This is a genomic window from Streptomyces zinciresistens K42, from assembly GCF_000225525.1.
In the GTDB taxonomy this organism is placed as follows: domain Bacteria; phylum Actinomycetota; class Actinomycetes; order Streptomycetales; family Streptomycetaceae; genus Streptomyces; species Streptomyces zinciresistens.
In genome coordinates this window covers 1-56,041 of the sequence record NZ_AGBF01000012.1, presented here as the reverse complement: position 1 = coordinate 56,041, position 56,041 = coordinate 1, and the positions used below count along the sequence as shown (strand labels likewise).

General features: G+C 69.8%; 59 protein-coding genes (1 of these 59 cut by a window edge). 24 read left to right on the top strand and 35 right to left on the bottom strand.

Annotated features, from left to right (window positions below):
- The 5 genes in view from SZN_RS41275 to SZN_RS06750 are tightly spaced (each overlapping or abutting the next) and all read right to left on the bottom strand, a layout consistent with a single transcriptional unit that may run on beyond the window.
- A protein-coding gene (locus SZN_RS41275; RefSeq protein WP_007492676.1) for an HAD family hydrolase crosses the window boundary here: on the bottom strand, positions 1–97 show its 5' portion. Its footprint begins 692 nt before the window's first position; only the first 97 of its 789 coding nucleotides appear in the window; it begins with the start codon at positions 95–97; its stop codon lies beyond the left edge, outside the window.
- Positions 94–3,069: a methyltransferase domain-containing protein gene (locus SZN_RS40845; protein ID WP_007492675.1), complete on the bottom strand. Its 2,976-nt coding sequence runs from the start codon at positions 3,067–3,069 to the stop codon at positions 94–96. Before SZN_RS40845 ends, SZN_RS41275 begins: the two co-directional genes overlap by 4 nt.
- Entirely contained in the window at positions 2,978–3,706 is a 729-nt protein-coding gene (locus SZN_RS06760) for a phosphoribosyltransferase family protein (protein ID WP_007492674.1), read from the bottom strand. Before SZN_RS06760 ends, SZN_RS40845 begins: the two co-directional genes overlap by 92 nt.
- Entirely contained in the window at positions 3,699–5,147 is a 1,449-nt protein-coding gene (locus SZN_RS06755; protein ID WP_007492672.1) for a hypothetical protein, read from the bottom strand. The genes SZN_RS06760 and SZN_RS06755 overlap by 8 nt, the downstream gene beginning before the upstream one ends.
- Positions 5,144–6,265: a DegT/DnrJ/EryC1/StrS family aminotransferase gene (locus SZN_RS06750; protein WP_167546292.1), complete on the bottom strand. Its 1,122-nt coding sequence runs from the start codon at positions 6,263–6,265 to the stop codon at positions 5,144–5,146. Before SZN_RS06750 ends, SZN_RS06755 begins: the two co-directional genes overlap by 4 nt.
- 338 nt (positions 6,266–6,603) lie before the next feature.
- On the opposite strand from SZN_RS06750, the gene SZN_RS06745 reads away from it, so the two are divergent.
- Complete coding sequence (locus SZN_RS06745; RefSeq protein ID WP_007492670.1) at positions 6,604–8,043, top strand: NsdA family TPR-like regulatory protein; 1,440 nt, start codon at positions 6,604–6,606, stop codon at positions 8,041–8,043.
- Positions 8,040–8,558 (top strand): GNAT family N-acetyltransferase, encoded by a 519-nt coding sequence (locus SZN_RS06740; protein WP_007492669.1) that lies wholly within the window; start codon positions 8,040–8,042, stop codon positions 8,556–8,558. The genes SZN_RS06745 and SZN_RS06740 overlap by 4 nt, the downstream gene beginning before the upstream one ends.
- Here the strand turns inward: SZN_RS06740 and SZN_RS06735 are convergent.
- The 4 genes from SZN_RS06735 to SZN_RS06720 form a co-directional block, all read right to left on the bottom strand.
- Positions 8,550–9,335 carry a PIG-L deacetylase family protein gene (locus SZN_RS06735; RefSeq protein ID WP_007492668.1) on the bottom strand — a complete coding sequence of 262 codons (786 nt, stop codon included), beginning with the start codon at positions 9,333–9,335 and terminating at the stop codon, positions 8,550–8,552. The genes SZN_RS06740 and SZN_RS06735 overlap by 9 nt on opposite strands.
- Positions 9,336–9,385: 50 nt before the next feature.
- Positions 9,386–10,546 carry a bifunctional class I SAM-dependent methyltransferase/NUDIX hydrolase gene (locus tag SZN_RS06730; RefSeq protein WP_007492667.1) on the bottom strand — a complete coding sequence of 387 codons (1,161 nt, stop codon included), beginning with the start codon at positions 10,544–10,546 and terminating at the stop codon, positions 9,386–9,388.
- A 30-nt stretch (positions 10,547–10,576) separates the two neighbouring features.
- Positions 10,577–11,068, bottom strand: a complete 492-nt coding sequence (locus SZN_RS06725; protein WP_106432613.1) for a class I SAM-dependent methyltransferase — start codon at positions 11,066–11,068, stop codon at positions 10,577–10,579.
- 341 nt (positions 11,069–11,409) lie between these two features.
- Positions 11,410–13,299 carry an ATP-binding cassette domain-containing protein gene (locus tag SZN_RS06720; RefSeq protein WP_043728859.1) on the bottom strand — a complete coding sequence of 630 codons (1,890 nt, stop codon included), beginning with the start codon at positions 13,297–13,299 and terminating at the stop codon, positions 11,410–11,412.
- Positions 13,300–13,664: 365 nt separating this feature from the next.
- On the opposite strand from SZN_RS06720, the gene SZN_RS06715 reads away from it, so the two are divergent.
- Positions 13,665–14,225: an NUDIX hydrolase gene (locus SZN_RS06715; RefSeq protein ID WP_007492664.1), complete on the top strand. Its 561-nt coding sequence runs from the start codon at positions 13,665–13,667 to the stop codon at positions 14,223–14,225.
- Positions 14,226–14,317: 92 nt separating this feature from the next.
- On the opposite strand, the gene SZN_RS06710 is transcribed toward SZN_RS06715, so the two are convergent.
- The 13 genes from SZN_RS06710 to SZN_RS06650 all read right to left on the bottom strand — a co-directional run bounded on the left by SZN_RS06710 (position 14,318) and on the right by SZN_RS06650 (position 24,684).
- Positions 14,318–15,151, bottom strand: coding sequence for a class I SAM-dependent methyltransferase (locus SZN_RS06710; RefSeq protein ID WP_007492663.1), 834 nt, complete (start codon positions 15,149–15,151; stop codon positions 14,318–14,320).
- 100 nt (positions 15,152–15,251) lie between these two features.
- Positions 15,252–15,896 carry a mycothiol-dependent nitroreductase Rv2466c family protein gene (locus SZN_RS06705; RefSeq protein ID WP_050815019.1) on the bottom strand — a complete coding sequence of 215 codons (645 nt, stop codon included), beginning with the start codon at positions 15,894–15,896 and terminating at the stop codon, positions 15,252–15,254.
- A gap of 58 nt (positions 15,897–15,954) precedes the next feature.
- Positions 15,955–16,617, bottom strand: coding sequence for a 3'-5' exonuclease (locus tag SZN_RS06700; protein ID WP_007492660.1), 663 nt, complete (start codon positions 16,615–16,617; stop codon positions 15,955–15,957).
- 91 nt (positions 16,618–16,708) lie between these two features.
- A complete protein-coding gene (locus tag SZN_RS06695) occupies positions 16,709–17,674 on the bottom strand; it encodes a phosphoribosylaminoimidazolesuccinocarboxamide synthase (protein WP_007492657.1) in 966 nt (321 codons plus the stop codon).
- Positions 17,675–17,705: 31 nt separating this feature from the next.
- The gene (locus tag SZN_RS06690) at positions 17,706–18,482 is read right to left on the bottom strand and encodes an HAD family hydrolase (protein ID WP_043728894.1); all 777 of its coding nucleotides are present in this window, start codon (positions 18,480–18,482) and stop codon (positions 17,706–17,708) included.
- The gene (locus tag SZN_RS06685) at positions 18,479–19,246 is read right to left on the bottom strand and encodes a dTMP kinase (RefSeq protein WP_007492653.1); all 768 of its coding nucleotides are present in this window, start codon (positions 19,244–19,246) and stop codon (positions 18,479–18,481) included. The genes SZN_RS06690 and SZN_RS06685 overlap by 4 nt, the downstream gene beginning before the upstream one ends.
- Positions 19,247–19,325: 79 nt before the next feature.
- The gene (locus SZN_RS06680) at positions 19,326–20,438 is read right to left on the bottom strand and encodes a DegT/DnrJ/EryC1/StrS family aminotransferase (protein WP_007492651.1); all 1,113 of its coding nucleotides are present in this window, start codon (positions 20,436–20,438) and stop codon (positions 19,326–19,328) included.
- Positions 20,435–21,469 (bottom strand): radical SAM protein, encoded by a 1,035-nt coding sequence (locus SZN_RS06675; RefSeq protein ID WP_007492649.1) that lies wholly within the window; start codon positions 21,467–21,469, stop codon positions 20,435–20,437. Before SZN_RS06675 ends, SZN_RS06680 begins: the two co-directional genes overlap by 4 nt.
- Complete coding sequence (locus tag SZN_RS06670) at positions 21,459–22,181, bottom strand: dTMP kinase (RefSeq protein WP_078508474.1); 723 nt, start codon at positions 22,179–22,181, stop codon at positions 21,459–21,461. The genes SZN_RS06675 and SZN_RS06670 overlap by 11 nt, the downstream gene beginning before the upstream one ends.
- Before the next feature lie 90 nt (positions 22,182–22,271).
- Positions 22,272–22,802, bottom strand: coding sequence for a phosphoribosyltransferase (locus SZN_RS06665; protein ID WP_007492645.1), 531 nt, complete (start codon positions 22,800–22,802; stop codon positions 22,272–22,274).
- Positions 22,803–22,845: 43 nt separating this feature from the next.
- Positions 22,846–23,481 carry a GTP cyclohydrolase I gene (folE, locus tag SZN_RS06660; RefSeq protein WP_007492644.1) on the bottom strand — a complete coding sequence of 212 codons (636 nt, stop codon included), beginning with the start codon at positions 23,479–23,481 and terminating at the stop codon, positions 22,846–22,848.
- A 49-nt stretch (positions 23,482–23,530) separates the two neighbouring features.
- Positions 23,531–24,277 (bottom strand): 7-carboxy-7-deazaguanine synthase QueE, encoded by a 747-nt coding sequence (locus SZN_RS06655; RefSeq protein ID WP_007492643.1) that lies wholly within the window; start codon positions 24,275–24,277, stop codon positions 23,531–23,533.
- On the bottom strand, positions 24,274–24,684 hold the full coding sequence (locus tag SZN_RS06650) for a 6-pyruvoyl trahydropterin synthase family protein (RefSeq protein ID WP_007492641.1): 411 nt from the start codon (positions 24,682–24,684) through the stop codon (positions 24,274–24,276). Before SZN_RS06650 ends, SZN_RS06655 begins: the two co-directional genes overlap by 4 nt.
- Positions 24,685–25,011: 327 nt before the next feature.
- Here SZN_RS06650 and SZN_RS06645 point away from each other — a divergent pair, with 327 nt between their 5' ends.
- Positions 25,012–26,478 carry a peptide deformylase gene (locus tag SZN_RS06645; RefSeq protein WP_007492638.1) on the top strand — a complete coding sequence of 489 codons (1,467 nt, stop codon included), beginning with the start codon at positions 25,012–25,014 and terminating at the stop codon, positions 26,476–26,478.
- Positions 26,479–26,734: 256 nt separating this feature from the next.
- Here the strand turns inward: SZN_RS06645 and SZN_RS06640 are convergent, their stop codons facing one another.
- The 4 genes from SZN_RS06640 to SZN_RS06625 all read right to left on the bottom strand — a co-directional run bounded on the left by SZN_RS06640 (position 26,735) and on the right by SZN_RS06625 (position 29,451).
- On the bottom strand, positions 26,735–27,505 hold the full coding sequence (locus SZN_RS06640; protein WP_007492636.1) for an aldo/keto reductase: 771 nt from the start codon (positions 27,503–27,505) through the stop codon (positions 26,735–26,737).
- Positions 27,502–28,104: an AAA family ATPase gene (locus SZN_RS06635; RefSeq protein WP_244313306.1), complete on the bottom strand. Its 603-nt coding sequence runs from the start codon at positions 28,102–28,104 to the stop codon at positions 27,502–27,504. Before SZN_RS06635 ends, SZN_RS06640 begins: the two co-directional genes overlap by 4 nt.
- Before the next feature lie 157 nt (positions 28,105–28,261).
- A complete protein-coding gene (locus SZN_RS06630; RefSeq protein ID WP_007492632.1) occupies positions 28,262–28,972 on the bottom strand; it encodes a hypothetical protein in 711 nt (236 codons plus the stop codon).
- Entirely contained in the window at positions 28,969–29,451 is a 483-nt protein-coding gene (locus SZN_RS06625) for an ATP-binding protein (RefSeq protein ID WP_007492630.1), read from the bottom strand. Before SZN_RS06625 ends, SZN_RS06630 begins: the two co-directional genes overlap by 4 nt.
- Before the next feature lie 105 nt (positions 29,452–29,556).
- On the opposite strand from SZN_RS06625, the gene SZN_RS06620 reads away from it, so the two are divergent.
- Genes SZN_RS06620 through SZN_RS06610 form a run of 3 tightly spaced genes read left to right on the top strand, consistent with a single transcriptional unit; the run spans position 29,557 to position 32,342 of the window.
- Entirely contained in the window at positions 29,557–31,014 is a 1,458-nt protein-coding gene (locus SZN_RS06620; protein WP_007492628.1) for a helix-turn-helix domain-containing protein, read from the top strand.
- Positions 31,011–31,901 (top strand): aminoglycoside phosphotransferase family protein, encoded by an 891-nt coding sequence (locus SZN_RS06615; protein WP_043728851.1) that lies wholly within the window; start codon positions 31,011–31,013, stop codon positions 31,899–31,901. The genes SZN_RS06620 and SZN_RS06615 overlap by 4 nt, the downstream gene beginning before the upstream one ends.
- Positions 31,902–32,342 carry a gamma-glutamylcyclotransferase family protein gene (locus SZN_RS06610; RefSeq protein ID WP_007492623.1) on the top strand — a complete coding sequence of 147 codons (441 nt, stop codon included), beginning with the start codon at positions 31,902–31,904 and terminating at the stop codon, positions 32,340–32,342.
- 60 nt (positions 32,343–32,402) lie between these two features.
- On the opposite strand, the gene SZN_RS06605 is transcribed toward SZN_RS06610, so the two are convergent.
- Positions 32,403–32,783: a hypothetical protein gene (locus tag SZN_RS06605; RefSeq protein WP_007492621.1), complete on the bottom strand. Its 381-nt coding sequence runs from the start codon at positions 32,781–32,783 to the stop codon at positions 32,403–32,405.
- A 3-nt stretch (positions 32,784–32,786) separates the two neighbouring features.
- Positions 32,787–33,035 carry a hypothetical protein gene (locus SZN_RS06600; protein WP_043728875.1) on the bottom strand — a complete coding sequence of 83 codons (249 nt, stop codon included), beginning with the start codon at positions 33,033–33,035 and terminating at the stop codon, positions 32,787–32,789.
- A gap of 44 nt (positions 33,036–33,079) precedes the next feature.
- Between SZN_RS06600 and SZN_RS41270 the strand changes: the two genes are divergently transcribed.
- Entirely contained in the window at positions 33,080–33,256 is a 177-nt protein-coding gene (locus tag SZN_RS41270; protein WP_007492617.1) for a hypothetical protein, read from the top strand.
- Positions 33,257–33,258: 2 nt separating this feature from the next.
- Here the strand turns inward: SZN_RS41270 and SZN_RS06595 are convergent, their stop codons facing one another.
- From SZN_RS06595 to SZN_RS06585, 3 genes are read right to left on the bottom strand one after another with little or no spacing between them, the layout of a single operon-like run.
- Complete coding sequence (locus SZN_RS06595) at positions 33,259–34,185, bottom strand: FAD-dependent oxidoreductase (RefSeq protein ID WP_007492614.1); 927 nt, start codon at positions 34,183–34,185, stop codon at positions 33,259–33,261.
- Entirely contained in the window at positions 34,182–34,748 is a 567-nt protein-coding gene (locus tag SZN_RS06590) for a cysteine hydrolase family protein (protein WP_050815017.1), read from the bottom strand. Before SZN_RS06590 ends, SZN_RS06595 begins: the two co-directional genes overlap by 4 nt.
- Before the next feature lie 21 nt (positions 34,749–34,769).
- Entirely contained in the window at positions 34,770–35,921 is a 1,152-nt protein-coding gene (locus tag SZN_RS06585; protein ID WP_007492610.1) for a hypothetical protein, read from the bottom strand.
- A gap of 215 nt (positions 35,922–36,136) precedes the next feature.
- Between SZN_RS06585 and SZN_RS06580 the strand changes: the two genes are divergently transcribed.
- Positions 36,137–37,495 (top strand): IS4 family transposase, encoded by a 1,359-nt coding sequence (locus tag SZN_RS06580; RefSeq protein ID WP_244313305.1) that lies wholly within the window; start codon positions 36,137–36,139, stop codon positions 37,493–37,495.
- Positions 37,496–37,741: 246 nt separating this feature from the next.
- Here the strand turns inward: SZN_RS06580 and SZN_RS06575 are convergent, their stop codons facing one another.
- Positions 37,742–38,497 carry a GntR family transcriptional regulator gene (locus SZN_RS06575; protein WP_007492606.1) on the bottom strand — a complete coding sequence of 252 codons (756 nt, stop codon included), beginning with the start codon at positions 38,495–38,497 and terminating at the stop codon, positions 37,742–37,744.
- Between the two features lie 767 nt (positions 38,498–39,264).
- Between SZN_RS06575 and SZN_RS43130 the strand changes: the two genes are divergently transcribed.
- From SZN_RS43130 to SZN_RS06520, 12 genes are all read left to right on the top strand, one after another.
- Positions 39,265–39,387: a hypothetical protein gene (locus SZN_RS43130; RefSeq protein WP_007492604.1), complete on the top strand. Its 123-nt coding sequence runs from the start codon at positions 39,265–39,267 to the stop codon at positions 39,385–39,387.
- 29 nt (positions 39,388–39,416) lie between these two features.
- The gene (locus tag SZN_RS06570) at positions 39,417–39,869 is read left to right on the top strand and encodes an ATP-binding protein (RefSeq protein WP_007492602.1); all 453 of its coding nucleotides are present in this window, start codon (positions 39,417–39,419) and stop codon (positions 39,867–39,869) included.
- Positions 39,870–40,015: 146 nt separating this feature from the next.
- Positions 40,016–40,279 (top strand): WhiB family transcriptional regulator, encoded by a 264-nt coding sequence (locus SZN_RS06565; protein ID WP_007492601.1) that lies wholly within the window; start codon positions 40,016–40,018, stop codon positions 40,277–40,279.
- 49 nt (positions 40,280–40,328) lie between these two features.
- Positions 40,329–40,538, top strand: coding sequence for an SH3 domain-containing protein (locus SZN_RS06560; protein ID WP_007492599.1), 210 nt, complete (start codon positions 40,329–40,331; stop codon positions 40,536–40,538).
- Positions 40,539–40,714: 176 nt separating this feature from the next.
- A complete protein-coding gene (locus SZN_RS06555) occupies positions 40,715–40,960 on the top strand; it encodes a hypothetical protein (protein WP_007492596.1) in 246 nt (81 codons plus the stop codon).
- On the top strand, positions 40,957–42,687 hold the full coding sequence (locus SZN_RS06550) for a DUF2637 domain-containing protein (RefSeq protein ID WP_007492594.1): 1,731 nt from the start codon (positions 40,957–40,959) through the stop codon (positions 42,685–42,687). The genes SZN_RS06555 and SZN_RS06550 overlap by 4 nt, the downstream gene beginning before the upstream one ends.
- Before the next feature lie 1,179 nt (positions 42,688–43,866).
- Positions 43,867–45,021: a hypothetical protein gene (locus SZN_RS06545; protein ID WP_007492592.1), complete on the top strand. Its 1,155-nt coding sequence runs from the start codon at positions 43,867–43,869 to the stop codon at positions 45,019–45,021.
- Positions 45,022–45,144: 123 nt separating this feature from the next.
- Positions 45,145–47,448, top strand: a complete 2,304-nt coding sequence (locus SZN_RS37595; RefSeq protein WP_139063531.1) for a DNA translocase FtsK — start codon at positions 45,145–45,147, stop codon at positions 47,446–47,448.
- A gap of 234 nt (positions 47,449–47,682) precedes the next feature.
- The gene (locus SZN_RS06535) at positions 47,683–48,114 is read left to right on the top strand and encodes an HAD family hydrolase (RefSeq protein ID WP_007492588.1); all 432 of its coding nucleotides are present in this window, start codon (positions 47,683–47,685) and stop codon (positions 48,112–48,114) included.
- 75 nt (positions 48,115–48,189) lie between these two features.
- Complete coding sequence (locus tag SZN_RS06530; protein WP_007492586.1) at positions 48,190–48,843, top strand: hypothetical protein; 654 nt, start codon at positions 48,190–48,192, stop codon at positions 48,841–48,843.
- 47 nt (positions 48,844–48,890) lie between these two features.
- Positions 48,891–49,256 carry a hypothetical protein gene (locus tag SZN_RS06525; protein ID WP_139063530.1) on the top strand — a complete coding sequence of 122 codons (366 nt, stop codon included), beginning with the start codon at positions 48,891–48,893 and terminating at the stop codon, positions 49,254–49,256.
- A complete protein-coding gene (locus tag SZN_RS06520) occupies positions 49,253–50,272 on the top strand; it encodes a hypothetical protein (RefSeq protein ID WP_007492581.1) in 1,020 nt (339 codons plus the stop codon). Before SZN_RS06525 ends, SZN_RS06520 begins: the two co-directional genes overlap by 4 nt.
- Before the next feature lie 90 nt (positions 50,273–50,362).
- On the opposite strand, the gene SZN_RS06515 is transcribed toward SZN_RS06520, so the two are convergent.
- Positions 50,363–51,121, bottom strand: coding sequence for an IclR family transcriptional regulator (locus SZN_RS06515; protein WP_244313310.1), 759 nt, complete (start codon positions 51,119–51,121; stop codon positions 50,363–50,365).
- A 134-nt stretch (positions 51,122–51,255) separates the two neighbouring features.
- Positions 51,256–52,050 (bottom strand): quinone oxidoreductase family protein, encoded by a 795-nt coding sequence (locus tag SZN_RS06510; protein WP_244313304.1) that lies wholly within the window; start codon positions 52,048–52,050, stop codon positions 51,256–51,258.
- 634 nt (positions 52,051–52,684) lie between these two features.
- Here SZN_RS06510 and SZN_RS06505 point away from each other — a divergent pair.
- The 3 genes from SZN_RS06505 to SZN_RS06495 are packed head-to-tail and all read left to right on the top strand — an operon-like array spanning position 52,685 to position 54,991.
- Positions 52,685–53,179, top strand: a complete 495-nt coding sequence (locus tag SZN_RS06505; protein WP_007492575.1) for a hypothetical protein — start codon at positions 52,685–52,687, stop codon at positions 53,177–53,179.
- Between the two features lie 9 nt (positions 53,180–53,188).
- Positions 53,189–54,508: a DUF6545 domain-containing protein gene (locus SZN_RS06500; RefSeq protein WP_007492573.1), complete on the top strand. Its 1,320-nt coding sequence runs from the start codon at positions 53,189–53,191 to the stop codon at positions 54,506–54,508.
- A gap of 33 nt (positions 54,509–54,541) precedes the next feature.
- Entirely contained in the window at positions 54,542–54,991 is a 450-nt protein-coding gene (locus tag SZN_RS06495) for an NUDIX domain-containing protein (RefSeq protein ID WP_007492571.1), read from the top strand.
- Positions 54,992–55,021: 30 nt separating this feature from the next.
- On the opposite strand, the gene SZN_RS06490 is transcribed toward SZN_RS06495, so the two are convergent.
- The gene (locus SZN_RS06490) at positions 55,022–55,906 is read right to left on the bottom strand and encodes a helix-turn-helix transcriptional regulator (RefSeq protein WP_007492569.1); all 885 of its coding nucleotides are present in this window, start codon (positions 55,904–55,906) and stop codon (positions 55,022–55,024) included.
- Positions 55,907–56,041: the final 135 nt, after the last annotated feature.

Below are 56,041 nucleotides of genomic sequence, written 5' to 3'. Positions count from 1 at the left end.
TCGCGCGGGTGGGGATCAGCGTGTTGTCGATGTCGAACAGGACGGTGGTGACCGCGGGCAGTGGCGGCGCGAGCGGCTGGTGGGGGTCGGGGTTCACTGGGCTGCTCCGTGTCCGGTCATCCGCGCAGCCAGAGCGAGGGCGGCCAGGCCCTCGGCGGCGGCGGGGGCGTTCTCGTCGCGGGTGAGGCGGAAGAACAAGTCCGGCATGAGCAGGCCGAGGATCCGGGCCCGGTCCAGGGGCAGGCCGTCGAACCGGTCCAGCAGCCAGGTCGTGCCGAGGAGTTGTCCGCCCAACGGCTCGGCCAGCGGGCAGGTGATTTCCAGGACACCGTGGTGCTCGCGGACCGCGGCGTCGGCGAGCAGGCCGGTGTGCTTCAGGCAGGAACCGGCCAGCTTGGCCAGCGTCTGGTCGAGGTCGTGCAGGCCGGCGAATTCGGCGTCGATCACCCACCAGCGCGGCTCGGTCGGGTGGACGAGGATGTTGCACAGGTGGAGGTCGCCGGTGGCGTGGATCAGCCAACCGCCGGGGGCGGCCGGGGTGAGGGAGCGGCGCGCGAGGTGGATGAGCGAGCGGCAACTGAGCTGTGTCGGTGTCCCGTTGAGGTGCAGGGTGTGGTCGGCCCAGGGCTGCAGCCGGCGAGCGAGGTCCTCGACCCAGCCGGACAGCACCGCGGGCGTCTGGAGCGAGTGGTCTACGTCGTCCTCCCGGCGGGGGGTCAGCGTCGCGGTGGCGCCGTGGACCAGCCGGGCGGCCACCTCGCCCAGGACCGATAGGAACCGCTCCGGGTCGGTGGCGGCCAGGTCGCGTAGGGGGATGCCGTCCAGAGCCTGGGAGACCAGCGTCGCGTCCTCGCCTCGGTAGTGCAGCGCGGTGGCGGGCACGGGCAGATGCCGGGCGAGGGCCTGCAGACCGGTGTGCTCCCGTTCGGCGAACGCCCGGCCGCGGCCGGGCTTGATGATGACCGCTCCCGCGGCGGTGCGGGCGCCGAAGACCGGCGTGCTGCTCGGCCGCAGCTGGGTGAGCGTCCCGTCGGGGGAAGCGTAGGCGGGAGCGGGGGCGTGGCAGTCGTCCGGGCTGTCCCAGTACGGGGCGGGTACCTCGTCGCGGACGCGGTCGACGGCCGCGGCGATCTCGTCGGTCAGCGGCAGCGGAGTGGGACGCTCGGCCAGCAGCTTGGCGTCCAGCAGGCCGGCGTCCAGTACCGTCCAGCGAGCCTGGTCGTCCTCGCCCGCGTACAGCAGCCGGATCCGTCCGCCGCCCTCGGGCAGCAGCGCGGGGTAGAAGGCGTAGCGGGAGTCCGGGCTGCCGGGGCCGCCGCGGTGCAGGACGGTGCCCAGCGGTCGCCAGGTTAGGCCGTCGCGGGAGTGCGCGGCGGCCAGGGAGCGGGAGGTGCCGGCGCCGTAGACCATCAGCAAGCCGCCGTCGGACGTCGCGGCGACGGCGGGGCAGTCGGCGGCGTACGCGTCCGGGGCTCCGGCCGGGCCGGTGGGGACGACGACGCCGTGGCGCTGCCAGGTGCGGCCGTCGTTGGAGGTGGCCAGGTGGATGCGCCGGTGATGGTCGTCGCGTCCGGCGTACCACATCCACCAGGCGCCGCCGCGGTGCAGCACGGCCGGCAGCAGCACGTGCTCGCCGTCGGTCGCCCCCTCCTCGGTGCCCGGGGTGAGGACGAGTCGGGGGGCGGCCCAGGTGGTTCCGCCGTCGCGGCTGATGGTGTGGTAGATCGACCAGGCCCCGCCGTCGGGCCGCGCGCTGAAGTAGGCGTGCAGCGCGTCCTGGTGGACCGCCAGGCTCGCGCCGGTGACGTCGTCGCAGCCGTCCGGGACCGGCAGCGGCCGGGCACCGTCCAGGGGCACCGGCCCGCCCCCGGGCTCGGGCGCAGCCGTAAGGACGATGCGGTTGCGGCCGCCGGTGTACCAGGGCTCGGGGGCGCGGCCGGGCAGCTGCCGGGGGATGTAGGTCCGGGCGTCGGCCGGCCCGGTGGTCACGGCCAGCAGGCGGCGGCCGCGGTGGCGGATGAGGGCCGGGGCGAAGGTGATGCGGCCGTCGGCGCCGGCCAGCACGCCGCGGTGGCGCCCGACGAGGTCCGCCCGCCCCTCCACCCGGTGCGGTCGTCGGCGTGGGCGCGGCAGTCCGGCCGGTGCGGCGGACAGCAGGAAGTGATCGCCCGCTTCGAGGAGTTCGCTCACCTGGGTGGTCTCGCGCACTGCGCGGCTCAGCGCGGTGAACGCCGCCTGGTCGGTGGCCGTCTGGTCGACGTACGGGCGCATCCACGCTGCGACGCCCTCCAGCGAGTACCGGTCGGTGACCTCCAGGCCGGCCGCATGCAGCAGGTCTTCAGCCTCGGTGAGGCGGTGGGTGCGGGTGGGCGGCATGTAGTCGTCGGCCGACACCGTCGACAGCGGTTGGTAGCGGCCGTGGTCGAGGTATCCGCCGCCGGTCAGGGCGGTCATTTCCGCGAACCGGCCGCGCTTGAGCAGGTCCCGCAGCACCGAGGTGCGGGTCAGGAAGATCGCGTGGAGGCGGCCGCCCGGTGCCAGCACGGTCGCGGCCCGGCGCACCGCCTCGAGGGCGTCCGCGTCATCGAGCAGGTGGTACAGGGGGCCGAACATCAGCACCGCGTCGAACTGGCCCGGGGGCGGAGCGAGGTGCTGCGCCGGGCCGTGCTGCGTGCCCAGCAGGTGCCCTTCCAGACCGGCCTCGCGGAAGCGGGCGCGGGCGCTGTCCAGGCTTTTCACGGACAGGTCGGACAGGGCGACCAGGTGTCCGCGGCGGGCCAGTTCCAGGGCGTGGACGCCGGGGCCCGAGCCGATGTCGAGAATGCGGCTTCCCGGGCGCAGCCCGGCCAGGACCTGCTGGTGGAGGACCTCCGTCTCCAACCGGTGGTAGGGGCCGGAACGGGTGCGCCGCCACTCCCGCTCGGGGTCCGCGTCGTAGAACGCGGCCACCCGCTCGATGCCGCCGACGATCGTGGGGTCAGCGGGCGTCCGGCCCGCCGGGAAGGCGCCAGAGGTCCCCGTCGCGGTGAAGCCGGTCGCGGGCGGCGAGATGGTCGAGGCGACGCTCAAGGAGGTCGAGGTCGATGTCATGGCCGAGGTCACGCAGCCTCTCGTCGAGTTGGGTGGTGGTCAGGGGGCCGGCGGCCAGCAGGCACGCGGCCATCTGGTCGGCGTCGCGCAGGACCCGCCAGGGCAGGACCAGCGCGGGCAGGTCGGACATGGACCAGGCAGTGAAGTGCGGCGACGGGTCCGCGGTGTCCGAGGCCGCCAAGCACGCCAACTGCGGTTCGTACGGGGCGAGGTGGTCAAGGAAGAAGCGGGCGGTGCGGCCGGAGTCGACGACCTCGTCCACCACGATCAGCGGCTGGTCCTGCGGCGGCGTGCCGGGGGCAAGGAGCCCGTCGGCCGCGGCGAGAAGCTCCAGGCCGTCGGTACGCTCGCCGCGGCGGCGAGCGGCGGCGGCCAGCACCGTCGCGGCGGGCAGGAGATCGGCCAGGGACTGGGCGGTGATCCACCCGCCCTGCAAGATCCCCACCAGCGTCACCGCACCGGGGTGGGCGCGGCGGATCTGCCCGGCCACGTCGGCGGCCATCTGCTGGTACGCGAGCCAGGACACCATGCGGGCCCGGCGGCCGACCGCCGCGGTGAACACCAGGTCGGACGCCGGCACCTCGGTCGGCGTTCGCGGGCTCAGGCGGTCAGGCATCGCGGACTTCCGGGGCGTAGCGGTCCCACAGCAGCGCCATCAGCCGGTCCGAGCCGCCCGCCACCCGCGCGAACGCCTCCTTTCGCGGTTGGTCCGCCGGACCGCCGCCGGCGCCGTGGGCCGGGGCGGGAGTCTTGCGGCGCGCCCACAGGCTCGGTGCGGGCGGCAGCGCCCCGCCCGCAGCGCGCACGGCGGATTCCAGGCCGGCCAGGTGCTCGCCGATGCTGCGGCCGAGCGCGGTGATCTCTTCCGGGTGGTTGAAGGGCGTGCCCACGTCCAGGGTCAGCGGCACCAGGTACACCGCAGCTGGGACGCCGGTCAGGGCCCGGCGCAGTCCGGCGTGGGTGAGACCGGTGAACACGCTGTCGTCCAGGTGCACCACCACCTGCCCGTCCGCCTCCAGGCGCCCGGTGCGCCATGCGGTACCGGAGACCCGGGCCATCTCCTCCTCGTGGACCGAGCCGCGGGCGAGCGCGAGGCGGACCCGGCCTCGCTGACCGGCCGGCAGCATCCCGGCGAACACCGGGCCCGCGGCCATCGCGCCGAACGCCTCGCTGACAAGCAGCACCGGCGCGCCCGGATGCGCTGCGGCCAGCGCTGGCCAGCGGGTCTGTGCGACAGCGGCGATCTGCCACAGCACGTCGCCCTCGCGCACGGCGCGCACCGCGTCCGCCGCGACCTCGGGCCCCTGCAGCGCCCGCGCCAGCTCGCACAGGACCTCCGGGATCCGGGCATCGGCGGTCAACGCGGCGGCCCGCTCCGCCCAGGTGGCCGGATCGCACGGCCCGGCCGAGCAACTGTCCGGCTGCCACCGGTTCCAGGCCGCCTCGGCCAGCAGCGAGCCGAGCCCCTCCAGGACCTCGTCCAGCACCCCGGCCGCCCCGCCGTGGCCGAGGACTGCGGCGCTCCACCGCGCGCTGCACACGTCCTGCACCGCCGATTCAAGGAACGCCAACCACGCCAGCCACGCGTACCACCCGGCCGGTTCCCGCGCCGCGGGCTCCGCCAGCGGGCGGGCGAACGCCGCGTACCGGGGCCACCGTTGCTGGACGGCGGCGAACCGCCGGCCGGGCGCAGGAGCGCGGCCGGGCAGGTACATCTGCGCGTCGGCCGCGTAGTAGCCGAATCCGCGCAGGTACACCCAACCCTCGCGCACCACCCGGTCGTCGAAGAACGCCCGCGCCGCCGCCGAAAGTTGATCCTCCAGCGCGGCCGGAACACGGAAGCCGCCGCCGTCCGCCAGATACTGCGCCGGCGCAGCACTCGGTGGCGGGCTGATCGCGCCGCCGGCCTGGAGCGCCGCCGTCCAGCCGCGCTCCAGTTCCCGGCGCTGCGCGGCCATCTCCTGCGACCAGCCGAACAGCCGGCGCCGCGCCGGCAGCTCGAGGCCCGCCCGGCCGGGCTCGGCGGGCGCGGTGGGGACGGCTGCCCCGGCAGTCATGCCGCCACCGGCCGGGCCAGGGCCTGGGACGCCTCGGCGAAGACGGCGGCGTAGGCGTCGATCGTCTCCTCGGTGTCCTCGCCGGTGACGCTCACGCTGATCCGGCCCGCGTTGTAAGCGCTCTCGCCGTGGAAGGGACCGCACCGCCGCGGCCGCCAGGTGCCGGCCGCGGCGTGCAGCGGGACCGGACACGTGAACAGTGGCATGCCGGACAGCGAGCCGACCGACGGGTAGTGTGCCGGAACCCCAGCGTCCCGCAGCCGCCGCAGGTAGGTGTCGACGGCCACCCCCTGCTTCAGTTCGCCGGGCTGGATCTGCGGCCGGTAGGAGAACCAGCCGCCCATGCCGGCGCCGGGCCGTACCACCGGCGGCCGTACCCCCGCCAGGCCCTGAAGGCCCCGGCTCAGCCGCTCCAGCAGCGCGCGGCGGGCCGCCAGGCGTTCCACCAGGTCCTCGGCGTTGGCCAGGCCCACCACCGCGGCCAGCGGGTGCATCCGCATCTTCAGCCCCAGCCCGGTCTCCCCGAACGCCGCCAGCTCCGGGTCCTCCAGCAGCAGAGCGCGGCCGCGGTAGTGGCCGGCCAGCAGCGCCCGCTCGCGCCACTGCGGGCGCGAGGCGCTGAACAGGCCACCCTCACCGGCGGGCCAGGACTTCCTGTCCTGCATGCTGCCGACGCAGATGTCGCCGAACGTCCCGACCCGCTGCCCGTTCAGCGTCGACAGGTAGGCGTGGCTGATGTCCTCGATCAGGTGCAGACCCCGTTCGCGGCAGATTCGGGTGATCTCCTCCATCGCGGCGGGATGCCCCAGGTAGTGCGTCACCGTCACGCAACGGGTCAGCGGGGTAATCGCCGCCTCCAGCGCCGCCGGGCACAGGTTCCCGGTGTCCGGCTCGACGTCGACCAGCACCGCGTTGAGCCCGGCGTGCAGCGCCGGTGTCAGCGAGGCGTGGAACGTGGTGACCGGCCCGATCACCTCCGAGCCGGGCGGCATGTCCAGCGCGAGGTAGGCCGCGTGCAGCCCGGCGGTGCCCGAGGAGAACGACAGCGGATCCGGCAGGCCCAGAACCTTCTCGATCCGCTGCTCCAGTTCCCCGATCACGCCGGAGCCATCTGCCACCGACAGCGGCCCTCCCGCGCGAATGTAGTCCGCGAGCGCCGCAGCGATCCGTTCGCGCTGCGGACTCGGCTCAAAACGGTGCGGCATGGCGTTCTCCAACTCCCGTGTAACGGCGGCCGGTAGGCGGCCGTACGCGTCGTGACAGGTGGCGGCGACGGCCCGGATGAAGGCCGGCCAAGCCGTCGGCGCGGTCGGCCGGCGGCGGGCTCACAGCACACAGCGCTCGGAGAGACCGCGGCAGAGGGGACCGGAGAGAACGTTGAGAATTTCGCGGGGAGAGCGAGAAAAGCCGAGAATTCGCGCTCCACACAGGAGATCTGACGTAGCGTCCGGGCGTGATGACCCTCCGCGACGCGACGTCTGCGGACGCCGGGTCGGCGTCCGCGCCCTCCTCGAACCGGGCCCTGGCCGCCGCCCTCCGGGCAGCCCGATGGACGCCCCGTGATCTCGTCCGGGCCCTCAACTCCCGCCTGGAAGCCGCGGGCCAGCCCACCTTGCACCTGACCGCTGGCCGGGCCTGGCTCAATGGCACCAGGCCCCGCTCGGCGACCGTGCGCCGGCTCGTGGCCACCGTCCTCACCGAGGCCACCGGCACCCCCTCCACCGCCGCGGACCTCTGGGGAGAGCCCGCTGCGGGCGGCACGACGCCCGAGAAGACCGCCACCGACGACCTCGTCGGCCGCCGCTCGGTCGCTGATGTCCTGGCCACCGCCACCGCGTGGACCGCCACCGACCCGCAAGAGCAGGCCATCCTCCACCCGGCAGGCGACAGCCAACTCCTGAGCGCCGTGTGGGACGCCACCCGGCAAAGCCCGCTGCGCGCCGCTGCACAGGGCACCCAGGAGCAGGTCCTGCCCGCGTTCGTCGACGTCCTCGAAGGCCATCTCGGCCGCCTGCGGCGGCTGGACGACACCGCCGGAGGCGGAGCCCTGTCCCAGCGGTACGTGCGCACCGAACTCGCCGGCGTTCTCGACCTGGTCCGCAGCAGCAGCTACACCACCGACGTCGGCACCCGCCTCCTTGCCACCGCCAGCGGCATGGCCCAGCTCAGCGGGTGGATGGCCTTCGACGCCGACCTCCACGCGGCAGCCCAGCGCTACCAGCTCCTCGCGATCCGCCTCGCCCGAGCCGCCGACGACACCATCACGGTCGCCAACGTCTTAGGCATGCTGGCCTACCAGCACGCCGCGGCCGGCAAGCCCGCCGCCGCCCTGCGCTACGCCGAAGCCGCCGTCGACCACACCGCCCGCAGCAGCCCCATCGTCCGCGCTCGCGCATGGGGCCGCATGGCCACCGCCCACGCCGCCGCCGGTGACATCAGTGCCTTCCGGGACGCCACCGAGCGCTGCCGGGCCCTCCTGGAACACCGCCGGGACGACGACCCTCCCTCCCTGTACTACTTCACCCCCGAACAGGTCTCCGCCGAGGCCGGCCACGCCCTCGTCGAACTCGCCGCCACCAACCCCGCTCACACCAGGCGCCTGCTCGCCGAGGCGACCACACTCCTGTCACCCCTCACCGACCACGGCCCCACCAGCGGCTTCCCCCGCTCCGCCCTCCTGCACGGCATCCACCTTGCGCACGCCCACGTCCTCGCCCGCGACCCCGACGCCACCGCAGCCACCCTCCTGCAACTCGCCGACCGGGTACCCGACGTGCAGTCCATCCGCTGCCGCAACCTCCTGCGCCGGATCCGCCGCTCCGCAGGCGCCCGCATGCGCGCACCGGACGGCGCCCGTGCGCTCACCGCCGTCGACAGGGCACTATCGGCTTCATGACCTTCGTGCCCACCGCCCCCGACGCCCCCGCCGAGATATGCCTGACGCCCTCCGTGACCGCCGCGCCCTACGACCATCCGGACGCCCGCCGCCTGACCCAGGCCCTACGCGCTGAACAGCTCGGCCTGTACGGCTTCGCCGACGATCCGGACACCACCCCCGAGGCGGACTTCGACCCGCCCCGCGGCCTGTTCCTCATCGCCCACCTGGACCAAGAGGCGGTCGGGTGCGGAGGCGTACGCCTCCTCGACGAGCACACCGCGGAGATCAAGCGGATGTATGTCTCCGGCGAAGCCCGCGGCCACGGAATCGGCCGGTACCTTCTCGAACACCTCGAACGGCACGCTGTCAGCCGCGGGGTAACGCGGATCATGCTGGAGACCGGACGGCGCAACACTGCCGCCCTGGCCCTCTACCGCCGCACCGGCTATCTGCCCTGCCCCTCCTACGTCGCCGGACGCGACCACCGAGTCAACCGGGCCATGATCAAGCCCCTCGGCAGCAGCTCACCGTGACTGCTGGAGGACAGCCCCGCCCGGCGCTGGCCTCCCGCCAAGGAGGGTGAAGTACTCCGTCGCGATGATCGACTCTCGCGTCGCTTCGGGAAGCCGCGAGAGGATCCCAGGAAGAGGCCGCTCCCGCGCTGCTTCGCTGCGGTGCGCCAAGATCGCCGCCCACTTCCTATCCAGGCAGTCGCTCACATCGACCGTCGCGTTGACGTGTCCGTCCGGCACGCTGAGCACCTTCTTGCCGACCCGCGTCAACAGCACACCCAGTTCGTCCACCCCCGAATCCGGATGCGTCGCGGCGTACAACGCATCGGGCTGCCACGGAGCCCCGGCCTGCGGGTAGAGGTGTTCCAGGCCCGCGGCGTGGAACGCCAGCAGGGTCGCCTGGTGGGTGCGGAGGTGATCCGGGTGGCCGGTCAGTTGGCCGTAGGCGTCGTGGGTGACGACGATGTGCGGCCGTACGGCGCGGATGTGTTCGACGATCAGTCCCGCCACCTCCTCCAGCGGGGCGTCGCAGAGCCGGGGCCGGCCGGGCGCGGAGTCAGGGATGCGGGCATCGGCGAATCCCAGCATTCGCGGCTTGCCCGCCCCCAGGATGTCCAGGGCGTCGGCGAGTTCACCGGCCCGGTGGCTGTCGGGTGCCCAGGTGGCGGTGACCACGGCGGTCGCGGCGCCTGCGGCGGCGTGCTGCGCGAGGACGCCGCCGACCAGGAGGGACTCGTCGTCCGGATGGCCGAAGACGGCCAGCAGGGACGGCCGGGACGTAGAAGAGGACGGAGGCACGGATAAGACCCTTTCTGTCGAACGCGGTAGCGGAGGGTGGTCGCGCCGGGCTACCAACCGCGGGAGGCGTACGGCTGGACGTGGGCGGGCGGGTGATCGAGCGGGAGGCTGGGGTTCCAGGCGGTCAGGCACTGGGCGCTGGGCACGAACAGCGGCTGCGGCAGCGCGGCAAGGGGCCAGAATCGCCAGGACCCGACGGCTTCCTCCCGCTGCTGCGGCGTGCCGGACCAGGTGGTGACCAGAACGGGCACCGTCACGGGAACGATGTCGCCCACCTGGTCAAGGAGGGTGCCCAGTACCCGCGCACCGCCTGGGTCCGCCAGCAGACCGGCCTCTTCGTAGAGTTCGCGGACTGCCGCCTCGGCGAAGGACTCGCCCGGCTCCACGGACCCGCCTGCCAGCTCCCACGTGCCGCGCCGGTGACGGCCGAGAAGGACACCGTCGGCACCCTGGACGATCACCCCGACCCCGAGCGCGGCGGTCGGCGGCGGCAGCGACCTGCTGCGGGGCCGGCTCGGCACGCGCTCCGGGCGGCGGGCCGCGTACAGCCGGTAGGAGACCGAGTTGTCCGGCTGCGGGGAGTCGATCGCCGTGACCGACTCCAGGATGAAGCCGTGCTCGCCGAGGAGGTCTTCCCACAACTGCGGGCTGAGCACCCACATGTGCACAATGTGGTCCTCGGTCGTGCCGGGCAGCCGCAGCACCTCGGGCCGCGAGGCCACTTCGCTGGAGGGTCCGCGGCCGTCGGAGTTGGTGTGCAGCGCCGAGAAGATCAGCCGGCCGCCGGGCCGGATGCCGTTGGCCAGGGCGGCCAGCAGCTGTCGCGGGTCGGTGAACGGGAGCCCGCTGACGGAGTAGACCAAGTCGTACGGACCGGCGGCGCGCAGGTGGTCCGCCGCGTCGGCGCACTCCAGGCGCAGACCCCGGGTGGCCGGGTAGCGGGCGGCGGCGCGCTCGTGCTGGGTGGGGGAGGAGTCCACGGCGGTGACCTGAGCGCCGAGGGCGGCCATGTAGGCGGCGTGCCGGCCCAGCCCGCTGCCCAGGTCGAGCACGCGCAGCCCCCTCACGTCGCCGAAGACCTCGATGCCGGGGCCGGCGTCGGGGACGTCCCAGTCCCACCCGTCCAACTCGGGCAGCTTGACCGCCCGGGCGAGCTGGTGAGCGCCGTACGTCGTCCAGGCGGCCATGTTCTGTGCGTCGGTGTCCGACATGAAGTGCTCTCCAGCAGCAAGAAGGGATGTTCAGGGACGCAGGGCGTAGCAGCGCAGGACGTCGAGGTCGGCGGTGCGGACGATGGACCAACCGGCCGTGAGCAGCTCGGCGTCCGCCCTCGTGATCCCAAGCCGCTGGAGGGCGGGATCGCTGGTCGTACGGCGGCCAGCAATCTCGGTGACGACCCAGAACGTGCCGCCGGGCGCCAAGAGGCGGCGGACGCGGTCGACGAACGCGGCCTTGTCGTCCATCCACCGGTAGACCAGGCGGCAGGTGACGATGGCGTAGGCCGCATCGGGCAGGGCGGCCAGGTCGCCGGTGGTGATGTCCCAGCACCGCCAGCCCGGCCCCGGGGCAGTACCGGTGTCTTGGGCGGCGGCGAGGGCGAGGGCGCTGGGGGAGCAGTCGATGCCGGTCGTGCGGTATCCGAGCTCGTGATGCAGGTGCCGGGCCAGGGTGCCGTCACCGCTGCCGATGTCGAGAGCGGGACGACTACGCCCAGGACCAAGGTGATCGTTCATAAGCCCCAACTCGGTCTCAGACAACGGTCGGTACCGGCGCCCTTCGGCCCAGAGCGGTTCCCAGTAGGCGGCGCTCGCGGTAGACCCGGTGATGGTCACGCTGCTCCTCCCCAGGCGGTCGGCACGGCCGTGGACCCGATGTGCCGCTCCGCCCAGCGTCGAACCGCCGGGGGCAGGGGTTTCGTCTGCCTGGAGCCACCTACCCCGCGTTCGGATACGCGGGCGGGCACCGGGCCAGTGCGGTCGTCGGCGGGGATCAGGGAAGGGAGCACAGGCTTCTCCTCGGCGATGCTGTCGTCTCGCCGCCACACGGCGGCGGGACGACGGGCGGGCTCAAGTGGTCAGCGGTCCTGGGAAAGTTGAAGGAGCTCGGCGAAGGTTCCGCCGGCGTGGACGAGGTCGTCGTACCGGCCCTGTTCGGTGATCCGGCCGTGCTCCATCACGATGATGTGATCGGCGATCTTGGTGTTCTCCAGGCGGTGGGTGACCACGATGGTGATCCGGCCTGCGGCGATGGCCTTGATCTGCTCGAAGATCTGGTGCTCACCGCGCGGGTCCATCTGGGAAGTCGGCTCGTCCAGGATCAGCAGACCCGGCAGGCGGTACAGGGCCCGGGAACACGCGATGCGCTGCCACTGCCCGCCGGACAGCTCCGAACCCCCGAAGACCTCGCGGGACAGCAGGGTGTCCAAGCCCGCGGGCAGGTCGTCGATGGCTTCGCGCAGGCCCACTGCGTCGATCGCCTCCCAGACGGGGCCGTCGTCGTAGGTGCGGGGCTGACCGAGGGTGACGTTCTCCCGGAGCGGCATCGGCCACTGGGCGAAGATCTGTGGCACCAGCCCGGTCTGCGCCCACACGCTGGCGGGGTCCACCTTGGCCAGGTCGGCACCGTTCCAGGTGACCTTGCCCTTGTCCGCCAGGTAGATGCCGGTGAGCAGGCGGGTGAGCGTGGACTTGCCTGAGCCGTTCGCGCCGACGATCGCGAGGATTTGACCGCGCTCCAGGGTGAGGGAGACACCGTCGACGGCGGGCTTGTCCTTGCCCGGGTACTGGTAGGAGACCTCCTCGAGCCGGATCTGCTCGACCATGTCGCCGGGCCTGTCTGGGCCGCGCTTGGGGGTGCGGGCCGCGGCGTCGTCGAGGAAGGCCTGCATGTCGCTCAGGTAGAGGCTGGTGTGAAAGACCGCAGCGCCGTTGATGACGACCTGGGAGAGCGCGGCGAGCGTGGTCTGCACGGCGATGACGGCCGTGGCCGCGACCGCCAGTTCGATCCGACCTGAGACCGCCAGCCACGCCAGCGCTCCCCAGGTCGCGACGAGGAACACGCCGCCCGCCACGGCGGAGATCAGAGCGATCCGCAGGGTCCGCGGCGCGGCGGCCAGGGTGCGCCGGTCGCACCGGTCGGACAGGGCCCGGTACCAGTAGACGAGGTAGTCGGTCATCGAGTTGGCGCGGACCTCGTCTCCGTACTTCGACGTGGTCGCCCACCAGCGCATCATCCCGCGCACGTTACGGTCGGCGATGTTGGCGTAGTGGATCTCGTAGTCGACCCGGGCGGTCAGGACCGCCCCGACACCGGCCGGCAGCACCGCGAGCAGGAGCAGCGGCAGCATCAGCGGGTTCAGCACCGACAGCACCCCGCCGGCGGTGACCATTCGGATCAGCGCGGACAGGAACCGCTGTGCATCGGCGACCATGACCTGGGTGCGGATCACCCCCATCTCGGCCGCCTCGTGCCGGTCGGAGAACCCCTCCTCCGCGTACGCGGACGCCTCCACCCGGCACACGGCCTCGACCAGGGCGCTGTCCGTCTCCGTCGTCAGCCGCGGGGTGATCCGCCGCTCCGCGTACGTGGCCACCGCCGCCGCGCCGCGGCCCAGCGCGGCAGCGAGCGCAACCACCACCAGTGCCGGGACAGCTCCGTGCAGCCGGTCGCCGGCGGAGCCGTCGCCGAGAACTGGCCTCATGGCGCGGGCGGTGGCGGTCAGCAGCACTGCGGCCGAGATGCCCGTGACCACCTGGCAGCCGAGCAGCAACTGCACGGCCCGCCGGTCGGTCCGCCACGACAGCCGGGCAATCCGGCGCAGAACGGCCGGGATCTGCCCGCACATCCGCCGGAAGGACACCTCGGCGAGCGGATTGACGGAGTACTGCCCGCTATAGGTGATCTCTGCCGGTGGTGGCGGAGGAGGCGCAGTGGCGTGGTGTTCGTTCGTAGCGGCCGAGGTCAACGTGGTCCCCCTTGACGGTCGTCCTGCGTTGTCGTGAGGCTCAACGACCCGGCCGGGATATCGAACACATGTGTTTCGGTCGGTCCTGAAATCCCGAGATAGAGCGGGTGGCGGCGCGTGGACGATGCATGGATCCAGCCCGCGCAACAGGTGTGTGAATGTGGGTGGTTGGCCGAATCGCCGACGATGGTGCTCGCGAGCTGGGGATGGGCGCGTTGGGCCGCACCGGCTCGCACTCGAGTTGTAGAGTGCGAACCTCCCCGTACGCCACGAACCTTCGCTGGAGCTGACTGTGCACGTGCTCGATGCCCGTATCCGAGCGGTCGGTGACCGGGAGCGTTCCCGGACCGAATCGGAGGTGGCCCGTGGCGATCAGTGATGCCGCCATCTCGGACGCCCTGGCCGCGTACCTTGAGCGCTACCCGGATGAGGCCGAGCTGCTGTCCCGGCCCGTGCAGATGCTCTCCAGCGGTGAGGGCTTCGCCTCGCGGCGGAGCTTCCCAATGCACGTGACGGTGGGCGCGTTGCTGGTGCGTGGCGGCTGCGAGATCCTGCTGATCGAGCACCGCGCCTACGGGATCACTTTGCAGCCCGGAGGCCATCTCGAGCCGACCGACACCACGCTGATCGACGCCGCTGTGCGCGAGCTCTCCGAAGAGACCGGCCTCGATGCTGCGGCAGTGTTCCTGGCGGATCCGGTCCCCGCGTATGTGGAGTACGGGCGCGTGCCGGCCCGCCCGGAAAAGGGGGAGCCGGACCACTACCACCTCGACATCGGGTTCGCCTTCACGACGGACCACGCGGACGTGGGCCAGATCCAGGAAGCGGAGGTGACCGGCGCCGCCTGGTATCCACTCAGGGATGCCGAACGGCTCGTCGGCCACCGCATCGCCCGGGCAGTCATCAGGCCGGCCCACGCGGGCTGACCCCGCAGAACCGTACGATTCGGGCCAGCCGCCGCACTGGATCGTGCCGCGCACCGGCCGGGACCCGGCGGGCTCGGTCCGACGCCCTCCGATCACGCCTGGGCTCCGTCGAGTTGAGCGACGACGACGAGCCAGCTCGTGATCGTGACGTCGTCGGGATGAGTCTGGGCATACGCCTCATCCAGGATTGCCATCTGCTGTTCGTAGGAGAAGCCGCGTTCGGGGCGGGCGAAGACCGGGATGGACAGCCAGGCCCTACGCTCGGCCATGGTGGTGTGCTGGGCCGTGACGTCCGTTTCCACCAGCGTCAGCCCGGCTGCAGCCAGATGGCCGGTGACGGCCGTGAGCGGCAGTCGGGCGGCGCTCGCCGGCGCCGGGGGCGTGCCGTAGTCGCGGGCGGCGATCTGCTCGATCAGCGAGCCGAGCGAGGGCTTGGCGGGTCGGGTTTGTGCGTCCGGGTGGGTGACTCCGGCGAATCCGCCGCCGATATTGAACACGAATCGGCCGCCGGGACGCAGAACGCGGCGGACCGCGGTGAACACGGCAGCCACGTCCGTCTTCCAGATGGCCGAGTTGCACACGACGGCGTCGACGCCGTGGGCGGGGGCGTGCTCAGCCAGGTCCTCGGCGGGGGCGGAGACCCAGGACAGGCGTGGATCGTTCAGGGTGCGGCGGCCAATGCGCTGCATGGCCGGAGCGCTGTCGAGGGAGATGACCTGGGCGGCGGGCGGCGCCAGGGCGAGGATGGCTTCAGCTGTCGCCCCGGTGCCGCCGCACAGGTCAACGATCATGTGGCTGTCGGTGAGGCGGGCACGGGCGGCGAGGTCGCGGCTGGAGGCGCTGTACATGGGGAAGGTGCGGGCGAACGTGGCGTAGGCCTCGGCGGTGGTCTCGTCGTCCCAGCCGGTCAGGGCGTCCTGCGTCAACGTGGTGTCCTCGATTCGGTGTTGGTCCCGGGCCGGCCGGTTGGCTGTGGCGTCGGTGGCTTCAGCCGTACTGCGCGCAGGCCGCGCCGGGGGTGCCGGATCAGTCGAAGGACGGCTTGCGGTCCCGGGTCCGCTTGAGTTCGAAGAAGCCGTCCGTCGCGGCCACGGCGAGCAGGCCGTCCCAGAGCCGTCCGGCGGCTTCGCCGCGGGGGGCCGGGGTGACCACGGGGCCGAACAGGGTCGTACCGGCGATCCGCAGGACGGGGGTCCCGACGTCGAGTCCGACCTCGTCGAACGCCTCGTGGTGCGAGTCCTTGATGAGCTGGTCGAACTGGGCGCTGGTGGCCGCCGCGGCCAGCGAAGCTGGCAGACCGGCCTCCGCCAGGGCTTCGGTGATCACGGTGGGATCCTCGCGGCGCCGCTGGTTGTGCAGCCGGGTGCCGATGGCGGTGTACAGCGGGCCCAGCGCAGGGCGGCCGGCGTGCTCGGCGGCGGCGGCGCAGACGCGCACCGACCCCCAGGCCCTTTCCATCAGCTTCCGGTAGTCGTCGCTGAGGCCCTTGCCCTCGCGCTGGTCGAGGTTGAGGTAGGCGAGCGACATGATCCGCCAGTCGGCGCGCACCGGTCGGACCTGCTCGACCTCCAGGAGCCAGCGCGAGGTGATCCAGGCCCAGGGGCACAGCGGATCGAACCAGAGCGGGACCTCGTGGACATCGTCGCTGTGCGGCTCTTCCGTGATCGTCATGATGGGCACCGTCCAATCTCCGTGTGGTCGTGCACGGGTTCGGCGTTCTGTAGGTGGGTTACATGTCGAACAGCCCGCTCTGGACGGGCAGGTTGTGCTTGGCGGTGCGACCAGCGACCTTGACCAGGGCCGCAAGGCCGCCGAGCCGAGGGTCTTCGTCCGCGGCGCTGATGAGCCGGAGGAAGACCTTCGCGGTGACCTCGACGTCGGCCAAGGCCCGGTGCCGGTCCGGCGGCTGCGGGATGCCGAAGTGCGCCAGCAGCGTGTCGAGTTTGTAGTTCGGCAGGTTCGGGATGAGGCGCTTGGCCAGCGGGATCGTGTCGAGGAAGTCGGTACGGGCCAGCGTCGGGCAGTGCTCCGCCTGGTGGTGGATGATGCCGGCCTCGGTGGCCGCGTGCTGGGCCACCAGCAGGTACGGGGTGCCGGCCGTGAGCCGCCGGTCCAGTGCCCCCAGCGCCTCGGCCGGGGCGGGGGCCGCCTCGAGCTGCTCGGCGGTCAAGCCGGTTTGAGCGGTGTCCGCCGGGGTCACCGGGGCGAACGCCGGCGGCCGGATCAGGGACGTACTGCGGCCGGTCTCCCGCCAGACGCCGTCCAGGCAGCGCAGAGCGAGGGCCGCGACCTCGATGGGCTGGGCCGGGTAGCCGGTGGGGGTCGTCGTCTCGAAGTCGATGACCACGAACGTCGTCGCCCGAAAGGCCGGGTCCTCGGTCAAGCGACCCATGTGATCACCGTTCTCGTGGGTTCCGTCACGCTGCTCGCCCCGGCCCGCGCCGAGGCGAGCATGCCCGACTGCCAGCCGTCGTGATGCACCGTCACCGGCCGATGACGTCGGCGACGGCCCGGGCCGCGGCAGGTAGATCCGGCCCATGCCAGTGCTGCTCGCCGGTCCAGGTCTCGCTCAGGGACCGGTACAGGTCCGTCATCACCGGCAGGAAGTCGGGCGGGAGCGAGGCGGGCCGCGGCCACTGGCTGCGGGGCACGCCGTCGGCGATCAGTTTGCTGGTGGGGATCTCGTTCCCGGAGCCCACGTACCAGTCCCGCAGGACCTGCTTGCCACAGTGCACGCCGTCCAGCATCAGGCGGCTCTCGTCCGGTGTGCCGGGGCTGTCGGCGAGCACCAGCTCCTGATCGCTCGACATCAGGTACTCGGCCTTGCCGTCGCAGTGGCTCAGCCCGACCTTGTCCGCGTGCCCGGTCAGCACCGTGTTGATCGTGAGGGTGACCTCGCGCAGGGCCTGGAACTGCTCGTCGTCCAGGCCGGCGAGGTGCTGGGCCTCGGCCGCGGTGAGGAACCGGTTCACGTCGTCCCGGGTCGTTGCGTACTCGATGAGCGGCCGCTTCAGCTTCTCGCCGACCGGGGGGACCGTGTCGAGTCCGACATCGGCCGGGGTCAGGTCGCCGACGGCCAGCCGCCGGTGGACGGAGCTGCCCGGCGGGAGCTCGTTGCGGAAGAGGACCTGGAGGGGGAGCAGGTAGTTGCCGGACGCCGGAGTGAGGGGACGGGCGGTGGGGTCCGGGAGGCGCGCCAGGGTGAACTCGATCCGGTTCGGGGCGATGAACCGGCGGAAGTGCGTCCGTACGCCGGCATCCTCCAGCAAGCGGAAGTTGAAGACGGCCATGCGGCAGATCGCCTCGCCCTTGCCGGGGATCGCATCCGGCATCCGGCCGTAGTGGAAGACGGTGTAGTGGTCGGTGTACTCGAAGACGCCGACGCCTTCCCGTCGCGCGGTCGGCGGTTCGATGACGTGCAAATTCTTGGTCGAGTTCAGGACGGGCATCGTGCTCCTCGGGGTCGACGGCATTGCGCCGTCATCGGGTGGGGTCTGCGAGCCGGGGCGCCGCGGTGCCCGCGGCGGCGGCCGGACCGGAGCCGCCGGGCTGTGTGCTTTCGCGCGGTACCTGCGCCCCGGCGGGCGAGGGGACGTATTCCGCAGCCGCGTTGCCAATGGGGGTCAGGTGGCCGTCGATCACCGTGAGCACCTGCATGCCCGCTGCCCGGGCGGAGTCGATGCCGTCGGGAGCGTCGTCGACCGCGAGGCAGCGCTCCGGCGTGACGCCCAGGCGGCGGGCGGCGGTGAGGAACAGCTCTGGGTCCGGCTTGCCGCGGGTGACGTCCTCGCGTGCGACGACGGCCGCGAACGCGTCCTTCAGACCCAGGGCGTCGAGTCCCGGGGCGACGAGCAGCCGGGTGGCGCCCGACGCCACGGCGCAGGGAAGGCCGGCACGGCGTGCCTGCTGCAGGAGCTCCACGACGCATGGGATCGGCGTGATGGTGTGCACCGTGGCCAGCAGGTGGGTGCGGCTGTGCTGGATGATCTCGCTGTGGGGCAGATCCCGGCCGCCGGGCAGCACTGCCAGGAGGTCGTGGATGGACAGGCCGATGTGCCGGCCGTACCAGTCGGGGTCCAGAGCAACGCCGTACGGCTGAAGGGCTGCGCGCAGCGCGTCCTCGTGCCCGCGCCGGGTGTCGGCCAGGGTGCCATCGAAGTCCAGGACCAGGGCCTGGACCACTTCGTCGATCGCGGGCACACAGGTGCCCGTGCCGCGGTCGCCCGGACAGGCCGAAGGCTGGGCGGCCGTACTCATGCCGCCTCCGCGGTGGTGCGCCGACCACAGCACATGCACGCCGCGTCCGGGCCCTGCCACGGCTCCATCAGGCAGGCCAGGGCGCCGCCGGCGCCCTGGATCCACGCCCGGATCTGCTCGGCCGCCTCGTACTCGTCGACGCTTCGCCGGTCCACGACCCGGTAGCGGGCCGGGTCGGTGGCGGCGAGCCGCTCGAAGAGCGTGCACGCCGCGCGCATGAAGTCGGCCTGCTCGTCGGTGAAGACGCAGCGGTCGCGCCGCTGGGCGCGCTCCACGGCCTTGGAGGCGTCGTCGGTGACGAGGATCGTGAGGTCCGGCAGTGGCCGGTAGGAGGAGGCGAGGTCCAGCAGGTCGGTCGCCGTCTGGAGGGCGGCGTCCGGGTCGTCGGGGTGCAGCAGAAGTGCCTGGCACACCGCGGTGGTGTCCACGCTGCGGCCTTCGATAACGGTCTGCCCGCGGGCCAGATCGGGCAGGACAGTGTCCAGGTCGTGCCGCTTGATGGCCATGAGGAGCAGGGCCTCGGCCATCGGAGTGCCGCCGCGCAGGAACGGGTCCCCGGCGCTGGCGTCGCGCAGCGAGCGAAGCAGGGTCTCCCCGAGCCCGGGGCGCCCGTTGGCCCGTTGGGAGAACTCGTCCAGCATCAACGGCTTGGTCTTCAGGGCCTCGACGGCACGGTTGGTGAGGTAGGTCTTGCCGACGCCGTTGAGGCCCTCGGCGGAGATCAGCGGGCCGCGGCTGCACGGGGGAATCGGTGTGATCGTCATGCTGCGGTATCCGTTCGGGGACGGGGACGGCGGGCCGCCGGACCCAGTTGGCCGGCGGGTGCGGGCTTGCGGGGGTTGGTCAGGCGCGCCATGCGTCGGCCTCCCGGGTGAGGACGGCGGCGTAGCGGTCGAGGACTGCTTCGTCGTCGCGCTCGCTCAGGACGATGGCGAGGGTGCGGTCCAGAATCTGGGCGGCGCCGCGGCACGGGGCCCGATCGCCGCCGGTGAACATGGGCCGGGTGTCGCACGGCACCAGGCGGAAGCTGCCGGTGGAGCTAGGCACTCCGAGCTGGGCGAGGTGCTCGGCGAACGCCCGGGGGTTGGGCAGGCCGATGCGCAAGAGCGGGGAGTAGTGGTTCCACGTCTCGTCCGTCGCCGGCTGGAGCGGCGTGAGGCCGCGGGCGCCGGTCAGGGCGCGCAGCAGGTAGGCGGTCTGGGCGCGGCGGCGCTCCAGCAGGGCCGGGAACCGGAGCAGGTTGGCCTGGGCGAGTGCCGCGATCAGCTCGGGCATACGCCCTGGGAGTCCGAGCTGTTCCTGGGGGCGGCTGCCGGGCGGGGGCGTCAGCCAGTGGCCGCGGAAGGCCCGGACGTGGGCGGCGATGGCTGGATCGCCGGACAGGACGAAGCCGCCTTCGTTGCTCCAGAGGATCTTGCCGTCCTTCGTGCTGAAGCACCCGGCCGCGCCGACCGAGCCGGCCGGGACGCCGGCGCGCGACGTTCCCGCGGCCTGGGCGGCGTCCTCGACGATGGCGAGCTCCCGCTCCGCAGCGAACGCGCGGAGGCTGACGGGCGCGCCCATCCTGCCCCACAGGTGCACCGGGACGATCGCCTTGGTCCGGCCCGTGACCTTGGAGGCGGCGTCGGCGTAGTCGAGGTCGAGGGTGTCGGGGTCGCTGTCGACGAACACCGGCTTCGCGCCGAGCTGGACGACTGGTTGGGCGGTCATGATGACGGTGAGCGCCGGCAGCAGGACCTCGTCGTCGGGCCCGACCCCGGCCGCGGACAACGCAGCGTGCAGGGCCGTCGTACCGGAGGACACCGCGACCGCGTGCCGCTGGGCGAACACCTGGGTGAGGTCGTGCTCGAACCGGGTGGTGAACTCGGCGCCGGTAGCGTCGGGCATGTGGGACAGCGCCGCCAGCACGCTGTCGCCGAGGTCCTCCGCCCGGGGGAGCGGTGGCAGGCCGGTCACCTTGCCTCCCGCGCGAGGAGACGGGGCATGCCGAGCACGAGCGGGCCCATGTTCACGCAGTCCCGGGAGAAGTGGGAGCAGTCCGTGCACGCCGGACGGCCGGCGAACAGAATCCGCGCGTCGGCGCCGACTATGCTGCGCTGCTCCGCCGGGGCGGTGGCGGCGATCCGGCGGTCGGACGGGCAGTCCCACAGCGAGCCGTCGGGCTGGATGAAGAACAACTGCGCCCCGCCGAAGCAGTCCGCGACCCGGCCGCTGTCCTGGGTGGCGATCGAGGCGAGGAACTGCCGCACGTAGTCGGGGTCGGGGAGGGCGAGCCCGCCCGGGTCCGCCTGGAGGCGGCGCAGTTGGTCTTCGACCGCAGGGACGTCGGCGGGGGTGTGGCACCGCTCGGCGAAGAGCTTGTGGTCGGGGGGCAGGGAGATGGGCTGCGGGACGTAGTAGTCGACGCCGACCTCGGAGGCGAGTCGGGCGACGCCGGTGATCTCCTGGGGGCGGTCGCGCATGACCACGGTGTAGATGCCGACCCGCGGGCTCGGCCCGGAGCCCCGCTCGCTCAGCAGGGCGCGGATGCCGTCCAGGACCTCGCGGTGGCCGACCCGGCCGGACCGGGACGGCCGCAGCAGGTCGTTGACGGCTGCGTCCGCGCTGTCGAGGGACACCGAGACCCCGTCGACGCCGAGCTCGACGAGCCGTCGTGCCATGCCGGGCCGGGTGAGCGGCACGCCGTTGGTCGCGACGACGACGTCGCACCCGGCGTCCTTGATCGTCTTGATCAGGCTCAGGGTGGGCAGCCAGTCCAGCGGTTCGCCGCCGGCCAGGATGACCCGTTCGACCGGCGAGTCGGCCAGGGACTGCGCGAACTCCTCCATGACGGTGCGGTCGAGGTCGCGGACAGGGATGTGGGACAGCAAGCCCGGGCCCACGGGGAGCGCTTCCTTGTGGTCGGCCAACTCTCCGAAGTAGCAGTGCGGGCAGCCGAACGAGCAGGGCGAACGCAGCGCCCACAGCAGCGTGATGTCACGAAGCACGGCTGACCTCCCGCTGTGCCACGAGGGCGAGCACGGCGTCCTCGACGGCCTTGCCGGTCTCTTCCGGGCCGTGGCCGGTCACGTCGATCACGGTGAACCGGTTCGGCTCGGCAGCGGCCAGCTCCCGGTACAGGTAGTCGGTCTGCTCGATCACCTCCAGGGCGCTCGCCGGCAGCGTGCGCCCGATCCGGGCGGCGAACCGGGCCACACAGACCTCTAGGTCGCCGGTCAGCAGGAGGGTGGCGTCCGGCATCGACCGCCACCGGCGGGCAGTGGCCAGGATCTGCTCCGCCACCGCCCGGGCGGGCGTTGGCAGGTGCTCGTCGTGCAGGATCGCCCCCTGACACACGGCCACGCTGTCCACCCCGCGGTCCTCGAGGACCACGTCGACGCCGGCCAGCATCTCGGGGGTGAGGCGCTCGAACTCGCGGAACTTCAGCGCCAGCAGCGCGAGCGTCTCCACGACCGGATGCCCGGTCCGCAGACAGACGTCCCCGCCCGCGGCGAGGGCGGCGATCACCTGGCCGGGCAGGGTGTCGCCGGCCTGGTCGGTCAGCTCGTCCAGCCGAAGGCACCGCGAGCCGAGCGAGGCGGCCACCGCGCGGACGGCCGTGGTCTTGCCGACCCCATTGATGCCCTCAACGCTCACCCACAGCGGCCGATCGGGAGCCTCCCAATCGCGGCGGGGCCTGGGAACCCTGGTGGTGGTCATGCCGGCCTCCGGCACACGAACAGCAGCCCAGGCGCCCAGCCGGTAGCCACCGCCGGAGCGCCCGGTCGGGGTCGGTACTGCTCGCTCAGTTCAGTGCTCATGCTGTCCCTCCCACGGGAAAACGATCCAGGTGTCGTTCAGCGATGCGATGTGGTCGATGGCGCGGTCGGGGTCGGCCTCCTGCGTCCAGTTGGCCCGATTCACGGTGAGGACCGCGGTGCGCACCCGGGCGGGGCCCAGGGCGCGGAGCAGGTCGGCCGTGTGGGCGAGGGTCGCGCCGCTGCCGGCGATGTCGTCGACGAGCAGCACGTCCAAGTCCGTCAGGTCGCCGAGCGAGGCGGGGTTGCGGACGATCGGCAGCAGGGTCTTGGCGGCGTTAATGCCGTCTACGGTGGTGCGGGTGACCTCGACCGTTCGTACGTCGCGGATCCCGAGACGGTGGGAGAGCCACACGGCCGGGATCATGCCGCCGCGCACGATGCCCACCACGGCCTGCGGTATCCCGCCGACCGTCACCAGTTCGGCGAGGGCCTGCGTGGCGGCGCCGATGTCGTCCCACGTCAGGTACAGGGGGGCGGGCCGGTCAGCGTTGGGCGCGGGCGGCGGCGGGGACGTGGCCATCTGCTGCACCTCCTTCTTGGTTTGCTTGCTTGCCGGTCGGGAATCAGGCCGCGTTCCACTGGGCGGCGGCGAGGGTGACGAACTGCTGGTTGAGCACTGGGTCACTCCGGAACTGGCCGCCGGCGTGCACCGTGGTGGTGCGGGCGGCCTCCATCCGCACGCCGCGCATGCTCATGCACAGGTGCACACCGCGGACGGCGACGGCGACGTCTTCGCGTCCGATCACGCCGGCCAGGTGCTCGGCGAACTGCTGGGTGAAGCGTTCTTGAACCTGGAGTCGGCCGGCGTAGTGCTGGGCGATCCGCCCGAACTTCGACAGACCCACCACCTCCCCGTTAGGCACGTATCCGGCGGTGACCTGAAGGTTCATGGGCAGCATGTGGTGTTCACAGAGCGACCACACGCTCATGCCGCCCACGATGACCAGCTGATCGCTCAGCTGGGACTCGGTGAAACAGGTGGCCGTCGCGGCATCGTCCGGGGACAGGAACGCGCGCCACCAGGCCGCGACACGGTCCGGGGTGCCGGCCAGGCCCTCGCGAGCGGGGTCCTCGCCCAACGCGACCAGGAGCTGGGCGATCAGGTCGGCGACCCGGCAAGTGTCGATGGCCGCGCCACAGGGGCCGGCAACGGGGACGGGGCTCAGGTCCGGCTCGGAGCTGGCGACAGATGTCGTCATGGGCTTCTCTCGCTTCCAGGGCTGGGGAACGGAGCAGGCGGGCGGGAGCTCAGCGGCCTCGGGCGTCAGCGAAAGCGATCACGTGGAGCCGGGTGGTGAAGCGCCAGTGCCGGGCCGCGACCGCGTCCGCGAGGACCCGAGTGGTTGCGGTGATCTCCTCAGCGGTGGTGCCTTCCGGCATCACCCACACCGGTGCGAGCCGGTGCGCATCGGCGAGCTCGGCGATCCGGTCGAGGTCGGCCACCGTGGAAGCGACGAACTTGAACGCCGCCCGCTCGGAGGCCGCGAACGCCTCCAGCGCGGCGGGTACGAGGCTCTTGGCCTCTTTCACGCCGAAACTGGCGAGCTTGGGCGAGACGTTGAACCGAACCCCTTCGACTATCAGCTCAGGGAGAGGAGCGATGGTCCCGTTCGTCTCGAACTCGACCCGCTTTCCGGCGGCCAGCAGCTTCCGGACGAGAGGCACCAGGCGCGGCTGCTGGATCAGCGGTTCACCACCGGTGATCACGACCAGCTCCACCGGCGAGGACGTGCCCCAGGACACCAGGTCCGCCACAGACCGCCTCGTCGACTCCTTGCGCGGGTCGAACTGGGACCAGTCCCAGGTGTACTTCGTGTCGCACTTCGCGCAGGTCAGGTTGCACCGGGAGAGGCGGATGAACAGGGCAGGGTGCCCACAGCTCGGCCCTTCGCCCTGGAAGGTCGGCACCTCGACGCCGAAGCACTCCGCAACGATCAGCCATAACTCGGCATCGTCCGTCGTCGGTCCGTTGACGATCGACTCGAGTGTGGTCACTGCCCCTCCACATCGAAGCGTGCCCAACTACTGCCGGTCTCGCGGACGAGGACCGCGACCAGGCGGCCGGGAACCTTCTCCAGGAGGTTCTGGATGAACCAGCCAGCCAGGAACTGGGCCAGGCGCTCCGAGGTCGGCTCGAAGGGGAGGATCTCGTGCAGGTTGCGGTGGTCCAGTTCGGTGTCCAGGAACTTTTTGAACGGGGCGAGAGCGCCGAAATCGGTGACGAACCCTGGCTCTTCCAGATGCGGAGCCGTCAGGATGACCTCCACCTCGTAGCTGTGGCCGTGCTGGCGGGAGCACTTGTGCTCGGGCGCCAGCCCGGGGAGGCGGTGGCCAGCCTCGAATCCGAACTTCTTGCCGATGGTGAAGGCCCCGGACGGCAGCGGAACGGAGTTGAGATCCATGAGCTTCCTTCGGGAGTAGGGAACGAGGCGGCTCAGGCCGCCGGAGCAGTACACACAGAGGTCGGCCATCGTGCCTGAGCCCTGGTGGGCCGTACGCTCGCACCATGCACCAGTTCGCCGAGGTGATCGTGTGTCGCTCAACTGTGCGTGCAGCAATAGGAGTTGGTGGTCATCCTGCGGCGACGAGCGAAGGGCGGCCGCTGACGTACGCCGATTACGACACAACGCCCGCCAGCTAGCACCATTGAGCACTCGCCGGGCAGGATGAGGCGATGGTGAGGGGCACTCACTCACGATCTTGCCGAACTCCCAGAGGGGAAAGGCGCCTTGGACAGCGAGGAGCGCGGCACGTTCGCCGCTGAACTCACGCATTGGCGAACCGTTCGGAGTCTGTCTAAGAGGGCTTTGGCGGCGCGACTCAACGTTGACCCCTCGTACGTCAGCCATCTCGAGGCCGGCCGCGAGCATGGCAGCGCCCACCTCGCTCGCCGCGCTGATGCGGAACTCGATGCCGGCGGTGCCTTGTGGAGTGCTTGGCAGCGGACCGACACCACTTGGCCCAAGGCTGAGCAGTCCGAGCCCCCTTCCCACACAGCTCTGCTGGTGCTGGAAGACGATGCGGCCCTGGACTTCGACGGCAGCACCTTCCACCTGCGGATGCGCCGGCTTCTGCGTAACGTCGGTGCTGATCCCGTCACGCGCTACCTCGTCCGCATTAACGTTGACCGCTACCCCTCCGAACCGGAGCGCTCCAACGCCCTTTACCGGCGCCACCCTCTGACCTGGGAGGAACTTGGTCTGGAAGCCCACTGCGGTGAAGATCCCATGGGCTGGACCGTCAAACACGACCGTGACGCGTTCAAGGAGGTGTGGCTTCAGTTCCAGAGCGCCACCAGCCGCTTCCCTCTCTACCCGGGCCAGGAAGCGGAGATCACTTACTCCTACAGCGTCAGCGCCGACAAATGGGGTCCCTGGTTTCAGCGGGCTGTCCGGTTGCCGACCCGGCGCCTTTCCGTGGAACTCGCCTTTCCGACCCTGACCGAGCCGACCGTCTGGGGGACGGAGACCTCCATGAGTACGGACTTTGCGCCTTTGCGTACGCCTCCTCGGCAGAGTGCGAGGGGTGACCGGACGGTCTTCGCCTGGACCACGATGGACCCACCCCTGCACGCCCGCTTCCGCTTGGAATGGCGCCTCAAGGATCCCGACACGAAAGAGAACACCCCTGTGAGCACCCTCTCCGCGAGCCAGGCCATGGCGAACGCCGGCATCGTCCAGGAAGGCGCCCCTGTCCTCTCCAGCCCGGCCCGTCCGTTCGACCTGCCGGCCGAAGCCGCTGAGGCCCAGCGCATCGTCGGTGAACTCTTCCGTGCCACCGAACGGGTCCGGGAACTGCACACGTTCGGTAAGGGCATGGGCATCGCCGCCCCTCAGCTCGACATCGACCGCTCTGCAGCCGTGGTCGTCCCTCCGGACCCGGAAGCCGAGCCAATCGTGCTGCTGAACGCCACTATTGAGGAGACGTCCGCGGACCAGGACGAGCAGTTCGAAGGATGCTTGAGTTTTTTCGACGTCCGTGGTCGCGTTCCCCGCCCCCTCAGCATCGTCGTCGCGCACTGCGACCTCGACGGCAACACGCGGCTGTCCCGCTTCACGCAAGGGATGGCCCGCCTCGTCGCCCACGAGCTCGACCACCTCGACGGCGTTCTCTACCGCGAGCGCATGCGCCCGGGTGTCCGACCGATCCCGGTCGAGGAATACCGGGGAACTGGGACCCAGTGGCAGTACGGCTGAACCGGGCCCAGCTGAGTAGGTGACACCGGTGGGCCATTTCATTTCTTCTCAACCCCCTCTGTCTGCGCTTTGGCGTGAATGACCGAGTTCGACACGGTTTCCAGAGGTGCCCCAGGCTGCTACTGGCTTGGTGCCGCCGTGCGCGCCGATGAACTGTGCCCAGCTCGGGAACCCGGCCCGAGCGCGACGCGGCGTACCAGGTCGACCTGTCAGCCGAAATGACGGCGCTGCGGGGCGGTGGCCATTGCGGTGGGCATCAGACCGGACCGTCCTGCACGGCGGCCACGATCTCGTGGAGGTGCCGGGGCTGGCTGGTGCTAGGGATGGGGGCGACGTTAGAGCTCCGGGAGAGGAGCCAGTGCAGCGGGGCGGCGGCCCCGTGGACTCGGGCCAGGAGGCCACCGTCCAGCGGCCGGCAGGCCACGTATGGCATGCCCAGGTCGCGGCACATCTCCACGGCGTCGTCGTTGCGGTCGGTGGTGTTCAGCACGTTCTGCACCGCGGCGACGGGCCGGTACTTGAGCACGTACCGGATGTCCTCGGGCATGACCTTCGACAGGCCGATGTGCCCGATCTTCCCCTCGTCCTGGAGGGCTTGCATGACGGCGATCTGGTCGTCGCGCGAGACCTCGGGGTCGATGCGGTGCAGGTAGCACAGCTCCAGCCGTTCCACCTTCAGGCGGCGGAGGCTCGCTTCGACGCAAGCCCGCAGGTAGAAGGGGTTGCCGAGCGGCTTCCACTGACCAGCGGCGGGGCGGACCATGCCGACCTTCGTCGCGATCAGCACGTGCTCGGGGTAGGGGTACAGCGCTTCGCGGATGAGGTGTTCGACGGTGTGGGGGCCGTAGGCGTCGGCGGTGTCGATGTGGCTGATGCCGTGGGTGTGGACGGCCTGTCGAAGCACGCTGAGCGCGGTGTCGCGGTCGTCCGGGTCGCCCCACGTGCCGGGGCCGGTCAGGTGCATGGTGCCGAAGCCGAGGCGGGAGACGGTCTTCCCGGCGATGGTGATGCTGCCGCCGGGACTCATACGAGCTCCTCCTTCAGGCAGCGCTGAACGGCGATGTCTACGGCGTGGGCCTGGCTGTCGGGGTCGCTGGTCACCCGCTGGTGGGGGATGACGTCGTTGGCCAGGAGGCGGTGCACGCGGTCGTCGACGAGGCGCCGGAAGTGAACGTCGTAGTCGTGGCTGGTGTCGACGGGCACGCTCTCGTCGAGCACGGTCGCGAACAGCAGGTCGTACTTGGGGAGCTGCGTGGAGGCGAGGGTCAGCAGGCGATCACGTTCGCGCCGGGTCGGGGTCTCGGCCCGGAACGCCATGGCGGCCTCGAAGTAGGCAATGGCTTCGTGGGCGGCGTGGTCGATGAGGACGACATCAGCGCCCTGAGCGGCGGCGTTGGTCTCGTCGAGGATGCCCTGGGCGATGATCCGCTCGGTGGACTGGGCGGTGTGGTGCTGCATCGCGGGCAGGCCCGCCGCGGCGATGCGCTTGCCGGGCTGCCCGGCGCGCGTCACCGTGACGCCGTGGCCGCGCAGCTCCTTCTCTATGCGATTCAGGAGCGTCGTCTTGCCCGTTGAGTGGGTGCCGAGCACAGCGATCCGATGGGGCTGGGAGGAGGAAGTCACCACAGGGTGGGGTCCGTTTCTGGTTCGGGGGAGGTAGGCAGGCCGGGCGGCACGGCCGCGGTGCCCAACTGGTCCCAGGCGTCACAGCGGGAGAGGGGTGGGGACTGCTGCCTGCCCGATGGCCGCAGAGCCAGTGTCGTGCGGCGACCGGGCAGGGGGTCTAGGCGGCGGATGTGGCCAGCTCCTTGAGTAGTTCGAGCAAGCCAACGACGCGGAACGACTGGAGGCGGCGAACGAGCTGCGAGGCCAGGAACGTTCCGATGTTCGGGTGGCCGTAGGGCAGCGGTGCTTCGGGCTGCGCGACGACCTTCACACCGCCTCGTCCGTCACGCCCGTACAGCGTGCCGTCAACGCCGTAAAGGGGCGCGCTCCTGGCCAGGAACACCATGGGGTCGTTCTCCAGGTGCTTGCAGAGCCTCGCGGCGGCACGGGCGTGCCTGCGGCACACGGGCGGCTGGTTCGTGAGGATGCTCGGCTGGGATGGATCGTAGTCCCGGGGGCCGGCGAGGAAGATGAACCCGAGCGGCGTGCGGGCGGGCCGGGTGCAGACCTGGCAGAGCATCGTCTGCATGCACACCATCTGTCGGTGGGGGTGTATCAGCTTCCACTGCGGCTCACCGGTGATCCGGCCCTGGGCATCAACGGGGTTCCAGCCGCACCGAGCCCACAGGGCGCCGCGCGGGTCGCGGTCCCGCGGGTCCTCGTCCGCGTAGCAGAGCCGCAGGCCCGTCGGGTGCCGGGTGATGATGAGGTTGTCCGGGGCTGCGTCCTCCCCTGTCCTCTGTGTGATGTAGGGGACCAGGGAGAGGTTCTTGTCTGTCGGCTCGATGGCTCGTGGGTTGTACGAGAGTCTGAGGGATGGGAAGGTCACGGCTCCTCCGTACGACCCTCGGACTCCTGGTCGGCGACGAAGAACCAGACGTCTTTGCCGGCATCCGTTTTCGAGACCGACGATTCGTCGACCAGGGCACGCACGAGAGCCAGTCCGCGGCCGCTCTCATCAAGCGGCCGTGCGTTCCGCCGCTCCAAGGGACTCGGATCGCTGTCACGCACCACTGCGGTGACGCCGCCGGGAACGCGCTGCACGAGAATGTCCGCCTGGCGGCGCCCGCTGTCATCAGGAGCGGTGTGCTCCAGCACGTTCGTCAGCAGCTCGTTGACGGCGAAGAGGACGCGGTCGACCGTGTCCTCCCCGGCGCGCCACCACCGAAGGTGTCCCCGCACGATGGACCGCACGGTCGCAAGGTCCTCGGCCACCACATCGAACGTCGCTTCGTACTGGCGGCGGCTTCCTCTGGACATCGCGCGAGCCGGTCCGCCCGCCTGGGGGGTCTCGAGAAGCGCGCTCATCGATGCTCCGTCCGTTGTGCCGGAATCCCCTTCATCAGGGGACGGTTGCGGTGTGTACTGGGACCGAACCGATCAGCAACCATTCAGGCAGAGCGCGGCGCGGGCGTGCAGAGCCTGATGCCGAAAGCCAGAAAGTTCGGCATGACAGCGACGGGACCGGAGATGCCGCAGCCAGAGAAACAGCTGAAGCCAGAAGAATCACCGCAGGACTGGTTCGGCTCTGAACTGCGCCACCGCCGCAAGGAACACGGCCTGTCGGCAAGGGCGCTGGGGCGGTTAGCCCAGGTCAGCGACGACATGATCCTGATGATCGAGAAGGCCAAGTACCCCTCCCTGCAGCGCGAAGTGGCGCAACAGTTCGACAAAGTCCTCGACACCGGGGGCGTCTTCGACCGCGCGTGGCCTATGGCCTTTGGTAAAGGGGATGCCGAAAAGAAACGCGCTGATGCCGATAAACGCTCCTCGGGCCGTGCGGAGGGAGCGATTCAGGTGCACGCAGGCCGCATCCTGGGCAGAGACGATGTACCTCCTCGCCCTGGGAGCCATGAGCCCGTGTACCGACGGCGATTCCTCCAAGGCGGCCTCGCCGCCCTTGCCCCCATAGACCTCATGCAGGCGTTCGCCCCGCCAGGCCTGACGCTGCCCGACTCCATTGGCATGCGCACCATCGGAGAGGTGCAGGAAGTCGCCACAGTCATCAGCGGGCTCGACAACAAGCTCGGCGGCGGCGGCCTGGTCAGCGAAGTCGCCAGCCCGGCCATGCAGTGGGCTGCCGGGCTCCTCCAGGTGCAATGCCCGGAGCATCTGCGCGCAGAACTCTTCGCCGCGGTCTCTCGACTCGGGATCGTCGTCGGAGCCTCAGCCTTTGACGCCTACCGGCACGCTTACGCCACCCAGACCTTTACCTTCGCCGCCGATTGCGCAGAAGAAGCAGGAGACTGGCACCTGCGCGCGAAGACCTACAGTCTCCTCGCCCGGCAAGCCGTCTGGAAGGGCGAAGCGGACGACGGACTCACCTACGCAGAGAAGGGCCTGGTGCGCTCCGACCGGATCACGGCCACCGAACGGGCCATGCTGCACACGGCGCGGGCCAGGGCGTTCGGAAAGATGGGGAATGTCCGAGACTGCATGGCGGCCGTCGGCCAGTCCGACGAGGCATTCGAACAGGCACGCCCTCAGGAAGACCCGGCGTGGATGGCCTACTACGACGAGGCGCAGCACAATGGCGATACCGCGCACGCTCTATTTGATCTCGTCGTTGGCGAAGGCCAGGACCCCGGCCGGGCTGCGCGCCGCTTCGCGACCGCCGTGCGGGGACATGGCGACGCCTGGAAGCGGTCCCGGGCGATCTCGCGAACCAAGCTCGCTGCGCTCATCATGGCGACGGGAGATCCTCGGCAAGCCGCCGCGATCGGCCACGAGGCTCTTGATGAAGCTGGCCAGCTCACATCTCGACGTGCCGCCGATGACCTTCGTCAGCTAGGGGCGTTTGCTGCCAAGCACCCCACCATTCCGGAAGCGGCAGGGTTGCGGGAGCGCATCGCCGCTACGGTCTCAGCATGACGACGTCGGCAGTAGCACGTGCCCGGCACGTACTCGAACAGGCTTGTGCCGGTGCGGGGTTGGCTGCCGATCGTGCGGAGCCGGTACGGCTGGCAGAGAACCAGATCTGGCGGCTTCCTGGGCAGCAGGTGATAGTGCGCGTCGCCCGGGAGGGACAGGCCTCCGCTGCGCGACGGGAGGTACGTGTAGCGCGCTGGCTCGCCGAGAACAACGTGCCGGCCGTGCGCCTGGTCGACGTTCCCCAGCCGGTCGAAGTGGACAGCTGCCCGGTGACCTTCTGGGAAGAACTCCCGCCCCACGAGCACGGCACGACCACCGATGTCGCGCAGCTGCTGCTGCAACTCCATACGCTGCCTGCCCCCGACTTCGATCTCGGGCACCTCAGACCGTTCGTCCGGATCAGCGAGCGGCTGGAGGCAGCAGCGACATTGGACCGGGCGGACGTCTCATGGCTGCACGGGCTCCACCAGGAACTCGAGGCCGCCTGGGCGGACCGGCCAGCCGGCCGACGTGACTGCGCCGTTCATGGCGATGCCTGGCCCGGCAACCTGGTCCGGCTCATCGGTGGCGGCCGACGGATCATGGACCTTGAGCGATTCTCCCTGGGGCCGCCGGAATGGGATCTCGTCTCAACGGCCGTTCGCGCGAAGACGACTGGCGCCGTCACTGCAACGGAGTACGACACGTTCTGCGAGACCTACGGGTACGACGTCACCGAGTGGGACGGGTACGGGATCCTCGCAGGGGCTCGGGAACTTCGCATGGTGACGTACGCAGCCCAGCACGCAGCGAGCCACCCCGGATGGGCCGAGCAGGCTCAGCACCGGGTCGACTGCCTGCGTGGCCGCAGAGGCCCTCGCCCTTGGAACTGGAAGGGAATCCTGTAGGTGGACCGGCTAGCCGCGGGCCCAGACGTCCTGTTCTGCTACGGCACACTTCGCTTCGGTACCGTCCTTGAAGCCCTGCTGGGGCGGATACCCGCCCGAGTCCCGGCGTCCCTGTCCGGTTGGCGCGCTGCTGCGCTCGAGGGCCGGGTCTACCCCGGCCTCGTCTCGGCGCCCGACGTCGCGGCGGACGGCATGGTGCTGACCGACCTCAGAAGCAGAGAGTGGAAGATCCTCGACGCATTCGAGGATGACCGGTACGAGCTGCAGGCACTGACCCTCTCCTCCGGGACCCGCGGGTGGGCGTACGTATGGCCACACGGTGAGGTCCGGCCGGAGAACTGGGACGCAGTCGAGTTCGAGGCCCTACACCTGCCGGAGTACGCAGCCAGGTGTGCACGCATCGCTCCGGCCCTCGCTGCGGGCAGGCCTAAGCCTGAGTAGCGACAGCGGCGCCCCGCCGGCGCCGCCAATCTGCCGCCCTTCATCTCTGGGGGATGAAAATCACGCGGTCTTCCAGGCTCGCAGCTTCTCAGCGATCCCATAGCTGTCGAGCTGGAAGGCGCGAACGTCGTGAATCAGATCGCGCCAGAGCTCGAACTTCTGGTCCACGCGCTCCCCGGAGGCTTCCAGGTAAGCGATGGCCACGCCGTACGCGAAGACCTCGTTACGAGCGGGCAGGGGCCGGAGGAGCACGATCTCCTCAAGGAAGGTCGCAGCTCGCCAGAAGGCATCTGGGTCCGCCTGATCTAGACGCGGAGTGTTCGCACGGTGTCGCTGTGCCATCCCCACGAGAATGGACAGGTCATTCACGGTGAGGTCACGCCGCAGGATGTCTTCCTGGCGCTCGAGAAACCACCGGTAGTCGACGAAGAGCTCAGGCACAGGTCAGGCCGCCTGCGGGGTGCTGTGGGCGGCCGGCGGAAGCCCGCCGAACTCGGCGTCGAAAGCCTCCATGATGCCGGGCTCTGCGATCACGCGACGGAAGGCAGCAGTTGCCGTATCCAGCGCCCGCTCCTGCTCCTTCTCATCAGCAACCTTGGCGAGGTAGGCCTTGACCGTGAGTCCTGCAGCGGCGGCCAGAGACTGCAAGGTGTCCCTGGTGTGCGTGTCGATCTTGACGCTCGTATCTGCCATGACCCCGAGTATGCCGTACAGCATACTCGGCTGACTACTCTCCGGTGGAGGTCGAGGACAGCGAGCTGATCGTCCCGGTACCGCTGCCGAGGGACGTCGCGGAGACCGCGCCGACGCACTCCGTGCCCGACCTCGTCGCCGCTCCCGAACGGCACGCGGGGGATGCTGACCTGCGTCTTTTTCGTCCGATCGTGCGGGATGCATTCCGCAGCGAGCACTGACCTTACGAATCTGTCCCTTCCCTACTGGGTAGTAGAGCCCTCTCGTAGTACGGCATGAGGGCACAGCGTTGTCCGTCACCCATTGCGATGGCGATCCGCTGCATTCTGGCACTCTTCAAGTCCCCGGCGATCATGATCCGCCGGTCCTGGGCGTCCGCCGGACAGTAGCCATCGGTGTCGCTGTATAGCCCCGCAAGGCCAGCAGGTTTCGAGCCAGCGTTCATGAGTACGACGTCGGCGGCGAAGGTGTGGACTCTTCCGTCGGCCCGCTGGGCTGCTACTCGAACACCTCCTGGAATCGGCACGACCGTCGCATGTGTCGTCTCTTCGAGATGGACGCGCGGATCGTCGGCCACCTCTTCCGTCTTGTACCGATCGCTCTCTGGGTGGAGGACGTGGAGGGACACGTCGGCTTCCGGGTGAGCACGCAGCCACGTGCCGAGCGGCCGGTCTGCACCCACGACCACGATGCGACCGCACTCCTGCAGCGCCTTGGGCATGGTGCGCCAGAGAGGTGCCAGAGGGGAAAGACCAGGGGCGTCGACCCAGTCGACGTCCGCAATTCCCATCGTCGATACGCCGGTCGCAACCACGACAGCGGCGGCTCGGAGATCACGTCCGTCTGCTAGCAGGACCTGCGCTTCTTGTTCATCGGCGCCGACCGAAACCGCCCGTCCGAGAACAACCGTGCAGGCCCCGGTCGCTTCGAGCCGTTCCATATCGGCAGTGAGTGCCTCGGCCAGCTGCGGGCCGTTCGTCCAGCCGCCGGCCAGGTTGTCCAACGCGCCGATCGCGTAAAGCTTGGAGCCGATTCGTTCGGCTTCCACGAGGGTGGTGCGCATCCCGAGACTGGCCGCGGTCAGGGCGGCCGAGACTCCCGCGGGTCCGCCGCCAACGATGAGCAGGTCGGTCTGGCTGGGAGCGTTCATGCCGCCCCTCCTTCCAGGGGGCCGCCTTTGCCCGACAGCAGCGATTCGGTTGTCAGCAGGTTCCGTCGGTTGATGTTTCGGCCTGCGAGCAGCAGGGCGGCTTCGTGGTATTCGGGTCCGCCGGTCGAAGCGCAGGCGTCGGTGACGATCCAGGGGCGGACGCCGGAGTGGTACGCGGCGAGCGCGGTGTCGTAGACGCAGGCGTCGGTGTCGATGCCAGCAAGCACGATGTCGGTCCAGTTGGCCTTCCTGACCAGGGCGCTGAACTCCTGAGTGAAGGCGCTGGAGCCGGGCTTGTCGATGACGGCGGCCGCGGCCTTTGCGAACGGGTCTAGCTCGTCCACGATGTGCTGCTCCTCCGGGCTCCGAAGCCCGGTCCAGCCTGTGATCTGTTCGTAGGGGGAATCCGGCGGATTGAAGAAGCGGGTGAGGACCAGCGGCTGACCGAGTGCGACCCACGCCTTGACCAGGCGTACGACGAAGGGGACGACTCCTCGACTGTGCTCGTTGATGAAGCCGGCCTGCACGTCGACGACCACGAGCACGGGCCTACGGGAGTTCACTGGGCCTCCTGAATTCGAAGATCAGATGTCGTTGTCACGCAGGACTTCTTGCGCGGTACGAAGCCGGTCCGGCAGCTGGCTGGTGGTGAGAACAGCCTCCCGCATGAGCTGATGCTGAGCCGTCTCTTGCGGGCGGGCGGCGGTCAGCCGGGTGAGGGCACCTCGTAGGAACCGCCACCCGAACTCCTTGGGCATGACCGGGTCGCGCCCCTCCTCGATCTCGTCGAGGACGTATGAGCTCAAGCACCACAGGGTCTGGACGTCCAGTTCCAGGGCGACGATCGCGTCCATGGACAGGGCTCGCTCTGGGGAGAGCGGGTGGTAGGCGACCCCCGACCAGCCGGCGAAGCCGAGGGCGATGGCCTGGCTGCTGAAGCCCACGACATCAGAGTGCTCGAAGCCTTCGGAGAACAGGGCCCGCTCGACGTCGTCGCCCAAGCGCACCGTTTCCTCGGGCCGCTGGCGGTCGACCAGAACGGACGGGGTGGTCAGGAGCTGCATCGCCGTTTCCAGATTCGGCCCCTGCCACGGCGAATCCTCCAACAGGTAGGCCGACAGGACGTAGGTCGGTGGCTTCAACTCCTCGCACTGCTTGGTCACTTCCGCCAGGAGGGTGCGGATGCGTTTGTCGGCCCATTCCAGGTCTTCGAGGTAAGAGCGATACCGCCAGACCGCCAGGTCGCCCAAGGACTCCACAGTCCGGTTCTGAACCAGATGGAAGATCGCCACACCGCAGTCGTAGAGGTGCAGTTGGGACGTGGTCTCGGCGTCAGGGTGAAGAGCCGGGGTCGCACGGTGGCTGAGTCGCGCTGGGCCGTGCTCGCAGGGAATGCCACTGATCAGGGAGACGGCGTCGCCGATGTACACCGGCAGGAACTTGTGGCTGACCACGGTCGCCGGCCCAAGGGCGGGTGCCGAACCAGTATCTCCGGCCGAGCCGGCGTTCAGCGACGCGTGAAAGACCTCCAGCACCTCCGGCGGACACGCCGCCTTGAAGCGATCCAGGATCTCGGCCGTCTCCGGCACAACCTCCGTGGCACTTCCATACTTCCGCCACCGGGAGACCGTCTTCGGATCCACGCCAAGCTTCCTCGCGTACTCGCGGATTGACAGACGATGGGCGTCACCCAAGAGAGCCGCTTCCCGGCCCGTCCACTGCACCACGGCTGTCATTTGACACTCCCTCTGCCAGCGCAGACTGCAGATTACGGCCTCGCGCCCACACGGCGCCCACACCGAGCCCACACGGCGACCTCTCGGCCAACCGCCCTGATCTAGATGCAATGCCGTGTAGATAGGCGTGGGGCGGGTGTGTCAAGTCGCCTGAACAGGAACGGAGCTCCTGCTAGAACCGTGTCGACCAAGATCACTGTTCGGCGGGAGCTCCGTTGGGTGCCCAGTCTGTCATTTCTCGTGAGGTTGTAGTTGCTGCGGGGGCTTTCGCGCCCGGCCATCTGGGCGAGCTGACCCGGCTTGTCCCGTTCGAGATGGTCGACGAGGCGTTGACGCAGACGGGCAGGGTGCAGGCACGGGTTCGGGATCTGCCGTCCCGGGTGGTGGTGTATCTGCTGCTGGCCGGATGTCTGTTCCCCGGACTGGGCTGGCGGCAGGTATGGCGACGACTGACGGCGGGCCTGGAAGGGCTGACGGTCGCGGACCCGACGGGCGGTGCGCTGGCGCAGGCCCGCAGACGGGTGGGGGCCGACCCGCTGCGCTGGCTGTTCGACCTGCTGCGCGGCCCGGCCGCCGGCATCGGCACCGCCGGCGTGTGGTGGCGCGGGCTGCTGGTCTGCGCGATCGACGGCACGACCATGGCGGTGCCCGACAGCCCGGCGAATCTGGCCGAGTTCACCAAGCACCGCTGCAACAACGGCGGTTCGGGATATCCGGCGTTACGGCTCCTGGTGCTGGTGTCCTGCGGCACTCGCACGGTCCTCGACGCGGTGTTCGGACCGACCACCGACGGCGAGACGACCTATGCACCGCGCCTGCTCCGCAGCCTGCGCGAGGGCATGATCGTGCTGCTGGACCGGAACTTCGCCGCCCAGACGCTGGTGACCGCCATGGCCAAAACCGGCGCGCACGTGCTGGTCCGCGTGAAAAGCGGCCGCCGACTGCCCGTCCTGGGCCGCTGCGGTGACGGCTCCTACCTGTCGGCGATCGGTGCCGTCCCCGTGCGTGTCATCGACTGCGAGATCACCATCACCACGGCCACAGGCCGCCGCACCGGCCTCTACCGGCTCGCCACCACCCTGACCGATCACCAGACCCATCCCGCCGCCGAACTGATCACGCTGTACCACCAGCGCTGGGAGATCGAGACCGCCTACCTGGAGATCAAGTCCACCACCCTGGGCGGCCGTGTCCTGCGCGCCCGCACCCCTTCCGGCATAGCCCAGGAGGTCTACGCGCTGCTGGTCACCTATCAAGTCCTGCGCCTGGCCATGGCCGACGCCACCGCCACCCGCCCCGACATCGACCCCGACCGGGCAAGCTTCACCACTGCCCTGAACACCGCCCGCGACCTGGTCATCCAGGCCGCGGGCGTCATCGCCGACACCGTCATCGACCTCGTCGGCACCATCGGCCGCCGCATCCTGGCCGACCCCATGCCCGACCGACGCATCCGCACCCGCCCCCGCGTCGTCAAACGTGCGATCTCCAAGTACAACGCCAAAGGCGCCATCGACCGGACCAGCTACAAGGCCACCATCAACATCGACATCCTGAGCGCACCAGGACCTTGAAACCCACCCCAGCCGCCTATCTACACGGCATTGGATCTAGATGCTGATTAAGACATTCCGCATGGCCTGGATCACCGCGAGGAAAGGGGCGACGTGACGACCTCCCTCTGCTGTCGTACACATCGCGAGACAGCACCTGGCACTTGCCCGAAGACACGCGATGCTGATGGATCGCGCCACCGCTTTCACCCAGACACGACGTACGTGCCGGGCCCCTGGACGCGGATTCCGCACGGCGCTCGCGGCTCACGGTGTGACGGCGTAGTCCAGTACGTACGACGCGGAGTCCATGACCGTCTCCTCGACTTCGACCGCCCGTCCTGCTGCGTCGTAGAGGGTGCGGTACGCGGCGAGTACGGAGCGGGTCGGCGGGATGGCCAGCTGTGCGGCCTCTTCGGTGGTCGGCATCCGGCTGCAGACTTCCTCGTGACCATCCACCGGCGTGTGTCCGGCCGCGGACAGCACGGCGTGGATACTCTCGTGCGCGCTCTCGGCATGTACGAGCGGCGATCCCTTGACCAGGTCGGCCGGAACGTAGCTACGGACGAGTTTCACCGGCCGGCCAGCCGACAGGTAGCGGCCGGTGCGAAGAAACGATCTGTCGCCCTCTTCGAGGCCCAGCACTCCTGCAATGCCTGCCGGCACGCTCGCCTCAAGTGTGAAAAACAGAGTGTCGGTGTCCAGGACCTGTGTGTCGTCGGACGCCAGGACGGTCGGATGGTCCGGCCGCGACCTGCCGGAGAGCTCTCGGGATGCAACACGCCTGAGCGGCTTTTGGCTGCGTACGTAGTTGCCGGAGCCTTTCCGGCTGTCGAGCATGCCGTTCGCCTTCAGGACCTCGAGGCCCTTGCGGAGCGTCACGATCGAGACGTCGAGCTCTTTGGCGAGGTCCGGTTCGGCCGGGAGCCGCTTGCCGGCGGGGTAGTGCCCTTCCTCGATCAACCGAGCGATCTTGTTCGCGACGGTCAGGTACTTGGGCAGGCCGCCCGGCGCCTCTGTCATCTGTCTCCCCTGGCTTCTTCTTGGCGACCTGATCGTACGGGGGCCGCTGCCCGCAGCCCCGGGCGTCCCCGCCCGTCGTAGACAGTTTAGCTAGCCCAAAAGGAAAGCAAACTAGCTTGCCTCTTGATCTATATAGCTTGATTTGATTCACTGTGGCTGTCGACGACGGACTGCCCCGCCGACGACGAACTGGCTCTCCCTAGTCCTCACGTCCATGCCGGACCCCGTCCGACGCCGGACGTGACGGCCAGGGACCGGCCAGAGGCCCACTACCTCCTCGGTTCCACGCACCACCGGGACCCAGGAGGGACTGGTCACCGGAGGCGCCTCGACGTGAAGCAGCTCCGGACCCGGCCGAGCCCGTACAACAACTCAAGAGCGTGATCCACCGCAGAACACCGGCATGACTTAGGCCGAGGTGAGTGGAGACCAGCCGGCCGAGAAAGGGCGAAAGCCCACGACGTATCGCGCAACCGGCTTCAGAGAAGGTGCGGCAGACATTCGCTGCGAAGACCGCCTGGGACTGATCTCCTCGGGCGCGAGCGGTCCGCATCCACTGAGATCAACGCGCGCTGGAAACGCGCAACTACCCGGTTACCAGTAACCGCGGCCGCCGACGCCCGTCACCGCGACGAGCGCCGACGGCCGCGGCCACTCGTGACACAGACAGACCGCCAGACCCACCCAGGCAGAAAACGGCGACGGCCCCGGGAGGCACCCCGGGGCCGCTGTCGGTCGTACATCCATCGCGAGAGAGGACCACGACCATGACCCCCATCATGGCATCCCTGCAGATCACCGCCGCACAGGCCGACGACCAGCCGCACGACCCGATCATCGAAGAGGCACTGCGCCGCGTGCAGACCGGCAAGAGCGGAGGGAGCCGGTGACGAGCGCGACCTGCTCCGGAACCGGAACTATGGCTTACGACAGCACCGCCGACCCGGACCAGCTCGCCGAGATCTACCTGCGAGAGCAGGACGGCATGCTGGTCGGCCACTTGATCCCCAGCCAGGCCACCTTGAGCGAACTGCGGGAACGCGTCGGCGAGTTCCTCAAGTCGGCAGGCATCGACTCCGACGTCGCCGACATCGCCGTGCTCGCTGTCTCCGAGCTCGTCGGCAACGCCGTCCGTGCCTGCGGCGAAGGTGTCCCGGTCATCGCGGACGCCCACGTAGGCAAGGAAGGCGTCGTCGTCGGCATCACCGACCCCGAGCCTTCACGGCTGCCGTCGCCGTCCGCCGTCCCCCTGGACAACGCGGAAGCCGACTCCGGCCGGGGCCTGGCCATGCTCGAAATCCTCAGTGTGACCATCACCGTCGAGCCCACGCCCTTCAGCAAGCGGGTCCTCTGCACTATCCCCCTCCCCTAGTCCTGTCCGCTTCTGCGAGGGGCGGGAGGGAGCAGGTCAACCGCAGCCAACGGTCGGGATCACTGATCCCGCCCCTCCTCACCAGTGTGGAAGGCCCAATCCGGGCTTCCCGCAACCAACTTCACTCACAACGAGAGGCATCTCCCTTGAACGACTTCCGGCACGAGGCCGCGTGCAGGGAAGAGGACCCTGAGCTCTTCTTCCCCATCGGCAACATGGGCCCGGCACTCCTGCAGATCGAAGAGGCCAAGGCCGTCTGCAACGGCCGCTGCCCCGTGAGGGAAGAGTGCTTGCAGTGGGCGCTCAACAGCGGGCAGGACTACGGCGTCTGGGGTGGGCTGAGCGAGGACGAGCGCCGCGCCATGAAGCGCCGTGCCGCCCGCAACCGTGCCCGGCTGACCACGGCCTGACGACGTCTCCCCTTCTTCTCAGCTCAACCAGCCCAGGAGGAACACCCGGATGAAGCTCCCCGCCGGCCTCGCTCGCATGATGTCGCCCCTGCGCCACATCGACGCGAAGCCCGACGACCTGGTGCTCGAAGCCCACCATCTGCTCACCGTGCACCTCCCGAAGCACCAGGGGTTCTGGGAGGCAGAGAACGCGCTGGCCAGCCGGGCCACCGCCATGATCCTGCTCGCCGGCTACCTGCGGGAGCACCGCGACGGATAGGCGTACTGCCTGTCCAATAGCTCGTCCGCGCCGCCAACGGCGCAAACACAAAAGAAAGAGGCCCCGTGCCGGGGGCCTCTTCTTGTTCTTGTACGCGACCGCTGCGAAGGAGCGAATCGCATGCTCAACCGTATCAGCGGAGGCGCCCAGTGAGTAGCGCCGCCGCCTCTCCCGACATGAGCAAGTCGACGCCCGAGACCTACCCCCCGCGCGGTTCCCTCGCGCCGCTGATCGCCACGCTCATCGCGCTCGCAGCGGCGGTGCTCGCCCTGTTCGACCTCTTCGCAAACGGTCTTGGAGAAACCTTCACGCACCTGGCCGTCGGTCTGGCCGTCTTCGGCGCCGTCCGGATGTGCGTCGGCTTCGCCCTCGATCCCTACCGACCTCCCCTGTCCGACGATGTCCCGGAGACCAGCACATGAGTACCACCGTCGAGACCCGCGAGCCGGAGGTCGTCGAGCAGCCGTCCCACACCGCCGCCTCGGCCCCGACAGCACAGGAGATGCCCGAGCACGACGCACCAGAGAAGGCCGCTGCCGCGCCGGCGGAGCAGCCGGTGCAGAAGTACGCCAAGTGGGAGATCGCCCTCGCGTTCTTCGGCATCCTCGTTGGCACTGGCGTCGCCACCATCGGCCTCTACTCCAGCTTCGGAGCCCTCTACAACAAGGCCGCGCAGCCGGCCTCCGCGGGCGGCTGGGAGTGGACGGACCCGTGGATCCTCCCGGTTGGCATCGACTCGTCGATCCTCGCCTTCGGCATCGTCAACCTGCTGCTGATCCGCGTGCGTCGGCAGCTGTGGTGGGTCAAGTGGGTGCCGCGCGCCGGCACCATCGTCACGATCTACCTCAACTGGGAGGCGGCCAACACCGTCCCGGCCCAGATCGGGCACGCGGCCCTGGCCGCGCTGTGGGTCGTGTTCTCCGAGATCGCCGCCCACCTGTACGCCGCGCACATCGGTGAGGCCGACGGTGTGCGACGCATGGGAAAGATCCGCCTCTCGCGCTGGCTGGTCAACCCGATCACAAGCTTCCGGATCTGGAAGCTCATGCGGCGCGACGAGGTCACCGACTTCGAACAGGCCCGCGCGCACCACCAGGAGTGGATGGTCTACTCGCAGCGGCTCGCCTCGAAGTACCAGACACGACGGTGGCGCCGGCAGGCCACTCAGGAGGAGCTCGCTCCCTTTCAGCTGGCCAAGGTAGGACTTTCAGTCGATGAGGCCCTGGCCGTGCCGCTCATGGAGGAAGTGCGCGAGCAGCAGCGTTTGGGCGCGGCGGCCTTTCAGCGGGCCGAGGCGGAGATTCAGAAGGTCGAGGCTGACGTTCAGACGCTCCACGCGAAGATTCAGGCGGAGGTCCGCCGGATTCAGGTGGAGGGTGAACTGAAGATCGCGAAGGCGGCCGCCGAGCGTGACGCCCGCGCCGAGATTCAGAAGGCCGAGGCTGCATTTCAACTGGCTGAGGCCGAGCGTCAGGCTGAGCTCGAACTCGTTCAGGAGCGTGCCCGAGCCCGTGCGGCAGAGCTGGTCCAGGAGGCCGAGCGGCGCCAGGCCATGGCGCAGATCGAGACGGAGAAGTCCCAGGCTGCGTGGGCTTTGGAGCACCAGCGGCTGCGGAACGCGGCCCGTGAGGAAGAGCGACGGGCCGAGGTTGAAAACCAGCGGCGCGCAGCGCAGGAGGCGGCCGACCTCAAGGAGGCGACCGCCGAGCAGGAGCGCCGGGCGGCCGAGCATGAAAAGGCCCGCCTGAAAGCCGAAGAGGAGGCCGCTGAAAGCGCCGCGCGGGCAGCTGAACGCCAAGCGGAGAAGCTGAACGCAGACCTGGAGGCCCAGCGCGCCCGTGAGGAGATCGCCGCTTCGGAACTCCGTACCGCGAAGGCGTCCGAGGAAGCGGCTGAACGGAAGGCCCGGGCCGCTGAATACGAGGCCCGAGCGTCTGAAGCCCTCTCCCACGCCAAGCTGTCGGTGCCTGAATGGCAGGCCTTGCGGGTCGCGTCGATGATCCGCGCCCGTGGCGAGGATGAGGTCAAGGTCGAGGTGGTGAAGACCGAGCTCGACGTGTCCACCGGCACGGCCCAGGACCGGATCCAGCGGGCACGGAAGATCCTCGGCGACCCCCAGGCCAGGGAGCTCCTGCCCGCTCTCGCGTAAGTGGAATGGGCCAGTTCTCCGTGCGGCAGCCCTTGGTCCGAGCCGTCGGAGCTACCCCGGGCCGGGCGGCTCTGACCGGCCGGCCCGGCCTTGCCCGTAGTCCTCTCCCAAGGCCCCGGCCAGCGCGTTCCGCGCCGCTGCCGACCTCCTCGAGCACACCGAAAACAACCCCTGAGCCCTGCTACGGAAAGTAGCGGCGAGGCGAGGAGAGGCGAGGCGCAGTGAGCGGGAAATCCCCGTCCACCCCCCTCAGAAGGCCCCTGAACGGGGGTTTTCCGGGGGCGCGCCTGCCTCCTCGCTTCTCCTCGCCTCTCCTCTCCGCTACTGAAAGTGAGGATTTTCGTCGTGGCGGACACTGAGACCGCAGAGCGTGAAACCGTCTCCACCACCCCCGACAACGTGGACACCGAGCGCGGCGAATACGTCGTCCACACCGCCCAGGACGAGGCTGCTGAACCGACCGCAGAGCCCCGCTCTGTGCGCCGTGGACGCCCTCGCGCGGTGCCGCTGATCATCCACGGCGTGAACGTAACCGGAATCGGGGTGGGCGCCCTGTACACGGCGGTCGGCATGCCCGGGCTTGCTGCTGCAGGCCTTGCCGGCGCCGCCGTCGGTGCCGCGTGTCTGGTTGGTCGCCGGCGCAGGACGGCGTCCGCGGCACGTCGGAGTGCCGGCGGGTCGAACCGGTCGGCGGGCGCCGGTACCCGGCGCCATGGCGGCCGAGGTCACCGTGGCGGCCTGGGCGGGGGCCGCAGTCTGACCGGCCGCGGTGGCCGCGGTAACCGGGCCGGTGCAGGAGGCGGCACCTCCTCCGGCGGCCGCCCGTCCTCCGGCAGCGGGGGAGGGGCCGGACGGCGCCGGAAGGACAGAAAGCCGTCCGCGCCTGGAGGCACCGGGTCCTCCACCCGAGGCCCGGGCCGCGGCACTTCCGGCTCCGGCTCCCGAGGGGGCTCGGGCGGCGCGTCCGGCGGTGCAGGCTCCGGTGCCTCGAAGGGCCCGGCGGGGTCTCGGTCGGGCAGGGCGTGGCAGACTCTCCGCGGCTGGGCGAACAAGGCCCGTCGGCGGGGTGCTGGAGGCGGCACCCCGGGCTCAGGGTCCGGCAATTCCGGCTCCGGAGCTCCCGGCGGTGGCAATGCCGGCACTCCGACGCCGACGACGCCTGGGCGCGGCCGCCGACTGTTGCAGCGCCTGCGCGGTGCCGCCACGCGGCTGCGCCAGCGAATCGCTCGCACCGGGCAGGGCAACGGCACTCCCGCCAATCAGGCCGGCGGTCGGCTCTACCTGCTGCGCCGACGACTTGCCCGCAGGATCGCCCACTGGGCCCGGTGCGCCGGCGCCGGCACCCTCGCCGCCCTCGGAGGCCTGGCCACGCTGCCGGTCGGGTTCCTCTGGGGAGTGCTGCGGCTGCTGACCAATCACCGCGATCCGCTGGGCGGGTTCGCCTTCCCGGTCCGGATCGCCGGACGCATCTGGCGCTTCTTCTTCCGCCGCTCCCGCGCCCGTCACGACAACGACGCCCAGGCGGACGCCCTGAACCTGAACGTGAACGACCCCCGAAAGGACTCCGATCCCGTGACCGGAACTTCCATCGCCCCCGGCTCCACCGCGCTCGACGGCCAGAACAGCAAGTTCGCCCTGTCGATGAAGGCGGCCGCCGACGGCTACCTCGGCTTCAAGCCGACCAGCATGATGCACGTCGCCGCCGAGTACGCCGGCCTGCCCAACGGCATCCGTGCCGTGGCGGCAACCGTCCAGAGCACGGCCGTCACCGGTGATCAGACGCTGCCCCTGTCCAAGCGGGTCGTCCACAAGCTCCTGGAGGCCTACGAGGAGGCGCTGCTCGCCGCCAAGACCGCGGACGACATGGTCACCCAGTTCCAGACGCTCCACCGCTTCGACATCCAGCGGATCCTGAACCCCCGTACGAACGAGTGGATGTGGAACGTCACCCCGACGGGCGGCGAAGGAGCGGAGACCGCCATGTTCCAGCCCGGCCGGATCGAGGCCGGCTGCGTGCTCACGGCTGTCCTGTACCGCTCCTACCAGCCGGTGCACATGATGCAGCGGGGCAGCGAGATCGAGGGCATGGGCTACGGCCTGAAGTCCCTCGCCGACGCAGTCGACGCCCTGTGGAAGCGCACCAACGCCTTCTACCCGGTCGACGACCGGGTCACCGACGACATCGGTCGCGTCACGACCCGCCTGAAGACGGCGGCCCAGCACGCGGAGATGGCCGGAAAGCTGTTCCTGGAGGACCACAGCCGGGAGATCAGCCACAACACCCACCCGCGCAAGGGCCCGGCGGCCGAAGGCATGTGGAACGCCCCGCGCTGAGCAGCCTGCGCACCTCGCACCGGTGGAGGCGCCCCCAGGCCCTGGTGGCGCCTCCACCGCGTGCTCGTCATCTACTCGCCCCCGACCCCGCCCTGCCCCGTGCGGAACTGGATGGAGAACTTCATGTCGATGCGTCACTGGGACTGGTCCGCGCCCAGCGGCGGACACCCCGCATTGCTTGGCTACGCCACCGAGACCGCGGCGTCGATGGTCATGCTCGCTCCGCTCACCGGCCTGCCCTGGTACGCCTCCGCCATCAGCCTGTCCAGCGCCGCCCTCGCCGGTATCGCCTACGACGCACGCCAGGGAACGACCAGCAGCACCCTCATTACCCGCGCTGCCTCATGGTTCACCGCGACGACGTGGACCTCCTGGGCGCTGGCGTCCGCACCGCTCGGCACGACCGGATGGGCCGTCGGCGCCGGCCTGGGCGCGATCGGCCTCGCGCTGAACGCCGGCGCGAGCCGCAGCGAACCCACCCGCAAGGAGCGCAAGGCACTCCTGAAGCTGCGCCGTGAATCGGTCGGCATCCTGCGTGCGTGGGAGGACCGCCTCGCCCGGGTCGCCCGGATCGAGGGCTGCGAGGGCGTTGACATCAACTGGTGGCCCGCCAAGGTCGGCTACACCGTGGAGATCAATCTGCCTGCCGGCGGCACCACGGCCGACGACCTCAACGGGTACGGGCCGAAGTTCGCCGCCGACATGCGCCTGCCCGACGGCTGCGGCGTCGACATCTACCCCGGCGCCAACCGTGGGACGATCCTCGTCGAGGTCACCCTCGAGGACGTCATGTCCAAGGACATCCCGTACCCGGAGGACTTCAGCGAGCTCACCATCACCGAGCGGTTCCCCATCGGGCTTCACCGCAACGGCCAGTACGCCCTCGGCGCGCTGTGCAACGACTGCGGCGTCCTCATCGGGGAGACCGACGCCGGCAAGACGAACCAGCTGCGTGTCGTCACCGCCCAGCTCGCCCGCATGCCCGACGCGCTGATCTGGGCGATCGATACCACCGGCGGCGGCGTCGCCCTGCCGTGGCTCACGCCCTTCGCCACCGAGGGCACCGCGGTCGCGCCCATCATCGACTGGATCGCCAACAACGACGACGAAGCCCGGCTGATGACCAACCTGGCCATCGAGGGCATCGCCGCCCGGAAGGCCGGCTACCAGCGGCTGATGCGGGAGAAGAAGACCGACAACAAGCTCCCCGTCAGCCACGAGATCCCCGCTGTCATCATCCTCGTCGACGAGACCGCCTCCCTCCCGCACGACGTCAAGGAGAACCTCGACCGCATCGTCAACGAAGGCCGCGCGATGCGTGTCCGCGTCCTGATCTGCGGCCTGCGAGCCACGCAGGACGTCATCACCGCCGCCATGAAGCTCCAGGCCAAGTGGCGCGTGGGCATGACCGTCAGCGACCCGGAGGAACTGGCCTACCTCTTCCCCGGCTACATCAAGATCGACCCCAAGGACGCCCCGGTCGCCGGGTCGGGCTGGAACATGCACACGCGCCTCGGCCCGAGGAAGCCGTCGCCGTTCAAGGGCTGGCACATCTACGACGAAATCACCGACAAGGTGTGCGCCGCGACCGCAGGCCGACGTCCGACGCTCGACGCGATCACCCTGGACGTCCCCGCCGGCGTGGCCTACCCGGGCCGCTGGGCACGCACGCTCCCTGTTCTGTACAAGGGGCAGCAGCTCACCGAGGCGGCACAGCGGGTTATCGACGAGGCCGGAGAGATCATCGAGGCGGCCGCTCTGCTCGCCGACCTTCCCGAGCCGGCCACCGCGAGCGCCCCCGCCGCGGGCAACGCTGCTGCGGGGACGCCGTCGGGTTACGAGGCGTTCGGCGGCGGGACCGCCGAGCTGTTCGCCGCCGTCGAGGCGAACATCAACGGCTCGGCCGCCGGAGCGACGCCGGCCGCCGCTCCGGTACAGCCGGTGCCGGCCGCGGCCGCCGCCACGATCGTTCCGCCTCCCGCGCCCCGCATCGACCCCCGGGAACTGGGCTGGGAACTCCTCGTAGCCGCCGGCTCCGACGGCTACGAGCCCAAGCAGCTGCACGCCGTGCTGTCCGAGATGATGGACAAGATGCTCGGCGACGGAGCGAGCGTTCCCGCCCCCCGGACCGTCGGCGGATGGCTGAAGAAGTGGGCCGAAGAGGGCAAGGCTCTCGCGGACACGAGCGGGCAGTACACCCGCTACTTCGCCCGTACCTGCACCCCCGGCCGATCGCTCGGAAGCGCGACCCGGGCAACTGGTCGCCGACGGCCAAGGCGTACGTCGACGGCCTGGTCTCCGATGGAGGGCTCCTGCCGGATGACAATCACGAGCATCTGCTGGGCCCCAACCCCGTCATGGGACCACCGGTCACCACCGGATTCGCACGCATGTCGCTCGTCATCGTGGAACTCACGGATCCGGTGACCAGCCAGAACGCGGAGTCTGTTGCGACGTAGAGCACCGGGCACAGCCACGTACCGGAGTCCTGCCGAGCTGTCACAAGCCCGGCCAGGAAGCGGTCGTCGAAGACGGAGGAACCACCCCGCCCCAGCTAGTAACGCCCAGAAGGAACATGCACGACCTCAGCTCGGCCTCACAGAGGCTGCTCGACGGCGAGAACCGCGTCCCGGTCGGAACCGCCGGAAAGGACAGAACGACGTGACCACGACGGTTACATACGAGACCCACCAGCGTCGCGCAGTCGAGCCGGACGGCACCGTCCACGCCGCCCGGTACGCCGGCGACCGAGATCACTTCACCACGGCCTGCGCCTGCTATCCGGCTCCCGAGATCGAGCGGTTGGAAGCCGAGTCCTTCCGATCGGTCACCTGCACCGGGTGCCTGAAAGCTCTCGCCGTCGTCATCACCTGCCCGATCTGCCGGGTTGTCGGCGCCGAGGAGTTCGCTCAGCCGATCCCCGGAACCGACGACTTCGCTGACTGTGTCCGCTGCGCCGGATGCGGTCACACCTGGTGCCTTGATCCCGGCGCGACCACCGGGTGCACCTCGTGCGGCGGCTCGGGCCGCCTGGGCAACGGCTCCCTCACCGGACCGCGCTGCCCCTGCCACGAGGACAGTCGGCCCACCTGACCGAACGCCCGCCGCCCTTGGCCCGTAACCGGAAACCACCACCGACCCGCCGACCATCACGACGAAACGGATCCCATGCTCGATTCCCCGTCCATCCGCTGCCCGCGCTGCCAGGGCACCGACCTCGTCCCCAACATGATCGACTACCCCTGCGGCGACAAGGACGTCGACACGCTGAACTGCCCCCGCTGCGCCACCAGCTGGGACGCGTTCGACACGCCGACCCAGCCGGGTCCCAACTACACGGAGGCCTACGGGGGCGCGCTTGACCTGTTCGAGGAGGAGCACGCGCTGCTCGTCCTGACTGAGAACATCAAGGAACGCGCTCAAGCCACCCTGACCGGGGCCGGAGGCGGCGTCGAGAGCTGGGAGCACCGGGAGATGCTCCTGCGTAAGGCGGCGTGGCTGGACCGAGCGGCTCACCGGACCGAACTGGATTGGTACTGCCGGGCCTACAACGACGACGCGGTCGCCAAAGCCAACACGTACGCCGAGGAGGCCGCAAAGGCACTCCTTGACTTCGACGCCGGCCACGGCGGCCACCATGTGGTCAGCGGCTTCAGCACCGACAGCCCGGTGTGGAAGGTACCCGGCGGAGCGCGGGCGTACGTCCGCCAGGAGTACCTCACCTGGCACAAGGCCCGTGAAGCGGAGGCCGACCGGGCGGAGTGCGAGCCCCGACGCGGATCCGACGGAGAGCTGTACGACGCCGACGGGCGAGCACTGTGAGAGGCCGCCGTACCGAGAAACGCGACGAGAGCACCGAGTGGAAGGCCGTGGCCCGAGAGACTTTTCACGCCTTCGACCTGATCATGACGCCAGCTCTGCACGGACACGACCAGCAGAGCGGCGCCCAAGCGGCCACGGCCCATCTGGAACGGGGTCGGCAGCTGATGCAGCCGATCATCGACCGCTACGTTGCCGACGCCCGTACCCCGCTGGGACGCGCATGGCGCACCAACCGGGTCGCCCGCGGCGCATACGTCCAGGCCTTCGCCCAGGCCATCGCTCATGCGTCGGCCCGCGCGGCCGGCGAGCCCGAGCCCGGCTGGCCCATCCTCTACAGCCGCGGCGCGCTGCCGCTGATCCACCGCTACACCGGCGACCGCCGGATCCTGAACGATGAGGAGGACCCACGATGAGCGATGCGCCCACGGCGCACGAGGTCGGCACGGTGTTCGAGCCCAGCTGGGACGACAACCCCACCTGGCGGGGCACCAGGCCGTACGCCGACCTTGGCACGGCCCAGGAGGTCACCGCCGAGACGTACCGCGAGGACTTGGAGCAGTTCGACGAGTCCGAACCGGCGGGCGTTCTGAAGTGGCGGCACAGGTTCGACGGACTCTGGGAGCTGACCGATGACGGTCACCCGACGCCTGTGGCGATCCGGGCGCGTGCGCTGTACGGGCCTCCGCAGCCCCTCGGCGAACTCTCCGCCGAGGAACAGCTCAGGCTCGCCACGGAGTTCCGCATCCCGCTGCCCCTCGGCTCGGCCGGCGGGTACGGCGAGGTCGTGGTCCGTCCCGACAGCATCAGGGACCGCTGGGCGGTGACCAACGGCGCCATAACCGGACTTGAGGCGTGGGTGGCAGGAGAAGGCTGGCGCCGTGTGAGCGACGTCGGCCCGGACGCCGTCTACACCCTCACCCGTGAGAAGGCGATCATCCTCGGCTACCAAGTTGCTGATCTTGAGGGGGCGTTGCACCAAGCAGCCGTCGCAGCAACGCCCCGGACCGGTCCGGCTGCGATGCCTGTCGAGAAGGCCGCCGAGGCAGACGTGGCGACGGTGCTTGAGGTCGCGGTGAGGATCTTCCACACGGTAACGGGGTCCACGGACTGCGACAGCGACCTGTGCTGGGACGTGCTCTCCCGGGTGCTGGCCACGGTGCCGATGGAGGAGATCACGGACTACCCCCGGCGTCTGGAGCAGTTCGTCGTCAGGAGGAACGAGCGGCTTGACCAGGTGTATCGCGAGTTCGGGCCTGGCAGCCCGCTGGCCGTCCACGGCCGGTACGAGCTGGTGGGGCAGCCCGTCAGTCTCCCGCTGTTCGAACGGCTGGACGTGGTGCCGCACTTGCTGCTCGGAACGCTCCAGGGTGAGCTTCCCGAGGTCTGGGTGGCCGATGCGGCCAGTGCCTGGAATCCGCGGCTTCCCTGACGAGCGGCGCTGCGGCAACGCCGGAGGGGCCGGGCTGGAGACGATCGTCTCCAGCCCGGCCCCTCCGAAGAATTGCCCGCTTGCGACGGGCTAGTTGCTGTTCGGCCAGCCGGTGCGCGAGAAGCTCAGCTGGGCGGCTGCCTCGACCGTGGCATCGATGTACTGCTCCGGCGCGTGCGGCATCACGTGGACCGGCTTCAGCATGAGCACGGCCCCGACGATGATGTCGTCCCAGATGATGGGTGCCGCCACGGAGTTCCAGCCCGCCATGCACTCCTGGTAGCCGAGGGCGTAGCCCTGGTCCCGGATCTCCGCCAGAGAGGCCTTGAACTTGCCGGTGTCACGGATGACGCCGGGGCCTGCCTCTTCGGGTATCTCCTCCTCGAAGACGAGCTCCTGCACTTCCGGGCTCAGATAGGCCAGGATGGTGCGGCCCGAGGCGCCGGTTCGAAGGCTTCGGGTTATCGACAGCACATCGCGGGCGGTCATGCGCAGTTCGGCGAGGTCGGAGTCACCGACCGACATCATCAGGCACTGCCGGTTGGCCCCGAACTGAGACTTCGTGTATAGGAAGACGAGCCCTTGGTCCGTCTCCTCGCGCAGCTTGTCCAGGACGGCCCTGACCTCGGCGCTCCTGTTGAAATTCACGCCGGTCAGGGCGTGGAAGCCGACTTCGGCTGCGCCGGGGCCCAGAGCGTAGAGACCTCTGGAGGGGCGGACGACGATGCGGGTGTAGGCGAGTCGGGCGAGAATTCGGCCGACAGTGGAGTCGTCCAAGCCTGTGTGTGCAGCGATGTCGGACAGCCGCTGCGGACCGCCCCCCATCTCGACAAGCGCCTGCTGCACCATCATGACTCGGTCGGTGTGCGAGGTCCCGCCACGGCTCATCCGTCCTCCTGCCCCATGCCCTCAAGTCCGAAGGCATGTCGTCCCGTTACGCCGGAGATGTGCACGTCACCAGCGTCTGTACACCTCCTGGGAGCTTACTGGCCGTTTACAAGAGAGATCTTGCCGGTTGCTCTGCGCGAGGCGAGCAGTCGGTGAGCGTCTGCGGCCTGCTCCAGGGGGAAGGAGCCGCCGGAGATCAGCCGGAGGTGGCCGTTGGCCACGTAGGCGAACAGTTGCTTGGTCGACAGCTCCAGCGTGCCGCGGCTGGTGTACAGGTTCGGCAGCCAGAAACCCGAGGCCGTGATCGAGTTCTGGAGCAGGGTGTGCACCGGGATGTTCTCAAGGTCGCCGCTGGCGAAGCCGTAGAGCACCAGCCGGCCGCGGGGCGCGAGCGTCTGGATCGTCTCCTGCAAGACCTTGCCGCCGGTCATCTCCAAGGCCACGTTGACCTTGCCGCCGGCCGCTTCCGTCACCCGCGCGGCGAGGTCCTCGTGGGTGGAGGAGTCGACCGTGGCGTGCGCTCCGAGTTCGAGTGCCAGCTGCCGCTTCTCCTCGGTCGATGCCATCGCGATCACCTTGGCGCCCGACTGGGCGGCCAGCTGGACGGCGATGCTCCCGACGCCGCCGGCCGCCGCGGGGATCAGGATCTTCTCGTCCTTCTCCAGGCGGGCGACGGTGTAGAGGAGGTGGAAGGCACTGTTGCCCTGCAAGGGGATCGACACGGCCTGCTCGTCGGTGACGGCGTCCGGGATCTCCCAGGCGGTCAGCTTGGACACCGCGATCTTCTCGGCGTAGCCGCCACCCTGAGTGAGCGCGACCATCCTCCGGCCGTCCTGCGCCACGCCCACGACCTCGTTGCCCGGGATGTAAGGGAGTGTGACGGACTTCAAGTAGGAATTGCCGACAACGTGAAGATCTGCGAAGTTGACACCACATCTCGTGACATCCAGAACAATCCGTGACCCCTTCTGTACGGGATCGGGCACCTCCGAGAGCTTCAGCACCTCAGGGCCGCCGTACTCGGTCATGGTGATGGCGCGCACATTTCTCCTCAGCTATAGCGGGCGAGCGTCCACAGGTTAGACCACGGGTCAGCAGGCCTCTGAGCTGGCCTTATAGTGCGTCGGCTTTCTCACCACGTGAGAAACGGCCGGTACTTGCATAGGGCACTTTCTCTCCTGGTGAGAAATGGAATTGCTTGTTGCGTTTGCTTGCAAACTCGGGTCATATTGAGGCCGCTGCCGCGTCGAGAGTGACCGCTCGACCACTGGCTGCTGTGCCGCGCTGCGGGGCGTGGGGTCGGGGGCGCGGCGATCGAGTCGGAACATGCGGTGGGCCGCCGTGACACACGACTAGAACGCATGTTTGATTGCGGGCGGCTGGCCATACGGGGCGCAAGGGGGCTGAGACGAGATGGACACGAGGAAAACGCTTCAGCCCTGCTCCCGCTCGTTGTCCTCTGCTCTTCGGCCAGCGAGGGCGTGGCGCAGCCGCCGGGCTCTTCGTCGGGAGACGGAGAACCTCGTGGCCTCCATGCCGATCCCGGATCCCTTCGACCTCGACCAGCTCATCGCCAACATCGAAGCCGCCCGAGGCCGACGGATCGTGATCAAAGCCCTTCCGGACCGCATCGCGGCCGCCACCGGTATCTGCGGGCTGTGGGTCAAACACGACACCCGGCCGGTGGACCTCCTCCTGCACGCCCGCGGCGGCTCGCCCTGGCACGAACGCCAGATCTGGCTGCATGAGCTCGTACACCTCTGGGCAGACGACGCCACCGGCGTGGTGGGCACTGACGAACTGCTCAGCGACTTCTCCCCCGAACGCATCGAGAAACTCGTGGCCGGCGGCCAGGTCGCCGCGCGACGGCGATACGAGACCGGGATCGAGAAACGCACCGAGGACGCCGCCGCCATGCTCAACCGCCTGGCCGACACCGCCTACCTGCTCATCAAGGACCCCACCACCCGCCGCCTTGCCGACGATTTCTGCTCGTTCGGCGGGCCTATGCACCTGTGAGTACTGCATATGTCCGATGGGATCGCGTACGTCATCGCGGGCCTGCTACTCATCCAGGCCTTCTTCAGAGCCAGAGCCGCCCTCAAGGGGTGGAAGCGCGACCGGTCTCTCTGGGGAGCTTTCGTCGCCTTCGCGGCGGCATGGCTGAGCCGGACCACCCACGGCCGAGACCTGCTGAACAACCTCGGCATCCCCGACCTCGCCTACTTCGTCAAACACGCCCTGACGATCGCCGGCATCTGCGTCATCCTGCGCTACGTCACCGCGGTCTACCGCAGCGACGGATTCACTCGTGACCTGCCCCGCAGCGTCCGGATCTCCGCCATCGTTCACCGCGTCGCCACCAAGGCCTCCGTGGCTACGGTCGCGGTCATGGGCCTGGTCTTCGTCTTCCTGCTCAACGACCCCGACACCAGTACCCCCTTCTTCCTGGACCGGCACCGCGGAGAAGCCGGGGTCCTCGTCTACATGGGCCTTTTCTACCTCTACGTCGGAGCAACCGCGGCCGTGTGCGCCGTCCAGTGGGGCGGTGCCGTCAGGCGAGCCCCGATACGGTCGCTGCGCATCGGGCTGCGCATGATGACCGCCGGCATGGTCCTGGCAGTTCTGTACGCGATCCTGCGGACCGCCTACCTGCCCGTGATCACCTTCTCCAGCGTCTCCGAGAGCGCCAACCTTGACCAGGAGAGGGTGACTGACACTCTGCTGTACTTGTCGTTCCTCCTGTGGGGATTTGGCACCATCGCACCAGCCGCCCGCGCCGGCCGTGAGCGCATCTCCGCCGTGCGCGGCCTGCTCGAGCTTTACCCGCTGTGGCGCTCGCTCGCCCTGTGGGCGCCCGAGGTGGTACGGCATCGCGCGAGCACGCTCTTCTCGCGGCGCGCGGCCAAGGCCGGACGGCTCGACACCGTACGCGACCTCTTCTTCAGCCCCGACCCGTCCCCGCCTGCCCACCTGGCTCGATGGGCGATGGACATCCGCGACGTCATTGCCGAACTGCGCCGCCAGGTCCCGGCGGACCTCGCCGAACGCGCCCTCGTTCAGGCGGAGGCCGAGCTCAAGCCTGAGCACGGAACCGACGTCCAGGCCGAGGCGCTGTGGCTTCGGGCCGCCGTGTCGGCCGAGCGTCGCAGGACGGAGGGAACCGCTACCAGCAGTGCGCCCTACCCCTTCGGCCCCGGCCAGGACCGCGACCAGGGTGATTCCGCACCCGGCCACAGCCTGCGCGAGGAGCTTGAACACCTGCGGACCGTGGCATCCGCCTTCCGCATCACCAGCCTGTCCGATGGACGTGCACTCCTCGTCGGCCACCCGGCCGACCACGTCTAACCCCCCACTACGAGCACCAGAGAAGGTCTGACCATGGCACCAGCACCCGCCCGCCCGACCCAGTCCGCCGCGGCCGTTGTGCGCGACGCGGAAGACCGCGTCCTCATCGTCAAGCCGGGCTACAAGGACGGCTGGAACCTGCCGGGCGGGGGAGTTGATGAGGGGGAAACGCCCTCGCAGGCCGCTGCCCGGGAGCTGCGTGAGGAGGTCGGTGTCGAGCAGGTGATCGGCCGGCTGCTTGTCTCCGCCTACATTCAGTCGGAGGCTGGTGCGCACATCTACTGGGTCTTCGACGGTGGTGTCATCAGCGAGGAGCAGAAGTCCGGCATCAGGCTGCAGGAGAGCGAGCTCGTCGACTACCGGTTCAAGAGGGCCGAGGAGATCGGCCCCGATGAGATTCCTCCGGCCGTGCGTGCAGTGTGGGACCGTGCGCTCCAGGCCCTGCGGGACGGGACAGCGCTGAGCCTTGAAGTCGTGCGGTAGTCGATGGGAGTGCTGATCTTGAGGGGCGGGCTACTTCGTCCCGCCCGTCTCCGGGCCGAGGATCTCGGCCATCGTGTCGCTGATGAAGTCCGCGAGCTCGGCGCGAGCCGCCTCCGGAATGCCGCTCTCGCCGCCGCGGGCGGCCCGGATCGTGTAGCGGTTGCGCACCACCTGGGCCGAGACCACGAGGCGTGCGATCTGCGGGTCGGACGTATGCATGTAGACCGGCGGGAGGTTCAGCGCGAGGGCCAGGGCGTCCAGCACCTCTTCCGACATCTGCGTCTGTGTCCCCTCGCGCAAAGCCCGCACCAGGTCCTCGGTCAGCAGAGGCCGGCCGCTCTTGCGGTTTCCCGCCGAGGCGATCTCCGCGTCCGAGGGGAGATCGCCTCCGTACACCTCGTCACGCACGTAGGCGATCCTGTCGGCGATGACCCGGTCGTCCGGGAGCCGGTCCTCCGGCGCCGGAACGACGCGCAGCGGCGCCACGACGGGCACGTCGTACCCGAAGGACCTCTTCTGCGCCGCGCGCAGCTCGGCGAGCGTGACCCCGTAGGCCTTGCTGAGCGCGAGCTCGTGCTCCTCCGACAGCGGCCTCTTGCCCTCCTCCGCGGAGCGGACCGCCATCGCCGACCTCGTCTTGGTGAACTCCGTTGTGTCGGCCCGGGTCATGCCGGCATCGCACCGCAGGTCAATGAGGTCCGGCGGCCCCAGCCGCGGGAACAACTCGTCGAGGTCGGCGTCCACGGCCCGTGCGATCCCAGGAAGCCGCTCCTGCGGCGGCGTGGCCTGGTTGGTCTCCCACTTCGACACCTGGTTGGTCCGCACACCGATGTCTTCCGCAACGCTCGTCTGCGACTTGCGCGCGATCACGCGGCGGTCGCGCAGCTTGCTGCCGTCGAAGATGCGCTCGGGCATGCAGGTACTCCATCAGGGTTGGCGGGCGCACTCACTCTAGCCACTTGATCAGATCACGAGAAGAGGATAGTTTCATCTTCCGGTGATCAACAGGGTGGCACCGCCAGGTCGACTTCCCTCGAGTTCGCCGTAGTA

Bases quoted from the DNA above. Each gene is read 5' to 3' on its own strand.
- SZN_RS06595 (WP_007492614.1), bottom strand. From the start codon at position 34,185: ATGAACGCTCCCAGCCAGACCGACCTGCTCATCGTTGGCGGCGGACCC.
- SZN_RS06685 (WP_007492653.1), bottom strand. From the start codon at position 19,246: ATGACGATCACACCGATTCCCCCGTGCAGCCGCGGCCCGCTGATCTCC.
- SZN_RS06730 (WP_007492667.1), bottom strand. From the start codon at position 10,546: ATGTCGGACACCGACGCACAGAACATGGCCGCCTGGACGACGTACGGC.
- SZN_RS06665 (WP_007492645.1), bottom strand. From the start codon at position 22,802: ATGGCCACGTCCCCGCCGCCGCCCGCGCCCAACGCTGACCGGCCCGCC.
- SZN_RS06615 (WP_043728851.1), top strand. From the start codon at position 31,011: ATGACGACGTCGGCAGTAGCACGTGCCCGGCACGTACTCGAACAGGCT.
- SZN_RS06575 (WP_007492606.1), bottom strand. From the start codon at position 38,497: ATGACAGAGGCGCCGGGCGGCCTGCCCAAGTACCTGACCGTCGCGAAC.
- SZN_RS06725 (WP_106432613.1), bottom strand. From the start codon at position 11,068: ATGAACGATCACCTTGGTCCTGGGCGTAGTCGTCCCGCTCTCGACATC.
- SZN_RS43130 (WP_007492604.1), top strand. From the start codon at position 39,265: ATGACCCCCATCATGGCATCCCTGCAGATCACCGCCGCACAGGCCGAC.
- SZN_RS06690 (WP_043728894.1), bottom strand. From the start codon at position 18,482: ATGAGTACGGCCGCCCAGCCTTCGGCCTGTCCGGGCGACCGCGGCACG.
- SZN_RS06495 (WP_007492571.1), top strand. From the start codon at position 54,542: ATGGCACCAGCACCCGCCCGCCCGACCCAGTCCGCCGCGGCCGTTGTG.
- SZN_RS06650 (WP_007492641.1), bottom strand. From the start codon at position 24,684: ATGGATCTCAACTCCGTTCCGCTGCCGTCCGGGGCCTTCACCATCGGC.
- SZN_RS37595 (WP_139063531.1), top strand. From the start codon at position 45,145: ATGTCGATGCGTCACTGGGACTGGTCCGCGCCCAGCGGCGGACACCCC.
- SZN_RS06500 (WP_007492573.1), top strand. From the start codon at position 53,189: ATGTCCGATGGGATCGCGTACGTCATCGCGGGCCTGCTACTCATCCAG.
- SZN_RS06670 (WP_078508474.1), bottom strand. From the start codon at position 22,181: ATGACCACCACCAGGGTTCCCAGGCCCCGCCGCGATTGGGAGGCTCCC.
- SZN_RS06760 (WP_007492674.1), bottom strand. From the start codon at position 3,706: ATGCCTGACCGCCTGAGCCCGCGAACGCCGACCGAGGTGCCGGCGTCC.
- SZN_RS06740 (WP_007492669.1), top strand. From the start codon at position 8,040: ATGACCTTCGTGCCCACCGCCCCCGACGCCCCCGCCGAGATATGCCTG.
- SZN_RS06600 (WP_043728875.1), bottom strand. From the start codon at position 33,035: ATGGCAGATACGAGCGTCAAGATCGACACGCACACCAGGGACACCTTG.
- SZN_RS06520 (WP_007492581.1), top strand. From the start codon at position 49,253: ATGAGCGATGCGCCCACGGCGCACGAGGTCGGCACGGTGTTCGAGCCC.
- SZN_RS06560 (WP_007492599.1), top strand. From the start codon at position 40,329: ATGAAGCTCCCCGCCGGCCTCGCTCGCATGATGTCGCCCCTGCGCCAC.
- SZN_RS06570 (WP_007492602.1), top strand. From the start codon at position 39,417: ATGGCTTACGACAGCACCGCCGACCCGGACCAGCTCGCCGAGATCTAC.
- SZN_RS06640 (WP_007492636.1), bottom strand. From the start codon at position 27,505: ATGAGTCCCGGCGGCAGCATCACCATCGCCGGGAAGACCGTCTCCCGC.
- SZN_RS06700 (WP_007492660.1), bottom strand. From the start codon at position 16,617: ATGGGTCGCTTGACCGAGGACCCGGCCTTTCGGGCGACGACGTTCGTG.
- SZN_RS06625 (WP_007492630.1), bottom strand. From the start codon at position 29,451: ATGAGCGCGCTTCTCGAGACCCCCCAGGCGGGCGGACCGGCTCGCGCG.
- folE (WP_007492644.1), bottom strand. From the start codon at position 23,481: ATGACGACATCTGTCGCCAGCTCCGAGCCGGACCTGAGCCCCGTCCCC.
- SZN_RS06695 (WP_007492657.1), bottom strand. From the start codon at position 17,674: ATGCCCGTCCTGAACTCGACCAAGAATTTGCACGTCATCGAACCGCCG.
- SZN_RS06530 (WP_007492586.1), top strand. From the start codon at position 48,190: ATGCTCGATTCCCCGTCCATCCGCTGCCCGCGCTGCCAGGGCACCGAC.
- SZN_RS06515 (WP_244313310.1), bottom strand. From the start codon at position 51,121: ATGGTGCAGCAGGCGCTTGTCGAGATGGGGGGCGGTCCGCAGCGGCTG.
- SZN_RS06585 (WP_007492610.1), bottom strand. From the start codon at position 35,921: ATGACAGCCGTGGTGCAGTGGACGGGCCGGGAAGCGGCTCTCTTGGGT.
- SZN_RS06745 (WP_007492670.1), top strand. From the start codon at position 6,604: ATGACCCTCCGCGACGCGACGTCTGCGGACGCCGGGTCGGCGTCCGCG.
- SZN_RS06705 (WP_050815019.1), bottom strand. From the start codon at position 15,896: ATGACGATCACGGAAGAGCCGCACAGCGACGATGTCCACGAGGTCCCG.
- SZN_RS06755 (WP_007492672.1), bottom strand. From the start codon at position 5,147: ATGACTGCCGGGGCAGCCGTCCCCACCGCGCCCGCCGAGCCCGGCCGG.
- SZN_RS06490 (WP_007492569.1), bottom strand. From the start codon at position 55,906: ATGCCCGAGCGCATCTTCGACGGCAGCAAGCTGCGCGACCGCCGCGTG.
- SZN_RS06555 (WP_007492596.1), top strand. From the start codon at position 40,715: ATGAGCAAGTCGACGCCCGAGACCTACCCCCCGCGCGGTTCCCTCGCG.
- SZN_RS06550 (WP_007492594.1), top strand. From the start codon at position 40,957: ATGAGTACCACCGTCGAGACCCGCGAGCCGGAGGTCGTCGAGCAGCCG.